Origin of the sequence: Komagataeibacter intermedius TF2, assembly GCF_000964425.1 — a bacterium.
GTDB lineage: Bacteria > Pseudomonadota > Alphaproteobacteria > Acetobacterales > Acetobacteraceae > Komagataeibacter > Komagataeibacter intermedius.
Genome location: NZ_BANF01000075.1, coordinates 1 through 55,579, shown reverse-complemented (window position 1 = coordinate 55,579; position 55,579 = coordinate 1). Strand labels below are relative to the sequence as shown.

Below are 55,579 nucleotides of genomic sequence, written 5' to 3'. Positions count from 1 at the left end.
CAAAATGCCGACCCTTCCGAACATGCCGTAAGACTGAACCCAAATTTTTCGGGAGACAGGAAATGGTCAATGTAGCACCGCAGCTAAAAGTGATGATCGAGAATATAATTCAGGCCAGGCAGGCGCGCCTGCATACATTCATGGACAGGAAAGAAGAGCAACGCAGGGGCCTTTTATCAGATCACACTTTGACTGACCATACGGTAAGAACCTGATTGTCCCACAAAGCTGGAAACCCCGAAAAAGCACGCATTAAACGTCTGTTTTCTGTCTGCCTGCATGCCCCGCCAGCCATCAATACATCACCCTGGAAACCTGCATGCAAACGACAGGAAAACGTTTCGACACGGTTACGCCAGCCCTCCCCTTCCATGGGCGCGTCAGCACCCGCTGTCAGGTCATCATGCTAACGCGGAAAAACGGCATGAATGTGCAATGCGGGGTCAAAGCGCACCAGCACGGGAAACGTTCCGCATGAAGCGGATCGGCAGGCTGAAATCCTGCAATGGTTCCTGATTTTCTGATTCCGGCAGTTCAGACCGGGAGCAGTTTCCTGACAAACCGCCAGAAAACAAAAACGACCCCGAAGGGTCGTTTGCAAACCGACTATTTTAATCTGGAGCGGGCGATGGGATTCGAACCCACGACCCCAACCTTGGCAAGGTTGTGCTCTACCCCTGAGCTACGCCCGCGCTCCGTGTCGGTGAAGCGGTGTTTACGGCAAACCCGATGGGCGTGCAAGAGGTTAAAATGCTTTTGTCGAAGTTTTTTTTCATCCCCGCAGAATGCGGTTGCGGGGATGGCCGGGAATGCCAATCTATCACCATAACATGTGAACCGACCGGCATGGGCATAAGGGCAGGCAATGCCCCCGTCCCTATGCTGGCCGCCAGACCAACAGGAACGTGACCAGATGGACTACATTATCGGCCAGACACCCCGCCCCGCCGGTTCCGCCCCTGCGGGCAACCCGCCGACAGCAGGCGGCAGGCCCGACCCGGTGATGGAAGGCACGCAGAACACCTTCATGCGTGACGTGGTGGAAGCCAGCCGCGACATGCCGGTTCTGGTCGATTTCTGGGCAACGTGGTGCAAGCCCTGCACGCAGTTGACCCCGGTTCTGGAAAAGGTGGTGCGTGCTGCCGGTGGACGGGTGCGGCTGGTAAAGGTGGATGTGGACGCCAACCGCGCGCTGGCGCAGCAACTGACCCAGATCGGCCTGCCGCTGCAGTCCATTCCGCTGGTCGCCGCCTTCTGGCAGGGGCAGATCCTCGACCTGTTCCAGGGCGCCAAGTCCGAAAGCGAAGTCCGCCGGTTCGTGGAAAACGTGCTGAAATCCGCAGGAGGCGCCCTGCCCGCCGCCGACCTGGTGGAAGCCGCCCGCAAGGAAATGGAGGAAGGCCGCGCCGAAGCCGCAGCCAGCCTGTTTTCGCAGGTGCTGGAAATCGAGCCCGAAAACCCCGCCGCATGGGGTGGACTTGCCCGCGCCCTGATTGAAATGGGGGATGAGGAAGGCGCCGAAACCGCCCTGAATGACGCCCCTGAATCCATTGCCAACCATGCCGAGATCACAGGGGCGAAGGCCGCGCTGGAACTCAAGCGCGAGGGCCGCAAGGCCGCTGAGGAAGCCGAGGGAATCCGCGCCCGCATCGCCGCCAACCCGAAAGACTACGCCGCCCGCTTCGAACTGGCTGCAGCCCTGAACGCCGCGGGCAAGCGCGCGGAGGCGGCCGATGAACTGCTGACCATCATGAAAGAAGACCGTCAGTGGAATGACGACGGCGCGCGCAAGCAGCTGATCCGCCTGTTCGAAGCCTGGGGCCAGACCGATCCCGACACGGTCGCGGCGCGTCGGCGCATGTCCTCGTTGCTGTTTTCGTGACGCGTCATGACCCTCGGGGGACCATCATCATCCATGATGACATCCCCCGCCGCATCCCGCAGATCGGGGAAATGACACTGGCGGACTTCCCGGCGGAGCTGGGCCTGTTCCCGCTGGACGAGGCCCTGCTTCTGCCGCAGGGGCGGCTGCCGCTGAACGTGTTCGAACCGCGCTATATCGCGCTGGTGGAAGACGCGCTGGCGGGCAACCGCCTGATCGGCATGATCCAGCCCCGCCCGCTGGATGGCATGGACGGCAGCCCGCTGGATGATGCGACAGATGCCGACATGGATGATGGCTACAGCACAACCCCGCCCCTTTATAATATAGGGTGCATCGGCCGCATCACCGCCATGACCGAGCGCACGGACGGCACCTATGCCATCACGCTGACGGGTATCGCCCGCTTCCGCCTGCTGCGCGAGACGGAGATGCGCCGTGGCTACCGCGTTGCACGGATCGACGCGTCATCCTTTGTATCCGACCTGACGGATGGCGGGGATGACATTCCCTTCGACCGTGAAGGCCTGCTCAACGCCCTGCATGATTTCTGCGAGGCCCAGGGCGTCAGCACGCAATGGGACGCGCTGCGCCAGATGGATGACGCCGCCCTGCTGGTCACCCTGCCCATGATCTGCCCGTTTGGCACCGCACCGCGCCAGATGATGCTGGAAGCGCCAACGCCCGCCGCCCGCGCCCAGATCCTGCGCAATCTGCTGGACGGGGCTGGACATGAACCCGATGAGGGTGCATCCCCATCGTGACCAATGTCGCCTGAATAACTGCAACCTGCATGGGATCTGCCGCCATGACTGAAAAGCCGCCCGCCCCACCGCTGGACCCCCGGCTGCTGTCCATCCTTGTCTGCCCGGTGACCAAGGGGCCGCTGGTCTATGACCGCGAGGCCGGTGAACTGATCAGCAGGCGCGCAGGGCTGGCTTTTCCGGTGCGTGACGGCATTCCCATCATGCTGCCCGACGAAGCCCGCAAGCTGGACGCTTGAAATACTGATAAAAACAGGATTTTTTGGTGAAGCTTTTTTCAAAAGGCTTCGAAGAATGCAGCCTTCTTGAAAAAAGGCTGCCCCAAAAACTTCTTTATTCCGGCAATGGCACGGCCATGCCGTCAATCAGCCGCACATCACCCAGCCATGCCGCCGCCAGCAGGCGCGCGGGCGTGCCCCTGCTCACAACAGCAAGTGGTTGCAGGTCCAGTTCCGACCGCAATTCCACATAGTCCACCGGGTCAAAACCCGCATCCGCCAGCTGGACTACCGCCTGCGCCAATGCGGCAGGGACATCCGCGCCCGCCGCAATATCGGCGGCGCAAACCCGCAGGATACGCGGCAGGGCAACCGCAATCTGGCGCTGATGGGGCGCAAGACGCCGGTTGCGCGATGACAGGGCCAGGCCGTCCGCCTCACGCTGCGTCGGACAGGTCACGATCTCAACCGGCAGGTCAAGGTCGGTGACCATGCGACGGACCACCTGAACCTGCTGGAAATCCTTCTCGCCAAAGAAAGCGCAGTCCGCCAGCGTCTGCATCAGCAGCTTGCACACCACTGTCGCCACACCATCGAAATGGCCCGGGCGGGCCCCTCCACACAGCCCTTCCGATACGCCGGATACGCTGATGCGGGTGGCGAAACCGGGTGGGTACATCTGTGACACGGTGGGCGCGTACAGCATATCCACCCCGGCCGCCGCCAGCAGGCGTGCATCATCCTCCAGCGTGCGCGGATAGGTGGCCAGGTCATCGGCATTGTCAAACTGGATCGGGTTGACAAAAACCGTGGTAATCACCCGGTCCGCCTGCGCCCGCGCCGCATGGACCAGCGACAGGTGCCCGTCATGCAGCGCGCCCATGGTCGGCACCACGCCAACACGCGCGCCCGCCTGCTTCCACTGCCTGACACGCGCGCGCAATCCGGCTACGGTGCTGATCGTTTCCATCCTGCCTGCCCTTACCTCTGTCTGTCTCTGGCATTCCGCCAGCGGCCTGTTTCAGGCAGGGTGCATATCATCATTTCCATGACATGCGCGATGGGGCGTGAGGGCGCGCGTCAATTCATATATGGTCGTGGTGAAGGCATGGCTTTTCTGCTATGTCGGCCATTGCGTCGTGCAGGAGGTTTTTTTGGCCCGTTTTCTTCCCGTTCTTGGTATCTGTGCCATCGTGCTGTCGCTGGCCGCATGCGCCACCAACACGCCGGGATCGGTCAAGGACCGTTCGACATGGGCACGCTGGGGTTATGCCGAAGGGGTGAAGAACGTCACCTCCCACTGACGCCACCACACCACCGCTACACACGTTTCCATCCAGACCCGCCCTTCCCCAGCCACAGGATGCCGGCACGACCGGCTGTTTGACTGCATGACCCATATTTCCGAACCCGCATGGTTTCCCATCGCGCTGCGGCTGGACAATGTCCGGGTGCTGGTGATTGGCGGCGGCATGATCGCGGCCAACAAGGTCCGCCTGCTGCTGGCCCACCGCGCGAAGGTCGAGGTCATTGCCGCGCGCCTTGATCCGGAAATGCAGCGATGGGAGGAAGACGGCACGATCACCCATGTGGCCAGCACGGCCGATGCCGCCACCCTGCGCGCCGCCATGCCCGGTTGCCGCCTGGTCTATGCCGCGACCGATGACCGTACTGTCAACCGCGCTGTCGCGGCCCTGGCGCAGGAGATGAACATTCCCGTCTGCGCGGTCGATGACCCGCAGCCATCCACCTTCATTACCCCGGCCCAGATCCATCGCGGGCTGGTCCGCATCGCCATTTCCACCGGGGGGGCCGCCCCCGTTCTGGCGCGCCGCCTGCGCGAACAGGTGGAAAGCACCATACCCGATGGCACGGGGGAGCTTGCCGTATTCATGCAGCAGCAGCGCGAGCATGTGGGGGCTGCGTGTCCTGACATTTCGCGACGCAGGCAGGTGTGGGAAACCTTCCTTGACGGGGCGGGCGCGCAGGCAGCCCGGCGGGGCGAAAACGAACGTGCGCGCGCCATACTGGACGACATCATTGCCTCCACCAGCACGCGGGGCGAAGTGTGGCTGGTCGGCGCGGGGCCGGGTGATCCGGACCTGCTGACGCTGCGCGCGCTGCACCTCATGCAGAATGCCGACTGCGTGCTGTATGACCAGCTTCTCTCCCCTGCCCTGCTGGACCGGGTGCGACGCGATGCGGAACTGGTATTCGTGGGCAAACGCCGCAACAGACACACCATGCCGCAGGAAGAAATAAACGCCGAACTGGTCCGCCGCGCACGGGCGGGACAGCGCGTGCTGCGGCTGAAGGGGGGCGACCCGTTCGTCTTTGGACGCGGGGGCGAGGAAATCGAAGCCCTGCTGGACTCCGCCATTCCGTTTCAGGTCGTGCCGGGCATCACGGCGGCCAATGGCTGCGCCGCCTATGCCGGCATCCCCCTGACCCACCGTGACTGCGCGCAGGCCTGCATGTTTGTAACCGGCCATGCCCGCGCTGATGGCACGCTGCACCTGCCCTGGGACAGCATGGCGCGACCGGGACAGACGGTGGTGATCTATATGGGGGTATCCGCCCTGCCCGCCCTGTGTACACAGCTTATGGACCACGGCGTGCCCGCTGACTGGCCTGCCGCCATTGTCGAACGCGGCACGCGCGCGGACCAGCGCGTGCTGACCGGCACGCTGGGGGAGCTTGCGCGGCAGGCGGCCGAGGCCGACGTGGGCAGCCCCGCGCTGATCATTGTGGGCGAAGTGGTCCGGCACCGGGTGATATCTCCTATGTGAATACCAGCCATGCACCTTGTGCCTGTACATCCTTTGTTATGAATTCCCGGCTATTTCCATTGTATCAAGCGCCATGAGGCCACTGAACGGTCAGGGAGGCCATGCCAGACCTACAGGCAACAAGCGCGCGGCGTATTCACGGCATCATTCGCATCTTCCAGCCCTGGACTGACCGCCTGCCTGCGGGCTGGGTGGGGTTCAGCCTGCGTACATGGTGCTCGCTGGTACTCGGACTGACCACGGCCTTCTGGCTGCAACTGGACAATCCCCTGCTGGTGGGCGTTACGGTCATGATCCTGGCGCAGCCCCTGCGCGGGCAGGCGCTGTCCAAGGCATTTTACCGGCTGCTGGGCACCATGGTGGGCATGGGCGTGTCCATTGTGCTGGTGGCGGTATGGAACCAGCAGCGCGGCCCCTTTCTGGGGGGTGTCGCACTGTGGCTTGCGGCCTGCGCCTTCGTGGGGTCGCTGGAGCGCGATTTCCGGTCCTATGCCGCCCTGCTGTCGGGCTATACGGTCGCCCTTGTGGCCGTAAACTGCATTGATACGCCACAGAACGTTTTCAACATCGCGGTATCCCGCGCTTCGGCCATTACGCTCGGGGTCTTTGCGGTGGCGGTGGTCAATATCCTGTCCGGCTCGCCCGAGGCATGGCGGGGGCTGGCCAATGGACTGAAGCAGCTGATCCGTCCGCTTAGCGAGACCGCACGCGCCGCCCTGCAGCACATGTACGACCGTGGCGCACAGACTGACATCCGGCTGGGCGCGCGCATACTGGCGCTGACTACGCCACTTTCCTATGCCCGCACGGAACTGGAACGGGGCGGCGCACGCGCCAACGGGGCGCGCCTGGCCATGGTGTCCATGCTGACCATTCTGGACTGCGCGCGCGGGCTGGGCCGTCATACCGGTCATGGCAATATCGACCCGGTGGTGGAAGAATCCATTGCCCGCGTCGCGCGGCAGACCGACCTGCGCACCGATCAGGCCGGTTTCACCACGCATATACTGGATGCCGTGCGCACGACCCTGCCCGAACACGTGCCCAATGCGGACGAAGCCTTTGCCATTGAACGCGCCGCCCGCATGCTGACCGCGCGCACCCGCATGCATGCCGGACAGGAAGTACTGACCGAAGGCACCGGCAGCGCCAGCCACAGCAGGACCGTCAATATCGCGGTCCAGCCCAATTACCTGCTGGCCCTGATCGGGGCGCTGCGGGTTCTGGTCGGCTTTTCGTTCGCGGCCGGGGTCTGCGTGATCACCGGCCTGCCGGGGGCGACCGTCGCACTGGCCCAGACCGCGCTGACCCTGACCCTTGCCGCGACCAATGTGGATACGGCGCGTTTCGGCATGGGGGCGATCATCGGCCTGCCATGCAGCGTGCTGGCGGCCGCATTGCTGAACTTCTTCGTGCTGCTGCACGGGGCGGACATGCCCTTTCTGGCGCTGACGCTGCTGCCGCAGACCTTCCTGGCCTGTCTTCTGCTTATGCGCCCGTCAACGGCGGCCATCGGGTTCAATTATGGCGTATTCTTCTTCGCCATACTGGGTCTGGATAACCACCAGAGCTATAACCCCACGGAATTCCTCAACCGCAACATCTTTTACCTGCTGGCGGCCCTGCTGGCGTTCATCGTCCTTGTGCTGCTGTTTCCGCCATCACCCCGGCGGCAACGGTTCTGGATGGCATCCACCGTCGTCCGCGCGCTGGAACGCCAGATGACCGGACATGGCGAAACTGATGGCCCGACCCGCCTGACCCGTACATATGACCGTCTGGCCCAGATGCAGTTCTGGACCGACCGCCTGCCTGGCAATTCCAGCAGCGCACGACAGATGGAAAGTTTCATGACATTTGCCGAACTGGACGGCGCACTGGCGCGGGCACGGACCTATGCCCATCAGGCACAGGCGATCGCTCTGCTGCGCCCCGCAGCCGAACTGGCGCAACGCGAACTGTCGCTGCATGCACCATGGGACGTGGAACAGCGCATGCGCGACGCCATCGCGGCAATCCCCGCCCCGCAGGCCCAACTGCCACCCAAGACGCAGGTCGCGGCCATCAACCTGCTGGCCGGACTGGACGCCGTCCTGCGGGCATGGCAGACGGCAGCGCCCCGGTTGCGGCATTACGGCATCATCAAAGTGGAAAAGGCCGGCTGATGCGACAGGTTGTCGATCTGGAAGGCGTGCTGATCTCGGCCTTTGTCATGAACCTCGGGCTGGCGCTGTGCACGCTGCTGGTGCTGCGCATCATGCTGTCATGGCTCAACCTGTGGCGGTTTGTCTGGAACCCGCCGCTGGCGCAGTTCGGCCTGCTGATCTGCCTTGTTGGCCTGTATACCCTGATCCTGTGAAAGAATCCTGACGTGTTCGCATATGCAAACCGCCTTGTGCGTGTGGCGATTACCGCTGTCATCCTGCTGGTCGCGGCCATCGTGGCCATCGTGCTGTGGGATTACTACACGGCCTCCCCCTGGACACGGAACGGCCAGGTCCGTGCACAGGTTGCCAATATCGCACCGCGCATTTCCGGCCAGATCAATGAAGTGCGCGTGCATGACAACCAGTTCGTGCACAAGGGCGACGTGCTGTATGTCATCGACCCGTTCGATTTTCGGGTGAAGCTGGATATCGCCGATGCCGCCGTCAATGAACGCCGCGCGGATCTGGAGTTCAAGACATCGCAGTACGAACGCCGCCAGAAGATTTCGGGCGTTGCCGTATCGGGCGAGGAAAAGCAGCAGTTCGAGGCCGTGGCCCAGCAGGCCGAAGCCCAGTACGCAGCCGCCCTTGCGGACCTGAAGCAGGCACGCATCAACCTGGAACGCACCGAAGTCCGCAGTTCGATCAACGGGTACGTCACGAACCTGACCATGCGCGCGGGCGATTACGCCAATGCAGGACAGGTGAACATCCAGATCATCGATGCGGATTCATACTGGGTGGACGGGTATTTCGAGGAAACGAAAATCCATTCCATCAAGGTGGGTGAGCCGGTGCGGCTGGACCTTATGGGCTTCCATGAACCCCTGTTCGGCCATGTGGAAAGCATCACGCGCGGTATCGCCAGCAACAACGCCGCGACCTCCATACAGGGCCTGCCGGCAGTGGACCCGGTCTATACATGGGTCCGGCTGGCGCAGCGCATCCCGGTGCGTGTCAAAATCGACAGCATTCCGCCCGACCTTGTACTGGCCGCAGGCATGACGGCAACGGTGACCGTAGTATCGGAAGCTGGCAACCGCCGCCATATGTCAGTGCGTGATGCATTGCGACATGTAGGCGATGACATGCAGCACCTTGCGGGACATCGTTAAAAAACTGTTCAAAAAGAATAAAAGTTTTTTGGGTGTCGCCTTTTTTCAAAAAGGCGGCGTTCCCTGAAGCTTTTTGAGAAAAGCTTCACCAAACACTTCTTTCTGGTGCCGCCCTTACCTTATCCACAGATTCAGGGGACGAATATCCGGGCAACCCTGTGGATAGAACCGTTGGGAACCGGGGATAAGGTGGGTGTTTTCCACGACTCGTTAAGAGTCGTATGAATTTTTTCTGATATGTCGCCCTGTCGGCTACCCGCGCGGTCATGGCAGGCATCGCACTGCCCTCAGGCGCGCGGCGGCGGGGAATAGGGATCAACCCTGCCCATGTCGGGACCAGGCGTCGCCCCCATGCGGTGGGCACGGTACAGCAGGCCATGGCCCAGCTTTTCGATCAGGATGCCACGACGCTGCAGGCGATCATGGCTGATGGCATATCCGATTTCACGCACGACCTGACCCCAGACCACCTGTACCCAGCCACGCAGGGCAAGTTTCATCCGTGTCATATCGCATGCACTCCCGTTCACCGCCATGTCAGTTATTATTATCATGGCAGATAAGACCTATTTGCATAACTTTCAAGATACGTATGATGGCCTAAAAGGTTATTTTTATTTAATCCATGTCATGACATGAAATACAGGACCGTCCGTAGCGGACCCATCCGTGACAAGGATGGGCCCGAACCAGTTCCTGTCATGGGGGATATCGTGCGTTACCTGTTTCTGTTTCTTGCCCTTATGTCCGGATATTGCGGCACCGCGGCCGCCCAGACATCTCCATCACAGGTGATCAGCACATTATTTGCCGACAAGCTGACCATGATGGACCTTGGCCTGATCCGGGCCGAGCGCGCCATGCAACATGAAATCGACAGCCTGCCCGACAGCTATGACAGCGACATGATGCCAGTGGCCGATTTCGACCCCCGGCGCAACAGCATACTGGTCGGCATCTGGTATCAGGACCATGACAGTTTCACGCGTGGGCAATGTGACAAGCTGCTGGAAACGATCAAGAAATCTTTTGGCGCCCAGCCCACAACCATCATCGCTTCATGGTTCCGCCATCACGGCTATACCTCGCTGAAGGATGCGGGACAGTTCTATACCGGGCTGCGCAATATCATATGGCTGGTCGTGACCGACGGGGACCGGGCCTGTTCCTATTCCATGGCCAACGGACAGACCACGACCAACGGGTTCTGATAGCATAGGCCTGAAAATCATAAGCAGTTCATGATGAAGCTGTTTTCAAGAGCTTTGGAACGATGCCGTCTTTTTGAAAAAGGGCGGCACCCAGAAACTTTTATTCCTTTGAACCCGGTCCCTCAACGACTGACCCGTTCTTTTCCCGCCAGAACGTACGCTGCAGTTCAGCAGCTTCATCTTCCAGCAGGGGACCGATAACGGCCACCGGTCGCTGCCCCGCTGCGAACACCGTGCGACAGGGCAGGTCCAGGGTCGGGTTTTCGGGATGGTTGCCCGTTATCTCCTTCAGGCTGGCCTCGCTCTGTCCATAGACCACGCGGCCGATCCCACTCCAGTACACCGCACCCGCACACATCGCACACGGTTCGGCGGAAGTGTACATGGTGCATGACGCCAGCATGTCCGGCGCATAGGTTTTTGATGCCCGCGTGGCCAGCAGGCGTTCTGCATGGGCGGTCATGTCGCCGCCTTCCGCCGTGTATCCGTTCCCCTGTTCCATCACCACATTGCCCTGTGCATCCACCAGCACGCAGCCGAAGGGATGGTCGCCATCCTGACGCGCGCGCTCCGCTACGGCAAAGGACTGCCGCAGGAAATATTCATGATCCAGATCGGGCAGGCAGGTCGGTTCGGTCATTCCATATCCATGCAAAAAGGGGTTTCCCTTCGCTTCTGCCGGTTCCCGATTTCATTTTCAAATGGAAATATTCAGACCCTGCCCGACCGGATGGGATCAGTCCCTGCCCATGAGCTGGGGGCGCCCGATTTCCATGCGGACCGTTTCCATTTCATCGTCCAGATAGCCCAGAATATCCGCCCCGTCATACGCGCCATCAAAGCAATCGGCCGCCAGTTCCATCCGAATCATCTCCAGACGGTCAAGGCGATGCTGGAGCTGCGTGACATAGGATGCAACCCATGTGGGTTCCTCCGGTTCGAATCGGGCGTCGATGTCAGCCTGGGTACAGCCTGCGGGCAGACGGGGATCGTGCATGATGTGTCCTTGCATGTGTATGAAAAAAATACACAAACATCTGGCGGGCATGGTTATATTTTTCCGAGGCGCATTATTTTCTTGCTGCCTGTGTGTTTTTTTAACACAAATGCCGTATGGAATATGCACACAAACCCGCACAGAGCGCACAGACATCCCCCACACCCCGGCCCCCACGCCCGCCACGACTGGATTGGGCGGCCATTGCCCCGGCCATTGCGCAGTTACGCAGGCAGGGCTGCTCCAATCGTGAAACCGCGCGCAGGCTGGGCCTGAACATCAAGACACTGGAGGCCCATCTGCGCCGCCACCGCCTCCGCAACGCCCTGCCCATGGACCGGCCGGACCAGGTACGCCGTACCTGCCTGAACTGCGATACCGCCTTTGTCGCGGATGGCCGTTTCCTGCGCCTGTGCCCGGACTGCCGGGCCATGTTCAGCTAGGCGGCTCACATTTATGTGCAACCGGAACCCGGGTGGCGTTTTCATAGTTGAGGATTCATCATACCACGGCAGGAACCCGCACATGGATACGCATACGTCTTCGCCCACAACATCACCGGGCACAGCCACCGCATTGACCCGTATCCAGTTCCGCCTGTCCCTGCATCATGATCGCCCCACACTCCCGCCCCGCCGCCGCGTGCGCTCGCTGACCGCGCTTGGTCTGGCGCTGGTACTGGCGGGCACGGGGCTGAGCGCGTGCAAGCGCCACCACGAAACCACGGGCGAGAAAATAGATCATTTCGGCGACAAGATGCAGGATACCTTCGACCCGCCAAAGGGACCGGCGGAAAAGGCCGGACGCTCGATCGACCGCACCATCCATAACGACTGATGCCGGGTCCGGTCAGCGTATGAGGCCGTTCCCGACCACACCAAAAGACAGGTCCATGACCGGATAATCCTGCCAGTCCACATAGTCGAAATGCCACCATTCCTCGGCCAGCGGCACGAAGCCGCTTGCCGTCATGATATGGGCCAGCAGGTCACGCCGGGCACGTGCCCCAACATCACCGCCTGCATAGGTGACATGGGCACGCGGCGTCATTTCATCAAAACCCGACGGCATGGACACGACCTGCCGGGTGGCCAGATCCCACAGGGTCAGGTCCACGGCGCATCCGCGATTATGGCGGGAACCGGTAGCGGGATCACCAACGAATTCATACAAAGTGTCCGGCACCGCCTGCCGGAACAGGTAACTGACATGCCAGGGGCGATAGGCGTCATAAACCAGCAGCCCATAACCATGCCGCGCCGCAAGCCTGCGCGCATGGGACAGGGCAAGGGCCGCCGGATGCTGCAGGAAGGCGCGCGCAGCGGAATAGACAGGAAACCCCAGAAAATTCCGCGCCGTGGCATAACGGATATCCAGCGCGACGGCCGGATCGACCTGCGTGATGTCAACCAGATCGGACACCCTGCGGGATGGCGCGAAGGCTGGCATGCGCGCGGCCCGCGCCTGAGCCAGCAGCACCTCGGGCGCATGCCGCAGCGGCACGCGGAACGTATCCCCGTCCGGCTGCGCATCAGTCACCGGGGCTGCCTGCCGTTGCGTTTCATGCGGCATGCGCGGCACTTCCCATCACATCACGCGGTCAGCGCACCGTCATTCAGGCGGGCGGGGTATAGGACTGTACATCTTCCAGCGTATGGCTGAGCAGGATCTTGCCGCCATCGGTGGACTGCACCCATGATACGGGAATGGTGAAGGTACTTTCCGCCGGGCCATCAACCGTGATCTGGATGGTCGCATTGGTGTTGACGGCTGTCAGCGTGCCCATACGGCCCGAACCTGTCGCGAACACATCCTGGCCCAGCATGGACTGCGTTACATCTGTCATGAATTTCCCTTCCCTGCGCGGCATGAAACACCGCGCTACCCTGTCGGCCTGAACCCCGCCATCATTACAGGATCATCCGGTCACGGGGCCGCCCTGGCAACACAGGCCGGCAGACAGGCTGCGATTGATGTCGCCACAGACATGGCGCCCGGATACATGCCCCGCATAACACACGCCGGGGGCACAAGTTGCCCTGCCCTCAGTTCACGCCAAACTGCTTGCGCTGGGACATGACCTTGTTCAGACGTTCGTTATAGCTATGGTAGGTGCCACGGGGCACGCAACCCATTTCCTCCAGATCCTCAAGCTTGATGCTGTCATTCAGCCATGAATTGACTTCATTGAACTCGACTTTCTGCGGCACTTCACGGCCGCTGAAGATCACCGGGTCATCCTGTCCCTGCACATAGCCGAACTTCATGAACACCCCGCCGGCGGGCGGATTGTGCGGGGCCATTTCACCGCACACCACCGATGTCGCATCCATGGGATGCACCGCCACGTTGCGGAATGTCACCCCGTGCGGATCAGGCAGCGTGGCCGCGACATGACGCTCGGCCTCGGCGATGACGGACGTCGCCTCCCCGTGGCGGGCGGTGCCCGCCGCATGGGCCATCCCGGAAAACAGGCATATCGATGCGCCCAGTATGATGAACCTTTTCATGCTTTCGCCTGCCCTGATCGTTCGTTCTGTATCAATCTTCCTGATGCGCTGCCCGGTCCCATCGGTCAAGCGGGCGGCCCGCGACTTCACCATACCTAATTATCTAACGTGCGATAACATTATAAGCTAGACCAGACAAAATCTCACTCCCGCGTTATAACGGGGCACAGACGCACCGCCGTAACCGGCACATTGCATGAAGGCTTCGTCCATGTCGCAGCGCCCTTTTTCCGATCCCGCCCCCGATTCATCCGACCGGGCGGATTTCGTGCATGTGCGCGGCGCACGCGAACACAACCTGAAGGACGTAAACGTGGACATGCCGCGTGACCGGCTGGTGGTGTTCACCGGGGTTTCGGGATCGGGGAAGTCATCCCTCGCCTTCGGGACGCTGTATGCGGAAGCGCAGCGACGGTACCTGGAATCCGTATCGCCCTACGCCCGGCGGCTGTTCCGGCAGATGCCGGTGCCCGACGTGACCGCAATCGAAGGCCTGCCCCCCGCCATCGCCCTGCAGCAGCAGCGCGGCACGGGCACCGGGCGGTCTTCGGTCAGCAGCATCACCACGCTGTCGAACCTGCTGCGCATGCTGTATTCCCGCGCGGGCCATTATCCCGCCGGGATGAAACGGCTGGAAGCGGAATCCTTTTCCGTCAACACCCCCATGGGCGCGTGTCCGCAATGCCACGGGCAGGGGCGGATCATGGACACCACCACAGCCCTTCTGGTGCCCGATGACAGCCTGTCCATCCGCCAGCGCGCCGTGGCCGCATGGCCCACCGCATGGCAGGGACAGAACCTGCGTGACATCCTGATTACCAAAGGCGTGGACGTGGACTGCCCATGGCGCGACCTGCCGCAGGAAACGCGCGACTGGATCCTCTATACCGAAGAAACTCCGACCTATCCCGTCTATCCCGGGCTGGACCACGCCGCCGTGCAGCGCGCGATCCACGATCACGTGCCGCCGTCATATAACGGCACGTTCACCGGCGCGCGGCGCTACGTGCTGCACACCTTCGCCACGTCGCAGAGCGCCAACATGCGCAGGCGGGCCGAACGTTTCCTGACCGCCACCCCATGCCCCACCTGTCATGGGCAGCGCCTCAACCCCGATGCCCTGCGCGTGACACTGGCCGGGCTGAACATTGCGCAGATGACGCAGCAGACCCTGTCCACCATCGCGCGCACGCTTGCCCCGCTGGCCGAGGGCACACAGGTGCTGGCAGAAACGCCGCAGGCGGGCGACGCCACCGCCATTGCCGCCCGCCGCATGGCCGCAGACCTGATCGGCCGCATCGGGGTGCTGGAACATCTGGGGTTGGGATACCTGCAGGCCGACCGTTCGGTCACCACCCTGTCGCCGGGGGAATACCAGCGGCTGCGGCTGGGAACACAGATCCGTTCCAACCTGTTTGGCGTGGTGTATGTGCTGGACGAACCCTCCAGCGGGCTGCACCCGGCGGATGCCCATAACCTGCTGGATGCGCTGGAGGGACTGAAGGCGGCCGGGAATTCGCTGTTCATCGTTGAACACAACCTCTACCTGATCCGTCGCGCGGACTGGATTGTCGATGTCGGTCCCGATGCGGGCACGCGCGGGGGAGACGTGCTGTACAGCGGCCCGCCCGATGGCCTGCGCAGCGTGAAGCTGTCACGCACCGCGCCCTACCTGTTCGCCAGTGACGCGCCCATAGCGGGCACGCCACGCACGCCGAAGGGGTGGCTGAAACTGGGCGGGATCACGTGGAATAACCTCCGCGACCTGAGCGTCGATATTCCGCTGGGCACGTTCGTGACCGTAACCGGCCTGTCCGGGTCGGGCAAATCCAGTCTGGTCAGCCAGGCGCTGCCCGCCATTATCGCCCACACGCTGGGGCAGACACTGGTGCAGGACACCGACGGCGAGGACATCGGTGACATGCCCATCGGCACGCCGCAGGGACATGTCGCCGCAGGCGCCCGCCAGATCAAACGGCTGGTCATGATCGACCAGAAGCCGATCGGCCGCACCCCGCGCTCCAACCTTGCGACCTATACCGGCCTGTTCGACACCATCCGGCAGATGTATGCCGCAACCGATCTTGCGAAATCACGCGGTTACGATGCAGGCCGCTTTTCCTTCAACCTGCCGAAAGGCCGCTGTCCCACCTGCGAGGGCGCGGGTTCGGTCATGGTGGAGCTACTGTTCCTGCCCAGCGTCTATTCCCCCTGTCCTACCTGTCACGGCACGCGCTACCAGCCGGATGTGCTGGAGGTCACGATCCGCGGCAAATCCATTGCCGACGTGCTGAACATGACGGTGGATGACGCGGCCACGTTCTTTGCCGATACGCCATCACTGACCAACGCGCTGGGCACGCTGCAACAGGGCGGTCTTGGCTACCTGCGGCTGGGGCAGCCCGCAACCGAGCTTTCGGGGGGCGAGGCGCAGCGCATCAAGCTTGCGACCGAACTGCAGAAACAGCGCCGGAGCCACACGCTGTATATCCTTGATGAACCGACCACCGGCCTGCATCCGGCGGATGTGGACCGGTTGCAGATCCATCTGCAATCGCTGGTCGATGCAGGGCATACCGTGGTGGTGGCCGAACATGACATGCGGGTGGCAGCGCGCGGGGACTGGGTCATTGACATGGGACCGGGCGCGGGGGATGCGGGCGGCCGGATTGTCGCCGCAAGCACGCCGCATGACGTCGCCCGCGCGCCAGACAGCCGCACCGCACCGTTCCTGCTGCCATTGACCGGCTGAAAACAGACAGACGTTTTTGGTGAAGATTTTTTCAAAAGTTTCGAAAAACGCCGCCTTTTTGAAAAAAGGCGGCACCCATAAACTTTTATGGCTTTACCTTCATGCAGGCAGCACCGCCCACATCGTGGCGACACCGGCAAAGACCAGCACGGCTGCGACCAGCGTCATGATGCTCCAGCTGCGCAGCCCTTCGCGCACGCTTACGCCACACATGCGGGTCACGATCCAGAACCCGGCGTCATTGACATGCGACAGCGCCATGCCGCCCGCCCCCATGGCCAGCGCCACAAGGGCCAGATGCGTCTGGTCCAGGTGCAGTCGCCCGATCATGGGGCCAAGGATGCCCGCCGTGGTCATCAGCGCCACCGTGGTCGGACCCTGCGCCACACGCAGGATCATGGTCAGGACAAAAGCCAGCACCAGAAGCGGCAGCCCGCTGGCCGCCAGCAGCCCGCCCAGCGCATCACCCACACCGCTGCCCACCAGTACCTGCGCAAACGCACCGCCCGCGCCGGTAATCAGGATGATGATGGCCGTACCCGGCAGGGCGGCGGCCACCACGTCGGACACCGTGGCCAGCGCCAGCCCCCGCCGCAGCCCCAGCAGCCACGCGCACAGCATGACATCCAGCCCCAGCGCGACAAAGGGAATCCCCGCAAAGACCAGCACCGAGCGCAGGCGGCCCGGCTGCATGAGTTCCCCCGCCAGCGTGCCCGCCACCATCAGCACCACCGGCACGGCGATGACCGTAATGACTTCCCCCATGCCGACCGGCCGGTGCTGGCCTGCCTGCATGAACAGGCGCGCGGATTCATCCGCCGCGTCATGGTTCCGTACCGCATCACGCGCCTCATCCACCACCGCGCGGATGTCGGACGAGCAGCCAAAGGGCTGCGCCATGATCGGGCGCGTCAACACATAGGTCAGCACGGTGACCACCGCCGCCAGCGGCAGGCCAAGCAACAGCATGTGCCCCGCCCCCACATCCAGCGCCGCCGCAACCGCAACCGCGCCCGGATGGGGCGGCAACAGCGCATGCACCGTCAGCATGGTCACCGCCATGGGAATGCCGAATACCGCAGGCGGCCGTCCCGTCTGCCGCGCCATGCCATAGACCAGCGGCATGAGCATGATGACGCCCACTTCAAAAAAGACCGGAATACCCACACCGAAGGCGGAAATGACCAGCGCCAGTGGCACATGCGCGGCCCCCACACGACGCACCAGTCCGCGCGCCACAACGGCAGCCCCGCCCGAAAGGTCGATCATCCGCCCGATCATGGCCCCAAGCGCCACAATAATGGCGATATGCCCCATGGTGCGGCCCATGCTGCCCTGAACCGCATCAGCCAGCTTTGCCACCGGCATGCCGGTCAGCAGCGCCACTCCCACCGCCACGATCAGCAGGGCAACGAAGGGATGCAGCCGCATCCGCAGGATCAGCAGAAGCAGAACGGCAATGGAACCGATGCCGGTCAGAATCAGCGCGAACGGAGTCATGCAGGGAATCCCGTCGTAAGGACGGCCAGTTTCGCATGGCCAAACGGATCTTATCGGGCATCCCGACACGGCCCGCAACGCCGCCACGCATGAAAAGCATATCCTGTGGAAAAAATGGCGGCCAACCGGCCTTTTTTACGTGATGGCCATGTCGCCCCCGGATGGGAGGAATTTTCCTGCTTGACAGGTTTCGATCCTGTCTGCATTACGCGCCACCGGTCACGAACCGCAGTCGCTTTTTTGGGGCCTCAGCACCCCGGGACGTCACGCCATGACAACCATGATCAATACGCCAATGCCCTCCGCACGCAGCATCCATACGCGCCGTGCCGTGGACCATGCGAAAAGCATTATGCGCGAAATGTGGATCGTGCCCATGGTCGTCATGGGCAGCGTCCTGTGCGGCGGGATCTTTACCCTGCTGTCGCACCTGCTCGGGCACGCCGGATAAGGAATACCCCGGCCCACAGGGCCAGCGGCCGAAGACAGGTGGGTACGGCATGAAGCCGGCATGACGTCCTGCGCCCCACGTCACATCGGTTGCGATCGCCGGGGAACATGGGCATTGCGTGATGTGTACCCGCATCACCACCTGCCCATCCCCCGAACGGGCCTGCTGGCCTGCGCCTGACACCATCCATGTTTCCCGTCCTGCCACGGTCCTGCCGGACCCTGCGGGCGGCTGTCGCCCGCACGTCGGGCCATTGCGCCGTTTTTTATCCCCCTGGCCCTGAACAGTTCGGCCAGATGTCCCGCCTGAACGGGCCGGGATAATCTCCCCTCAACACGCATAAGCCTGTCGCCCGCGTCCGGATGCCAGATTTCGGGGCTGCGACCGGGCCTGCCCCATGCGCACGCCCGTAACGCCGCGCCGCCATCCCTTCGCCCCACAGGCCGATGCTCCCCATAGGGAATGGTTAACCATCATCGCCGATACTGCGTCGCGCAACCGAATGGCCTGCGCCACCGGCTGACGGGTCTTTATGGGATCACTCTGGCCGCAACGGTCAGATCAATACCGAATTTGAATCGAACAACCATATGAATACATTGAAAATATTATTGACCGGAGGCTGCGGTTTTATCGGTTCCGCCGTGGTGCGGCACCTGATGCACAGGACGGCGCACAGTGTCATCAATGTCGACTGCATGACCTATGCCGCATCGCCCGAAACGGTGGCACAGGTCGCCTCCAGCAGCCGTTACCACCACGTTCGCGCCAGTATCCTTGACGCTGCGGCCATGAAGCGCCTGTTTGACACCTGTCAGCCTGATGCCGTCATGCATCTTGCGGCGGAAAGCCATGTGGACCGCTCCATTGATGGACCGGGCGTGTTCATGCAGACCAATGTGACGGGCACCTACACAGTGCTGGACGCAGCCCGTGCCTACTGGCAGGGGCTGGATGCCCCCCGGCGGAAGGCATTCCGTTTCCATCATATTTCGACCGATGAGGTTTTCGGGCATCTGGATGCAGGCGATCCGCCCTTTACCGAAACCACGCCCTATGACCCACGCAGCCCCTACTCCGCATCCAAGGCGGCGTCCGACCATATCGTGCGGGCATGGCACCATACCTATGGCCTGCCCACTTTCGTCACCAACACGACGAATAATTACGGGATCTGGCATTTCCCTGAAAAACTGATCCCGCTTGTCACCATCAATGCCATCGAGGGAAAGGACCTGCCGGTTTATGGCAAAGGCGAAAATATCCGCGACTGGCTGTTTGTCGCGGATCATGCCGAAGCCCTTGTCCGGGCCATCGAACACGGACAGCCGGGGGAAACCTACGCCATTGGCGCGCGCCAGCCCCGCACGAACCTGCAGGTCGTCAGGACGATCTGTAGCGTTCTGGATGAACTGGCGCCGGACCCCGCTGGCCCGCGTGACCGCCTGATCCGCTTTGTCGCCGACCGTCCGGGCCATGATTTCCGTTACGAAATTGATCCTACCCACGCCGAACAGGCGCTGGGGTGGAAAGCGCAACATGATTTCGAAACCGGCATCCGCCACACGGTCCAGTGGTACCTGGACAACCGTGCATGGTGGGAAAACATCCGCGCGCAGCGCTACACAGGCCACAGACTGGGGACCAGGGCATGACAAGCGCATCCGCCATACACACCCGCCCGATGAAGGGGATCCTTCTGGCCGGGGGGGCCGGGACACGCCTGCACCCGATGACGATTGCAACATCCAAGCAGTTGCTGCCCGTCTATGACAAGCCGATGATCTATTATCCCCTGACCACCCTGATGCTGGCAGGTATTCAGGATATCCTGATCATCGCCACCCCGCAGGACATGCCGCAGTTCCAGCGGCTGCTGCGCGATGGATCGCAGTTCGGGGTCCGTTTTACCTACCGTGTCCAGCCCACGCCCGATGGGCTGGCGCAGGCGTTCATCATCGGCGAAGACTGGATCGATGGCGCGCCGTGCGCGCTGGCGCTGGGAGACAACCTGATTTTTGCCGACCACCTGAGCAGCCTGCTGCAGGCAGCGGCGCAACGGGCCCGGCAGGCGAATGGGGCGACCGTTTTCGCCTATCAGGTGCGCGATCCCGAACGCTATGGCGTCGTCTCGTTCGACGGGAACGGTCGCGCGCTGAATATTGTCGAGAAACCTGAAAAGCCCGATTCCAGCTGGGCCGTGACCGGACTGTATTTTTACGACCACCGCGTAACGGAATTCGCACGCCGGGTCCGGCCCAGCGCACGCGGTGAGCTGGAAATCACGGATCTCAACAGGATGTATCTGGAAGAAGGGACGCTGGATGTTGACCAGTTGGGACGCGGCTGCGCCTGGCTGGATGCCGGCATGCCCGACAGCCTGATGCAGGCAGGCAATTTCGTGCAGACCATCCAGTCACGGCAGGGCATGCTGGTCGGGTCGCCAACCGAAGTTGCGTTCCGCATGGGGTTTATTGATCGTGACGCCCTGCTGGCGCGGGCGAAACGGATGGCCAAGACCGAACTGGGCTACATGCTGCGTCTGGTCGGCCAGCTACAGGCGTGAAAGGATAAAAACGATCGGACAACCAGAAACGCCGCCTTTTTGAAAAAAGGCGGCGCCCAAGAACTTCTTTTTTATCAATGATCTTTTTCAGGCATCTTGCAGGCGTTCATGACGGTTGAGCGGCCGGGCCATCCCATCCGGCCATGAAGAAACAGCATCCCCATGCCGGATTGCGATCTGACCGTTAGCGGGATGCGGAGCGTTCATTGCCCACATGGCGATGGTCCGCCTTATGCGGCGCCGGTTCCGCCAGCCAGTGAATCCGGGCGTTGCGCAGTTCAAAATTGCGCTGTCCCTGCACGCCCATATCCCCGAACGGATCGTACACCACGCCACTGACCTCGGCCTGGCACTGTTCATGCTTGCCCGTGTCGCCACAGATCTGCTGGGCCTTGTGGAAAGAGGCTTCCTCCATTGTCGGGCCATCAAGCGGCACCGCACCGTTCCAGTCCACCTGCCCCGGCAGGTCGGCAATACGGAAGGCCGCGCAATCCGCCCCGCCTGAATTGGCCGAGGTAATGTAACACCCCTCAATCCGCACCGGCTTGCCCACATACTGCGGCGCCTGCGTCTGGAACGCCGCCACATCCAGCGTCGCGACCGGTGCGGGGGCGGCATCATGGCGTGCCTTTGCCTGCCGCGCCATGGCGGGTGCCGTCGCTGTTCCCGCCGCGATGATGGCCAGCCCGCCGGCCAGCGCGCCAAGATGAAAACGTCCCCTCACGTCCTGTCTTCCTTTTCTGCAGGTCAGCCAGCGCTGACAATCCGGAAAGGAAGAATGTTTGCCATACACACGCCCAATGTCACCACGGCCCAGCGTGCGGGCTGCCATGCATGTGCAACCGGGGACTGTCCCACCCGCCGCAACCCACGTCATCTCCGCGCATGCGCGGGGCGTCATATGTCCAGCCAATCGCAGGGAAACAGAGCAGATCGTGGAGAAGGAACAGCAATGGAGACCAGAAATATATCTCTATCTTTCAGGGGATGGCACCGCTAGTCTGTGCCGCGATCCGTTCCTATTATGTGGTTATGTCAATATACTTCTGATATAGAAACAATGATCTGAAAATAAAAATGCAGACACGACCACACCATCAGGAACATATATTCCCTCCCATCCTCATCATCAGCCTGCCGTATGCCACACAGCGCCGTGGAATATTAACCAGACACCTGACAGGTTTCGGTCTTGGTTTTGAATTTATGGATGCGATCGACGCCAGCAGCCTGACCGAACGTGATTACGGGATATACAATCGGTACAGGCGGCGGGTTTTCATGGGCAAGGACCTGTATCCAGGGGAGATCGCCTGCCTGCTGTCACACAGGAAGGCCCTGCAGCAGATCGCGGCAAAGGACAGGCCGTGGATCGTTCTGGAGGACGATGTCCTGCTCTCCCCCGACTGGCCGTACGTGGTGCGGGCCCTGATGCGGCAACGGGATGAATGGGAGTTCGTGCGTTTTTTTGGCGACGCCAAGCACGCCACCCGCCTTCAGCGCAAACTTGTACCTTTGGGCCGGAACTACTGGCTGACACGTATTTCCACCACGCCCGGCGGGGCCCATGCCTATCTGGTCAGCCCGTCCGGCGCACGCAAGATCCTGCGCTGCCTGCATTACACCGCCACCCCGATCGACACATTGATGGGACAGCCATGGAAAACCGGGCTTGGCGCACTGAGCGTCTGGCCCGGACTGGCGCGGGAAAACGGGGAATTCCCGTCCTATATCGGCGATGCCCGCTTTGTCAGTGCGCCTACCACCACCGGTCTGGAACGCGCATTGTATTTTGCGGCCAATCCGGGCCTGCGGCTGGTGGAAAATATCCTCAAGCGCGGGTTCTATTACGGCCACGCGCTACCTGACCGCTGGCACCGTCGCACCCACCAGCAGGCCGGCGTGGCGCCCGTTCCCGCAGGGCGCTGAACCTGTCTTGAGACATCCCGCAGATTATATACGGCGTTTCTGGTAAGACCTTTTTCTACAGAGACGGCACCCGGACACTTCCGTCCCCATTTACCTAGAAGGGCGATGCCTTCTGTCCCGCGCCCTGCCCCAGATCGGCAAAATGCTGGGTTTCGGTGCAGCCCCGGAAACGGTCCAGCACGGGGACGCTGCCCGCCAGATTGACGCTCAGCGTCGTGCGGTCGCCAAATTTCACCAGCGCCACATGCGACTTCGCCATGGCGTCCAGCAGGTGGGTCAGGTCATCGGCATGAATATCGGCCGCAAGGGTCGTGGCGTCATTGGCCTGCATGTGGAACACGCGGGTATAGGTTCCCACCGTAACCGTCATGTTGCCTTTTTCGCCATTGGCCAGCGTCCAATGATCATCGGCGCTGCGTACCTGTAGCGATTCGGCATCGGCGCGGAACATCAGGATCTCGCTTTCCGATCCGGCAATGCACAGGTCGGTATGCGCGCCCGCATCTGGTGTGTGGTGGATGGCAACCCATCCACCCGCGCGTTCATCCACCAGCATCTGCGACGGGCTGGGGCTGTTGTTCTCGTCTTCCGGCTGCATGGCCACGGGCACGGCGCGCGGCCGGTCATCATAGGACTGCGCCTGCGCGATCCCCGGCAGGGAGGTCAGTGCCATACAGCCCAGAAGAAAAATCTGTTTCCTGCTCACTTTGCGACAATCCCATTGTAACAAAGACCGACGAATCGGGATGATGGATCATTCCAGCATCACCTTAGCGTGACGCTGACATATATTGTCATAATTCAGGACATGGAAGGACAATCCCCGCATGCCTGTTTCCATGATCTGGAAACGGAACCATCATCCCACGGGATCATGGCCACTCTGCGACAAAGCATGTCCAGCCCTTCAACGTGGTGCGTGCCATGCTGGCAGCAAAAATAATAGTAAAGAAGATTTTCATTTTCCCGCCGCCACAGGGGCGACCTGTGCACATGGCATTGGCCTGCCGGTATCACACCGTTATCATGGGGCCACTAACGGGATTTCATGGATACTGGAAGGAAAGGGCCGGGATGCGCCTGCTACCTGCTGCCATCCTGGCAATCGGGACACTCTGCGCCACATCATACGCGCACGCCGCCGACCCGGACTGGATATTCGCCAATAGCGGACCAGCCGGCCAACCCATGGTCATGTCCCATCAGGGCACGCTGGATATCATGTTCTACCGTGCGACCAGCGGTACGGTGGGCCTTGCCATCCACCAGCGCCACGGTCGTTACCGCAACCCCAAGGGGGTGGAAACGGCCATGGTCATGATCGGCAAGTTCACCATTGCACTACAGATCTTCAGCACCAACCAGAAATGGGACACCGCTGGCGGCGACCTGAAGCCGGACACCGTGCCGGATCTGGTCAATGCGCTGAAGGCCGCGGCCACGGGCGCGCTGATCCCCTTCGAACATGAACCGGTGCCGTTTTCGGTCAAGGGAGCGCTGGCGGCACTTGATGACCTGGCCCGGTATGCGACCCAGCACGGCGAAAGCCTGCCGCCACCGCTGCAACCCGCCCCCGCACCCCATGCGACGGCCCCGGTGGTGGATATAGAAAAGCTGGCCCACCACCCCTACGATACCCAGCATGGGCGCAGGCTGACGTTGCCGCAATATGACATCGCGGCCAACTGTGACCGCGCCCATATTGAAATGCAGGATACGGATGGCGAATGCGTGTCTGCCGAGCAGAAAAGCCAGACAGCCCTGACCGCGCACTGGACCGGTTATGACAGCGACCTGCGCGCCGCCTGCCTGTCGCTGGTCAGCGATCCGGGGCGGCTGGAAAAATATCAGGCATTGCTGATGTGCCTGTCACGCTATCAGGATGACCGGCGGCAATGGCAGCTTGTCTCCGGCTCCAGCGGCAGCGACGACATCATGCCCGCCAGGAACCCGGCACAGCAGGGCGGGACACCGGCCGCCCCCGCAGGTTCCCCCTGAGAAGTCGTTTGAATCCAGTGCATTGATAAAGAAAAATAAAAATTTCCGGGTCAGTCGGCGGTCTGGTTACGGCGCGTCAGCGCGAATATGAAAAAGACCACGCCGCTGAGCAGCAGACCGAACAGGATGACCAGCGGCTGGATGTACAGCACCACCAGCACAAGGAACAGCACCAGCAGGGCGCTGTATTTCAGCTTGCGATCCTCGCTGGAAAACAGGTCGATCAGCCCCTCCGAAATCTGGTGCAGGGCCGATGCGCCATCCGTTCTTTCGGCCGGGGCGACCGTCAGGCCCCGCTGCGCCAGATGCTGCAGGAAAACACGCGCCTGGTCCTGTGGCGGGACGGATGCCATATCAGGGCCCGTGGTGGTGGGCAACGACGCCGCCACGGCATCGATTACATGACTATCCACAGAAACCTTATCATTCATTTTTAGCAGTTCCCCCAGCCATTCAGCGCATGATGCGCTGACCCATCCACGCTGTTATCCACATCATTTCCGGGTTATCCCCAAACGGGGATTATTGCCCACCGGCATGATTATGCCCCACATGGGCGCAAGCGATGCGCCTGCCATCACGTAAGGAAGGATCGACCGTCATTTCCCCCCGTGGCACCGGGCCGTCCGCTATCCGGTGCCCCGTACCCATATGGCCCGACCATGTGGCATAGGACAGCGTGCGGTACGTATCTGCGGCACAGTTGTACATGACGGAAAACCTGACCGAGGCGAACGGCAGGCCGTGACGGATCATATCCTCGTCAAAATCCTGGATGAACGTGGCGGATGAATGCGTGCCATGCACCTGAACCGAAGCAAGGTCGATATATTCATTCACCTTGTTCTGGTACGGTGGCAGCTTCTGCAGGTCCGTCTCGCCATGCGGGGCCGGGGATGGGGGCAGGTCCTGTGCCTGTTCCGCCCATGCGCCGTCTACCGTTCCGCCGCAGGCGATGCCCGCAGCCACCAGCGCCACCACAACCCTGTATCGCATTTTCTCCCTTTCATGCGCACGAACCGCACGCGTACACACCAGAACCGGTTTCATTGCCCTGTTTTGCAGGATCGCGCCAATGGCGGCAAGACAAACAGCAGACAACAGGACTTCCGACCGGTCGGATCATGACAGGAATGCTCCATGCACGCTTCTCTTTCGCGCCCGGAATACCGTTTTTCCCTTGTGGGGCTGCTGCTGGCGGCAGCAATGGCAACAGCGGCGCGCGCTGATGCCGCCCTACCCGTCACGCTGGACCGCGCGCCATTTGGCAGCATGGCGGATGGTCAGGTGATCGAACGCTTTACCATGGCCAACCGGCACGGCATGCGCGTGCAGGTCATGACCTATGGCGCAACCATCACCGCAATCGATGCGCCGGACGCACGCGGCCATGTGGCGGATGTCGTGCTGGGGTTCCCGACGCTGGAGGGATATACCCGCGACAGCGCCCGTGGCGGCCTGTTTTTCGGGGCGACTGTGGGGCGCGTGGCCAACCGCATCGCCAATGGCACCTTCGTGCTGGACGGACATACCTGCCACATTCCCCGGACCGAGGGGACCAACGCCCTGCATGGTGGCCGCAGGGGATTCGACAAACATGTATGGACAGTGGAAAACGCTGGCACCACCGCCAATGGCGCCAGCGTGACCCTGAAGCTGGTCAGCCCGAACGGGGATGAAGGCTTTCCCGGCACGCTGACCACCCATGTCACCTTCAGCCTGAACGACAGCAATGAACTGTCGCTGCACTACGTCGCGACAACGGACCGGCCCACCGTGGTCAACCTGACCAACCACAGCTATTTCAACCTGAATGGCGAGGGCAGTGGCTCCATTGAAAACGAGGTGCTGCAGGTCAATGCAGACAGCTTCACCCCAACCGACGCACAATCGGTGCCGCTGGGCACGGTCGCGCCGGTCGCGGGCACGGCGCTTGATTTCCGGACACCCCACCGCATTGGCGAGCGCCTGCGCGATACGGACCCGCAGATGATGTATCCGCATGGTTATGACCAGAACTGGATCGTCAACAGCCGGCTGTCACGCATCCCGGTACCAGCCGCCCACCTGTGGGACCCGGCCTCGGGGCGGGTGCTGGACGTGCTGACCACGCAGCCGGGGCTGCAGGTCTATACATCCAATTCACTTGACGGGCGGTACGCCGGTCCCTCGGGGCAAGCCTACCGCCAGACGGACGCCGTGGCGCTGGAGACCCAGCATTATCCCGACAGCCCGAACCACCCGGCTTTTCCCAGTATCGAACTGAAACCGGGACAGACATACGATGAAACCACCCTTTATCGTCTGGGCGTGCAACCCGTGCCGCGCCACCATCCTTAAGGTAATGGGGAAATGCCGTTGATTCCGGGGGGAATATCCTTACATACCTCACCATAGCGTGATTGAAGGACGTGAGACCCAGATGAAAAAATTTGCCGTTCTGCTACTGCTGGCGGGACTGACAGCATGCCAGTCCGGCCATCCTCCCACCGACCCGAGCGAAAGCGGCGGCGTTGGCGGCATGACCGGATCACCAGGACAGGACGCGCCCAGTGACGGCCCCGGCGGGTCTGGCGGCCCGGGCATGGGTAACTGAAGGCGGAAAAAAGCGGGCGCGTCGCGGTCAGTCGCGCCCGCCGCATATATTGATCACCCCAAGGCCAAGCAGGCCAAGGCCCGCCAGCCCTTCGGCCACCATCCATGAGACCGGGCCAATCCCGTCAGCGGTCATGCCGCGCACCAGTACCCCCACGCTGCCAATCATCAGAAGCAGGGACATGATGGTGGCCCATTTTACAATCTTGCCGCGGTTCATAAATCTCTTCGCTGTCTGTCGATCGGGTTACCGGCAGGCCCGGCCCCGTTCCTTCTAACACCCGGAAGGGACAGGCGTCCAAACACGGCGTGCGCAGCCGCAATGCATGTATCGCACATCAGCGATAGTTCATGCAGATGTGACGCCCGCCGGTGCATCTTCCATGCCTGTATGACGTTACGGAATTCATGAACCATCCGGGCTGCCTGCCCTGCCACGGGGCCGGTCCCGATACAGGCAAGGAGCATGGCCATGCAGACAACCCGCGCGCCCTCCATCCCGTCACACGACTGGTCCATGCGGATGCGGCACCTTGTCCAGACCTGCAGGGCCTATCCTTACGCGTTCCTGCGACTGTGGGATGGGGACTGATCCCTGCCCCGTTCATTCATGCCGCAGGTCGGATGCGGAAAACCATTCGTCATTTCCCGTGCTGTCGCTGCGCACGCGAATCTGTCCGTTTTCGATAATTTCGACAATCGTGCCCTTCATGCCGCGCAGTTCCGGTTTGACGGCCGCATCGTCCTTGACCACCACAATATCACCTGCCTTGAAATCCACGCCCGGTTTCTCCCTTACTCGCTGTTCCGGTAGCCCTGCCTGGCGGCCATGGGCCACCGTGGGCCACAAACCCGCCAATCATGCCAGTGATGGCCGACATCGCAAGCCGCTGTCCGGCCATGTCATACCACATCCGCACAAAGGACAGGTTGCAGCGGGGGAAACATGTTCCGACATGAAAGAACAGCCCATTACAAAAAACTGGAATTCTTTATGTCAGCAGGACACCACCTTCCCTCCGCCACGGATCTGCAACGTGAACTTGAACAGGTCCGCCGGGATTACGCCATTGCGCTGAAGGACCGGCCCGAGCATGCCCGCGCGCTTGAAGAACGCGCCAGGAAGCTGGAAGCCGAACTCGCCCGCCAGAAATAGGCACGGCGGCTTCACGCCCCCGTATGGGCCACCCCCATGTCAAGGGAGCGACATGACAGGCTGCCATGCGGCGGCGGCCATGGATCACGATGCCGTTCCACCCCATGTGATTGGGAACGGACACGCCGTGTGTCCCCTACAGAACAAGAATTAGGATGCTATCATGAGCAAAGTGGCAACCAGTGGTCCCGACGCACAGGGCAAGTACAGCCTCGAAGTCAACATCGGTGGCCTGACCGGCACGCTGAGCGGCTTCAGTTCCGCCATGGAAGCCGAGGATTACGCCGTTTCCCTGCTGCGCCGCGTCAAGGAACTGGCCAAGGCCGACGGCCTGAAATAATTCCTGAAACCCGCCGGTAACGGGCGGCGTGCAGCATTACGCCGCCCGCCCGGCGTGGCGACGGCCATCAATGGTCGTCTTTGTGCCTTTTTTCTTTATACAGTGGGAAACCTGACTGGATCAGGACGTGAAGCTGTATATGGAAAAAGGACGCTCTTTCCCATGAAACGACTGACCCGGTCATTGACGGTACTGGCATTGGCCAGCCCGCTTGTCGCCTGTGTCGACGGTCCCGGCTATTATGGCGGCTATGGTGGGTATGGCTACGGCCCCTCCGGCGGCTATTACAGCGGATATGGCGACTATTACGGCGGTGCCCCCATCTATATGGGACGCGACGGTGGATGGGGCGGCGGCCGCGGTGGTGGTCGCGGCGGACCCCGTGGTGGCGGTGGGGGACCCGGTGGAGGCTTCCATGGTGGCGGTCCGGGTGGCGGCGGTCCCGGCGGGGGCTTCCATGGCGGCGGACCGGGTGGCGGTGGCCCCGGTGGGGGCGGACGCGGTCCCGGCGGTGGTGGTCATGGCGGCGGCGGTGGCGGCCACGGTGGTGGCGGTCCGGGCGGCCGACGGTAATGAAACAGGCTGGTTCCCTTGCGGGACCGGCCTTTTTTTATCCGTGCCGACCCGCGCCGGACAGCAGGTTCATGACCAGCACGCCGCATATGATAAGCGTCATGCCGGCAATGGCCGCCAGATCCAGCTTCTGTCCCAGCACCACGCGGCAGACCAGCGCAATCAGCACCGTGCCAATGCCGGACCAGATGGCATACGCCATGCCGGTGGGAATGGTGCGCAACGCCAGCGACAGCGAATAGAACGCTACGGCGTAACCCGCCACCGTGACACAGGACGGCACCAGACGCGTAAAGCCATTGGACAATGTCAGGCAGAACGTGGCGGTGACTTCCGCCACGATCGCAACCAGCAGATAGATATACGCCATCCCTATGGGCGGCGTCTGTGACCTGCCCCGCATGGCGGCAGGCCCGTCAGGCGGGGGCGCGGCGCCCGGGGAGGAAGCGGCGTCTCGTCGCGAATTGCCACGGCGTCATGCCCACGGGCGCGCAGGGCATCCGCAAACCGCTGGACATGGGTCCATTGCGCGCCCGCATACAGTTCACGCCCGTCCAGCATTACACGATGTCGTCTCAAACTTTTCCCTCACCCTGTCATATCTGACCGTAGAGATGGGGACGGCGGACATGAAACGCAACGGCACGCGAAATTTGCGTCAACTTTGCAAGAAACCTTCGCTTTCATGAAACGATTCATGTATAGGAAAGATAGGAGGTATGATACATGAGCAACTCTGCACGCATGATCGCCCATCTGCTGATCACGGTCCGGTTGAGTACGCGCAATCGTCCTTCCGCACCTGTTCCCGCAGCTTCACGCGATTGATCATGTCGCGCCGGGGCTACCCGGCGCGCATCCGCCAGACATATTCTGTCATGTTATGACATAATGAATACTCATGCCTTTTTCCGCGCCCGCGCCAGACGGGCGGCAAAGGCAGACAGTTCATCATGATGCAGCAGGGCCACGTTATTCGACCGTGCCAGTTGCCGGGCGGATGTCGTGTAATCCGCGTTGGACACCACGGCCGCCACATCCGCCTGATAATGCAGGCGGGCTGCCGAAATCTGCTGCACCGCCTCATTCCCCACCGTATTGCGATACAGCTTGCACTGCACGACCAGACGCATCCCGCCGCGCGTGGCGATGACATCCGCGCCCTGGTCCCCACCGGGCGGCGTCGCCCGGGCATCCCAGCCACAGGCCCGCAGGCGTTCGGCGCAATAACGTTCATATGCAATGGGGTCCATATCCGGCGCGTAACCATTGCTGGCATGCGCGGACTCTCCACACGACAGTTTCTGGCTGGCCACATGCTCGATCCGGGCCTGCACACGGTCCGCAATGACCGGCCATGCCCATTGCAGGCGGCGCGCCCGTAACGCAGGCTGCACAACCGTTTTGATGAATTCCGCCTGTTCGCGCCGCCATCGGGTGGTACGTTCCACGCCATAGCTGTTGACCTGCACCAGTTGCCTGCGCCGGATGCGCAGGGCGTCGGCATGACGGTTCACCAGACGCCTGCACATGCGCCATGCCCGCCGCCGACGGAAAAACCGCCAGCCATACCGCAGCAGCGGCCACGCCAGCACCGCTCCCACCCCCGCAAGGACAAGACGTAACGGGCCTGATGGCAGCACCGCCGCCATCCCCGATACGGGGCGCACGGCAGCAGCAGGGAAATAAAGCGGCGCATCCCCTTTGCGGACAGGCAGGTGACGCAGCAGCACCGTATCGCCATGACGCCCCAGCACCTGCCAGGTTCCTGTCCCGTCCACACGCCTGCAATGCATTTGGGCCAGCATGCGCTCATGCGTGGCAGTGACAGTCAGCCCGTCCGCCCGTTGTAACGTCGCCGCCTGCATGCAGCCCACGGTTGCGGCGGGCACGCCATAACCTGTCTGCCCTGCCATGGCGGCCTGTGGGACCAGCAGCAGCCCGCATCCCAGCCATGGCACGATCCCTGCCCGCATTCCTGTGTTCCCACCCCGTGTTCGCAACGTGTTCCACAAACCCTAAAGCATGAGAACAAAATAAGAAAGTGCAGAAGCGACAATCCGTTCCGCCATGGTTTTCCACCGCCATTACGCCTATCATGCGGGAATGCGAATCTGTTTTATCGGCGACAGCTACGTAACGGGAACGGGCGATGAAACCTGTCAGGGATGGGTGGGACGTCTCTGCGCCATGGAACGGCAGGCAGGATACGACGTCACGCCCTACAATCTGGGCGTGCGGGGACAGACCAGCCGTGACATCGCCGTACGATGGCATGCCGAAACCCGGCCCCGCCTTGCGGGCCGTCATGATGGCGGCGTCGTGCTGTCCTTTGGCGTCAATGACTGCACCGCCACGGCGCATGGTCCGCCACGCGTGCCGCAGGATGAAAGCATCGCGACGGCACGCGGCATCCTGCAACAGGCCCGGCAGACATGGCCGGTTCTGGTTATCGGCCCCACCCCCGTCGGCCGCGCCAGTCCCGATGACCGCACGCACGCACTGTCACATGCCATGGCCGACCTATGCGCTCAGCTGGACGTTCCCTTCCTGTCGGTCTGGAACCCGCTGCTGGCGCATCCGTCATGGTGTGCCGAAATTGCCCGTGGCGATGGCGCCCACCCCGCAGGCGGCGGCTATGCGGCGCTGGCGGGGATCATCCATGGCTGGCCCGCATGGCGAAAGTGGATGGGACCGCTACCCTAAACCCGCGCGCCGGTTTATCCCTTTCCCCTGGCATGGCGCAACGACAGGGTCACATTCGCCACATGCCCGCCATATCCTGTTTTGAACAAAGGCATACAGACATGAAAAAGCTCATTACCTGTGCCCTGCTGGGCGTGCTGGCAGCAGGCGGTATTTCCACGGCGCGGGCCGAAGTGCCGGAAGGGGAACTGAACTCGCTGTACATCCGGCCCGAAGTGAAGCTGCCCGCACCGTCGCTGGCATTCCCCAATTATCCGATCGTCGATGACTGCACGACGGAATTTGGCGATGAAGTCACCAATGTCTGCGTCACGCAGGAAAAGGAACGCGCGCTGGTCCTGCAGCCCGCATGGGACGAATATCAGGACAGCGACAAGATCGCCTGCCAGGAAGACGTGACGCATGTGCGCCATATCCAGCTGTACAAGAACCTTGCCTACTGCCTGGACAAGCGTCGTTATGACGCATGGCTGAAGAAGCACCCCAACGGGAAATAAGGGCTCTTCCAACCCGGGACGCCTGATAAACAGGAATGAACGTTCCTGGGCGCCGCCTTTTTTAAAAAGGCGGCGTCCGGGCCCCCTGTCTTCAGTCCCGTACGATATGGCACCTGCCATCATCATGGCTGTGGTCATAATCGACGTTCTGATTGGTGCCGCTGTCCCCATGCACGATGCGCGGCACGTGAACGGGGTGGGCTGACAGCACCGACAGGGCTGCATCCGCCGCACTGTAATGCAACCCCGCCGCGTCCAGCACGCTTGGCGGCAGGGCCGCAAGCGTCAGCGGGACATGCACATTATCACGCGCGGCCTGTGCCGCCTGCGGGTGGGCTGCCTGCCATGCGTCGGATGTCCACAGATAGAATGGTATTTCATACGCCGCGCGCACATCCCCATGCGCGGGAATCCCGCCCGTGCATTCCGTAACCCGCACCCCATGGTCGGATACGTAAAACAGCGCGGATTCTCCCCCATGCGCCGCCAGCGCGGCGCGTACATGGGCCAGCATGTGATCGGTATAGGCAATGCTGTTGTCATAGGGCGTGCCAAGACTGGCAAAACCACGGGGATACCGGTCAGCCGCGTTTTCATGGCTGCCAAACAGGTGCAACACGATAAAGACGGGGCCGTGCGCATCCGCTATCGCCCGGTCCACGACCGGCAGCATGCGCTGATCCAGCACCGGGCTGCTCATCACCCCGTCATGCACGGTAGTGTAGGCAATATGGCGGGCCTGTTCCGAATAGGCGCCAATCACGCTGTCATACGGGCCAAGCCGGGGGTGGTTGCTGATCCACCACGTATCAAATCCCGCCGCGTTGAACACTGACACCAGGTCATGCCCCGGCGCCGCACCGGGCCGCAGCCGGTCATATCCCGACAGGATGACCGGCACCGCGCCGACCGTATAATCGAAGGGGGTCACCATGTCATCAAAGTGTACAAGTCCCGGCACCTGTTCCATTTCCGGCGTGGTGGGCGGGCCGTAGCCATAGATGTGATGGTGGTCACGCCGCGCGCTTTCCCCGATCACCAGTACGATCACCTGTGCCGTGGTGGGCGGCAGCGGATCGAAATGGATCGGTTCATGGCTGATCCGTCGTGCCATGTCGGTCACGCGCCGGGTTTCACGCCGGGCGGCGACATAGCCGGTCGCCATGCTCCACGGCCATGCCCGGTCAAAGCGGGAATGGATGGGCACCAGCGGGTTTTCGGTTCCGCCCCGCGTGGGGGGCAGGTGCCGCCACAACTGCACGGTGGGAACAATGATCCACCCCAGCAGCACCGCCACGCAGGCCAGGCGCGTACGGCCCCGCCAGCCCACCACCGCGCCACGTGGCCGCGACAGGTACACCCCGGTCAGGCCCACCCACAGCAACGTCCATGCCACCAGATAGGGCAGGACAGGCCAGACGTACCCGACCATAACGGGAAACGAGCAGTAAAACAGGATCAGCCACAGCGGATAGCCGGGCGGCGCGCCACCTATGCCGATGTAATACAGCGCAGCCGGCATCAGCACGACCACTGGCAGCAGCAGCGCCAGCAGAACCCGCCTGCTGTTGACCAGCAGCGCGATCACCGCCCACAGCGCCACCGACCGCACCACCCCCTGCAACGCCGTGCAGGCGGGCAGCAGCGCAAGGGCGGCCATAAGGCCAAACAGTATATCGGGCCAGATATGCTGGCAGCGTGCACGCCAGCAGGCCGTATCCGGGGGGGGACGGGCGATCATGACCGTTTCATGTCACACGCCCCCGCGCGCGGGTAGCCCCCGCATACACCCATGCGGCAGGGAGATGGCACGTTTGTGAATGAACCCGCATGCGGCAATGCTTTTTATCCCCTGTCGGCACGCCTAATAATGCGACCGCCGGGAGGCCCGCTGCGCGAACGGGCGCCAGAAAAACCATAGAAAAAACAGTCATTACAAAAACTGAATCATAAAGGCAGACAAACGTACCATGGCAAAAATAAAGGTCAAAAATCCCGTTGTCGAAATGGACGGCGACGAGATGACCCGCATTATCTGGCATTTCATCCGCGAACGGCTGATCCTGCCGTACCTGGATATCGACCTGAAATATTATGACCTTGGCATCCGCCACCGTGACGAGACCGATGACCGCGTGACGGTTGAAGCCGCCGAGGCCGTGCGCCGGTACGGCGTAGGCGTGAAATGCGCCACCATCACCCCCGATGAGGCACGGGTGGAGGAATTCGGCCTGAAGAAGATGTGGCGTTCGCCCAATGGCACCATTCGCAACATCCTTGACGGCACGATCTTCCGCGAACCGATCATCTGTTCCAACGTGCCGCGCCTTGTCCCGCACTGGACGCAGCCCATCGTGATCGGCCGCCATGCCTATGGCGACATCTACCGCGCTGCTGAAACCCGCATTCCCGGTCCCGGCAAGGTCACCCTGCGCTACACCCCTGCCGATGGCGGCCCCGAGCAGGTGCTCGACGTGCATGACTTCAAGGGTCCCGGCGTGGCGCTGGGCATGCACAACACCCGCGCCTCGATCGAAGGTTTTGCGCGCGCGTCGCTGGCCTACGGGCGCGACCGCAGGCTGCCGGTCTACCTGTCCACCAAGAACACCATCCTCAAGGCCTATGACGGCATGTTCAAGGATGTGTTCCAGGAAGTGTACGAACGGGAATTCCGGGCCGAGTTCGAAAAACTGGGCCTGACCTACGAACACCGCCTGATCGATGACATGGTGGCCTGTGCGCTGAAGTGGAAGGGCGGCTATGTCTGGGCGTGCAAGAACTATGATGGCGACGTGGAAAGCGACATCGTGGCGCAGGGCTTTGGCAGCCTTGGCCTCATGACCTCGGTGCTGCTGAACCCAACAGGCGATGTGGTGGAAGCCGAAGCCGCCCACGGCACCGTCACCCGTCATTTCCGCGAACACCAGAAGGGGCGGCCCACCAGCACCAACCCCATCGCGTCAATCTTCGCATGGACACGGGGCCTGGCCTATCGCGGCAAATTCGATGACACGCCTGATGTGACCCACTTCGCCCGGACGCTGGAACGCGTGTGTGTCGAAACCGTCGAAGGCGGCCAGATGACCAAGGATCTTGCCCTGCTGGTGGGCAAGGACACCAAATGGCTCGATACCCAGCCCTTCCTTGACGTGCTGGATGAAAAGCTGGGCGCGGCGCTGGCCAGGGCGTAAAAACACGGACGGGACGGCTGGTCAGCCGTCCCGTTCCACATCCTGAAAACCCAAGACATTTTTGAAAAAGGGCGGCCCCCGAAAACTGTTACCCGTTCACTCCCCCTCTGCCAGTGGGCGGGTTTCCAGCGCCCCTTCCCACCGCGCCGCAACAGCAGCGGCATAGCCATTGCCCAGCACATTGGTTGCCGTACGCGCCATGTCGAGGAAGTGGTCGATCCCCAGAATCAGCGCCAGTCCCGCTTCGGGCAGGCCGAACTGCGGCATGACCGCCGCCAGCGTGACCAGGGCCGCACGTGGCACGCCGGCAATGCCCTTGCTGCTCAGCATCATCACCAGCACCATCGCGATCTGCTGGCCCATTGGCATGTGGATGCCATAGGCCTGCGCGATGAACAACGCACCGAAGGACTGGAACAGCACCGACCCGTCAAGGTTGAAGCTGTAACCCAGCGGCAGCACGAAGCCGCTGATACGGTCAGGCACGCCAAACTGCTCCAGCCGTTCCACCAGCAGCGGATAGACCGATTCACTGCTGGCCGTGGCGAAGCCCAGCAGGATGGGCTGCACCAGCAGCCGCGCAAGGGCGAAGACACGCCGCCCCAGCACGCAGAAGGTCATGGACGTCAGCAACACCCACAGCACCCCCAGCGTACCATAGAACTTGCACAGGAACAGGCCGAACGTACCCAGTATGCCTGCCCCGCTATGGGCCACGCTGCCCATGACGGACCCGAATACCGCAACTGGCGCGGCATACATGACCATGTCGGTCATGCGCAGCATGATGCGCGCCAGTTCCCCCGTCCAGGGCAGGATCATGCGCTGCGCACCCTTCCCCACCGCCGGCAGGGCCAGGCCGAACAGGATGGAAAACACCACGATCTGCAGGATGTCGTTGCGGCCCATGGCGTCAAAGATACTGGTAGGCACCACATGCAGCACGAATTCGATCGGGTCGAAATGACCATGCGCAAGCCCCAGGTCCCCGACCGATAGCGGGGTGGTGAACCCGGATCCCGGCTGCAGCAGGTTGGCCGCGACCAGCCCCGTCACCAGCGACAGGAAGGACGCCACGATAAACCACAGCAGGATGCGCCCCCCGATGCGCAGGACCTGCGCCCCATCACCCAGGCTGCCAATGCCCGACACCAGTGTTGCAAAGACAAGCGGAGCAATGATCATGCGCACAAGCCGCAGGAACAGGCCCGTAAGCAGACTGGCAAACCGGGCGGCGGGTTCGCTGGCCGCAGGTCCGACCGCATGCAGGACCAGCCCCGCCACAACACCCAGCGCCAGCGCCACGACAATGGCGCGCGTCCGGTGGTTCGCATTACTTTTGCTGGGATGGGCCAATATCAGCGTCCTGTAGCTGTGGAAGACACGCGGGAAGTAGCGCGGCGTCCCCCCGTCATGCAAGACGGCCGCGCATCACGCCCGCATCGCCCGCCATGCGTCGCCTGCGCATTCCGCCTGACCGTGCCGTCACGCCGTGCGATCCCGCCCGGGGAACGGGATGGGGAACACATAATCGTCATCATTACGGAATGGGAAAGGAAAAAAATCCTATAAAAAAAATGAGTGCTGCAATATAGACCTACCCATTCGGGTAGGATGAGATTATACAAGCCCGTATGCATGATCACACGCCGCAGGCGTCGTCTCCGGTCCCGGCTGAGGGGACACCATGGCTGGAAAGCGGTCTGGAGCGACTGTTTTTTCGGGCAAGGTGGTTGTGCGCGCCATTATACCTCGGGCTGACGGCCGGGCTGCTGGTGATACTGGTCAAGTTCTTCCAGACCGTGTGGACGCTGGTCAGGCATAGCTACACGCTGGAATTCGATGATGTGTTTGTCGGCATCCTCGACATGATCGACCTGGTGCTGCTGGCCAACCTGCTGCTGATCGTCATGTTCGCGGGGTATGAAAACTTCGTCTCCAAACTCGATGTGCGCACTCATCGGGATTTTCCCGACTGGATCGGTCATGTCACGTTCGGGGACATCAAGATCAAGCTCATGGCCTCCATCGTGGCCATGTCCGCGATCCATGTCCTGGCGGATTTCATCCGGGTGAACGAGATTTCCAGCCGGACACTGGCATGGAGCGTGGGCATCCACCTGGCGTTTGTCGTGTCGGGCCTGATGCTGGCCATGATGGACCGGATGATGGAGCCATCCGCCGCGCCATCTGGCGCGATGACAGAATCGGGCACCCACTAACGGGACTGCCCACAGCCGTTGAGACGGCACGCACATGGCGCCCGCACGGGTGCTGCAGGCACAACCGGCGCCTGAGCGAACTCGCACCCGACACTTTGGGGCGAGATGAAGGCGTTTGCGCCCCGTTGCAATCACATTTGCGTGATATTACAGGACTGTTTACGTCGCCTTTATTTGCCTTCTGCTGACCTAAACCAAGGGCTGGAGCGTAATTTAACAGATAAACTGCATATTAAATGCAAAATATAGGGGCCTGTTTCTGCTGATTGTCCCCATGTTAGATAGCCTCATGCGCCTGACCCTGCACACTGATTACGCCTTACGCACGTTGCTATACATGGGAATCCATGCAGATAGACGTGTTTCCATTCATGAGATCGCAAGCGCGTACGACATTTCCGAAAATCACCTGGTCAAGGTCATTCATCGGTTGTCGCGCCTTGGGCTGATTGACGCACGGCGTGGCCGGGGCGGTGGGCTGCTGCTGGCCCATGCGCCCAAGGACATACGTATCGGTGATGTCGTGCGCCAGACCGAGGATGACATGCGCCTCGTCAATTGCGAGCCATCCGGTGCCGAAAACAACAGTTGCTGCATCCTGTCGGACATGTGCCGCCTGCGCGGGGTGCTGTCGATGGCGCTGGGCGCCTTCATGAGCGTGCTGGACGCAACGACGCTGGCGGACCTGCTGCCGCCAGAGGAACATGCCATGCTGCGCGAACGCCTGCCCGGTCCCCGGATGCCGCCGCCCGCACCCGTCAAGGCCACCAGCCGCCCCACGTTGCAATAAACCCTGCCCTTACCTTTACACCTGTTGCAGCCCCGGGGGATCAGGACGGAGTTCCCGCCCCCTGTGCCGCCGCATCCGCACGGGCTTCACGCAGAGCCTGCCGGGTCAGGCGTTCTTCATTGCGACGCAGGAAAAGGGCACTGAGCACCAGCCCGACCGCCACCGCCAGCCCCATCGCAATACTGGCGGGACCGGAAACCTGGGTTACCTTGCGGCCAAGATAATACGCACCCGTGGCATATCCACCCGCCCAGCACAGACCGCCCAGCGCATTGAACAGCATGAAGCGGGGCCATGGCATATGGTTGGCACCGGCCAGCAGGGCCACGAATACGCGCAGAAGGGCGATAAACCGCCCGAAAAACACAATACCACTGCCATGATGGCGAAACAGGAAACGCCCCAGCAGCAGCCTGTCGGGCGTCAGCTTGATGCGTGATCCGTATTTCTGCAGCAGCGGCAGGCCGACTTTCCGCCCGATCAGGTAGCCGATATTATCCCCGATCACAGCCCCCGTCACCGCGGCAAGCGCCACCCACTGGATATCCAGCTTATGGGTGGCGGCACAGTAGATGGACGCTGAAATAATCAGTGTTTCAGCCGGAAGCGGCAGCCCCATGCTTTCCAGCATCACGATAAAGGTAATGACCCCATATCCGTAATGCTGGAACAGATATTCAAAATGATGCAGCAGCGTTCAGTCCTCCATCGCCGGATAACGGGCATGAATCCAGCGTCCCTTACACCGGCGCCGACAGAACCAGACCGCCGGCCACGGGGGAATGCCAGCAGGTGGGCGAACGCGCATCACCTGAATATGACCAGCCCGAAACCCGGCAGGCACAATGGGTGAAACAGGGCGGCAGCAAAACCGGCTTTAGCGAATATCTGCCACCCATTTTTTTCCTGTTCGTCATCTTCCCTGATCACGACCCTGCAGTCGTCCGACCTGTGCTGCAATCCCGCGCCCATGACCGGCACCCGCACCGTACGGCATCGCATGACAATGCACAGTGTCACAGGGACCATCCAAACATAAGCCACTGATAAAAAATAAAAGTTTTTGGGTGTCGCCTTTTTTCAAAAAGGCGGCGTTTCCTGAAGCTGTTTGAAAAAAAGCTTCACCAAAGACTTTTACTGTTTTCATCGCAACGCATATGCCGCCCTAACGCCGGATCCATTCCCGCCGTTCGGGCGCGCGCCGTTCCCAGCCGCGACGTTCCAGTTCCGGCGTGCTGGCAGGCTGGGCCGGGTAACCCACGCACAGATAGGCCACCAGTTCCAGCGCGGGGTCCATGTCCAGCACGGTCTTGATCCGGTCGGGATCGATAATGGAGACCCACCCCACCCCGACACCCACCGCCGTGGCCGCCAGCCAGAACGTATGGATGGCCATGACAGTGGACCATGTCGTGGTCTGTGGCATCGTCCCGCGCCCCAGACCACGCCCCTGCGTGGGGTCGGGATGGGACAGGACCGCCACATGATGCGGCGCGTCATCCAGCCCCGCCAGCTTCAGCCGGGCATAATTCCGAGCGTCCGCTCCCATATGATCAGCCAGCGCACGGGCATTGCAACGGGCAAAGTCCTCACGCACTGCCGCCCGGCGTCGCGGGTCGTCCACACGCACGAAACGCCAGGGTTCGCTCAGCCCCACCGATGGGGCAAGACACGCGGTGCGCAGCAGGTCGCCCAGCACGGGTTCAGGCACCGGATCACGGCGGAAATGGCGTACGTCACGCCGCCAGCGGAACAGGTCTTGCAACTGCTCCCGAAAGGCATGGGAGAATTCGGGCATGGACATCATGCCCCTTCTTTCGTTCATTGCAGGCGGTCTGTCACGTCCTGGATACCATCGGGATCTGCGGGCGTGGGTTGCGGGGGCGCGCCCTCTTCCGGTGTCAGGGGGGCGGCATAGGCCGGATCTTCCTCGAATTTCGAGGCGACTTCCCGGATTTCATCAAAACTGGCCTTGTACCAGTCCACCTGCGTATGGGTATGGCTGTTCACGACAAAACTCAGGAAAGCAGGGGAGGAATTCTCGACTTCGCCGTACAGCGTTTCGTCCTCGCCCCCTTTCGTATGGAATACGAAGTGACAGTTCACCGCGTCCGTATACCGCAGGAAGGTATGGTAGATGATGGTCGGCACGATTTCATGCATGGCCTGGCCGATATAGTAGGCCGGGCGCCGGCTGATAATGGCGGGCGTGACATTATCAAGTATGCCTTCATTTTCCAGCGCGCTGGCGCTGTCGGCAAAACGGGACTGGTCGACCGTAACCGTTACCCCGCAGCGGCGCACGTGATAGGCGCTGGTGATCGTAATCCCGAATTTCTCGTAATCAGGCAGCTTGTTGAACGCGGTCGTGGCCGCATGGGCTGTTCCCATCTGCGCCAGTGCCGCAATCACCAGCCATGCCGCGCGTCGTGGCATCTGTCTACCCATGTCCTTCCGCTCTCCCAGCTGCCCTGTCAGATGTATTTTACGCTCCCCTTATATCGCGTCCAATGAATATGGCGGCACACCGGGATGCGCCGCCATATATCATGATACAGGATCAGCCCGCCCCAGGCTGGCTGGTCCGCTCAGGACCGGTCCCAGCCCCGCAGCGCCAGCAGGGAGGGCGATCCCTCCATCCCCGCATGGCAGCCTGATGGCACGGCGATACTGGGCAGTGTCGCCAGCAGCATCATCCCCTGTTTGCGGTAGGCCGCACCAACCCAGCCCACAACGCGCTGGCGCAGTGTGCGGATCGGAAGGGGATTGGAAGAAGGGGAAAATCCCACGGCGGGGACAGGAGAAAAACTACGCATCAAGGCGTTTCCCGTGAGCCTAGCGGGCGAGACTGCCGCATGCTGCTCCTGCGCGCACGCTACGACGCAACCGGGGGGTTGAAAATACGATATTTTCGCAGATTTCCGGGGCCATCCATGCTTTTTTCGCAAAGCTTATTCCGGCAGGTGTTGCATGGAAAAGACACCTGCCGGAAGGGGCATGGATCAGATGCAGCCAACCTGCCAGGACGCGCGCCATTCCTGCCCCGGCCGCAGGTGAAATACACCCGGACGCGTGGAAAAATCGCCCTTGAATCCGACCGGGCTGGCCATGCCATGCCACGGTTCAATACACAGGAAATCACCACCGGGTTTCATCCAGATTCCCAGTTGCGGGAAGCCTTCCCATGTCAGGCGCAGACCCGGGCCATCCGGAATGCGGTAGGTCAGTCCCGTGCTGGCCAGTCGGTCCAGAATCAACGCATCCGCCGCAAACAGGGATTCATCCAGGTGCAGCACGCGTCCGCGCACAGGCGTGGGGAAGGAGTCGGGCAGCAGCAGCCCCCCCTTCAGTCGGCGCACGCCTTCGGGTTCGGGCTGGTCGAATTCAATGACGTGCCGGTCTTTGGGCACATCGGGCGACAGCGGCCAGACGAAGGCGGGATGCGCGCCCAGTGATGCGGGCAGGACACGCGTCGCATCGGGATTGGTCACGCAGTACCCAACCCGCAGCCTGCCCTGTTCAATGCGGTAGTCAATGACAAGGCTGAAGGCGAAAGGATAGACCCTGCGCGTCGCCTCCGTATCGGACAGTTCAAGGCGGCAGCCGGTCTCGTCACGTTCCAGCCAGCGGAATGTGCAGTCACGGGCAAAGCCGTGCTGGGTCATGCGGTAAGCCTGCCCGTCAACCCATGCCGCATCATCCACCAGTCGCCCCACGATGGGAAACAGTACGGGTGACTGCCGCCGCCACGGCTCCCCCCCGGCCCATAACAGGTCACGACCATTCGCACGCAGGGCGCACAGCTCCGCGCCATGGGCACGCACGCTGGCCGCAAGCCGGCCATCGCCAAATGTATGGGTATCTTCTGTCATGCTGGTGGCTCCATCCGTTCAGGTGATGGAGCCTACCATGCACGATCAGGGGGCGGACTGCCTATTCATGGGAAGCAGGGGTGGCACTCGCGGTTGCAAGGCCGGCCTTTTCTTCCGGGGTCAGGCTTATGGTCAGACGTTCGACCGAAAACGCCAGCCGCGCGCCCGTGCTGCGTGACGAGAACTTGATATGGATACCGTTGTTATTTTCCATGACGGCGGCACCCTTGCCCGCGCCGACCGTCGCCTCGCCCTGGACGGACCAGTATGTACCCTCGATATCCGCAACGCGGTACAGGTTATAGACGGTGCCAGTGGCATGGGTTCTGGAAAAGCCGATGGCCGCCCCCGAACCGCCGCGGATGCGGAAGGGGTAGTCATGTCCCTCGAACGTCAGAACACCTTTCCCCCACGACATTCCTGCCCCCAGATCGGCCGCCGACAGGGTAAAGGTAATCGTTGCCGTATTCTGCCCCAGCGCATCCGCAGCATGGGCACAGGTGAAAGGGGCGAGACCGGACAGGGACACGGCCGCCGCGACAGCGGCCAGAGATACTAGGCGCAAAAGCGGACTCCATGACTTCTGGCGGGCACAGTCACCCCGCGTCCTTACATGACCGACATGATTTCCATGTCATCCACTGCACTGTGCCGCACAAATAGCAGCCATGCAAACTATATCATGGACACGATCCCAATGACTTGCAGTTTATTTCGTTTCACCGGGACGGACCGGCGCAAGCTGGGCGCGGGCCTCGCCATTGGGCTGGGCGGCGGTGTGCAGGTTGACATAGACCTGACCGTTCTGAAGGGCCTCCGCCTGTTCAGATGACAGCAGGACGGACCCATGCTGGCCGGATTTGTAGGGGCCGGGAATGGGCACCAGCACGCCCGCTTCCTCCCCTGCTGGCGCGGGGCCGTGGAAATGGGCGGCCACCACAGGTCCGCTCAGCCCGGTCCATGTCAGGGTATATTTCACAAGGTTCGTGCGCGTGTTCAGCGTGGCCTGAACGGTGCCATCGGGCTGGCTGGTCGTGCCATGTTCAGGGGTGAAATGACCATCCAGCCGCACGGTGGCGGCAAGGGCGGGCGAGGCCACCACGATACTGGCGGCGACAAGGGCGGGCAGGGCGGGAAAACGGATCATGGCAACCTCCACCACAGGTCATGCCTGCGGGAAACATGTCAGTGTTGAAGTCATGTACAACGCCGGAAATGCACGATCGGGTGCATGATTCATAACGGTACGCAACATGAAACATGACCGGCCCGTGTTCCCTACCGGACAGCCGCACGCCCCCGTCAGGCGACGGGAGGACAGGGGATCACCAGGGATGGGAATCGGATATGAAACGCCCGGCATCCGTAATCATGCCAAAGGCATAATAACACGCCGCGACCCCCAGCAGCATCAGCAGGCAGGACATGACAATACGCATCCATGCCATGTGCCATTGCCGCAGCCGCACCGCAAGGACATTGCGCGACCCTAGCCCACACCCGTCCCGCCAGCCGCGCCATAGACCTGACCGGTAATGTAACTGGCCTCCGACGATGCCAGCAGGACATAGACAGGCGCCAGTTCCGCAGGCTGGCCCGCGCGGCCCATCGGGGTCTCGCCACCAAAATTGTGGATGTTTTCCTCCGTCTGGCCACCACTGACCTGCAACGCGGTCCAGAACGGGCCGGGGGCGACGGCATTGACGCGGATGCCACGGTGGACCATCTGCTTGGCCAGTGACTTGACGAAGGCGACGATCGCCCCCTTGGTCGCGGAATAATCCAGCAGGATTTCGGACGGGCTGAACGCATTGACCGACGCCGTGGCGATGATCGCGCCCCCGCGTGGCATAAGCGGGATGGCCGCCTTGCCCAGATAAAACAGCGCGTAGATATTGGTGCGGAACGTTTCATCAAACTGTTCGTCACTGATATCGAGGATAGTGTCCTGATGGTGCTGGCGACCGGCATTGCTGACCAGGATATCCAGTCCGCCAAGTTCCTGATGCGCGCGTTTCACCACGCTGTCGCAGTATTTGCGGTCCCGCAGGTCACCGGGCAGGGCCACGGCCTTGCGCCCGGCTGCGCGGATCAGGGCAATGACCTCACGCGCATCCGGTTCTTCCTGTGGCAGGTAGGCAATCGCCACATCCGCCCCTTCACGCGCATAGGCAATGGCGGCAGCCCGGCCAATGCCCGAATCCCCACCCGTAATCAGCGCCTTGCGCCCCGCCAGCCTGCCGGACCCACGATAGCTGGTTTCCCCATGGTCGGGCCGGGGCGTCATCTTGCCCGCAAGGCCGGGCCATGGCTGGGACTGCTGGGGAAAGGGCGGCCGGGGATAGGCGTTTTCCGGGTCCACCAGCGCAGGCGTGGGGGCCGCCATTTCCGCGGCATGGGACCGGCCGGCAGCAGCGGTAACAAGACCGGCTGCCGCAGCACCCGTCAGGATCTGGCGGCGGGATGAGGAATGGCTGGTGTCATCTGGCATGGCGGGATGCTCCGTATCATGGGCGGATCCATGGGACCGCATTCACGAATCTGAACAGCCCGCCCACCCCACGGTTGCATGAAAACCGGCCTTCAGGGCCGCCTGTGGATCAGGGCAGGGCTGCAATTCCGGTGATTTCGACCTTCCAGCGCGGATCGGCCAGACGGGCCTCAACCGTGGCGCGGGCAGGTTTGGCGGTCGGGTCCAGCCAGGCGTCCCATGCACGGTTCATCGCAGCCATATCGTTCATGTCGCTCAGGAAAATCTGTACCGACAGCAGGCGTGCGCTGCTGGTCCCTGCTTCCGCCAGCAGGGCATCGATCTGGCGCAGGATATCCGCCGTCTGGCCTTCGGCATCAAGGTTTGGGTCATCAGTCACCTGTCCGGCCAGATAGACTGTATGTCCATGCACGACGGCGCCGGTCAGCCGGTCTTCAGGTTGCAGGCGTGTGATGGTCATGGGCGGCTCCTTGATGTTGCGGCAGGGATGCCCGGCCTGATGGATCGCGAATCGGGCGGGACATGGAAACGGTGGGTAATATCGAAAAACCGGGCATGCGCCACAAGTTCGCGCACCAGTATTTCCAGATAGGCGGCACTCCACCCCAGATCGAGGCGCCGCGACAGGTTCCCCTCCCCCGCCACCCGCGCCCGCACGCAGGCCAGCGCCTCCGCCGCCTTGTGGGCCAGAGCAACAGGCGGCTGGCCCCGCCATGCGGCGAACCCCGCGACCGTCCGTTCCACGGCCTGCCGCGCATCGGGCGGGAGGCCGCCACGGTCCAGCATGCGCCGCAGCCGGATCAGGTTCAGCCCCACGGTCATGGCCGCCAGCACCCCGTCCAGATAGGCGTTGGTCTGGGCATCGGACATGGTGGCGGAATGCCGGACCAGACGTGCGAACCGGGCGGTCAGCGTGTTCACCCATGCCCCGGTATCGGGAATGGTGGCGGCGCGCGCGATACGCCGCAGGTCGCCCACCATCTGGCGGCGCATGCGCCAGCGTTCCGCATCCTGATCGAATGGCAGCACCAGCCGGAACACCAGCACGCTGCACCATATCCCCAGCACGACCGCACTGTTGGTATTGAAAAAGGTCAGTTCATCCAGCCGCGACTGGTTGCCGGGGTAAACCATGAACGGCAGGAAATTGTTATAGGGCGCCGCCGTCCCCACCGTACGGGCGTCACGCAGCGCAAGACCGCCCACCATCATGGGCACGAACAGCGACGCGACCAACGTTTCCCACACCGCCTGCCGCGGCAGCACGACAAACGTCAGGAGCGCCGCCACCACCACCGCCCAGACCGCCCCGCGCAGGAAGCCAAGGCTGTCCTGCACCGGGTTTTCATGGGCGGCGAACCGGCTGCATGTCACCACGACGAACATGGCGAAGGTCGCCCCGTCGGGCCAGCCCGTCACTTCCCACACCAGTCCGCCCATAAGGACGGCCCCGGCGGAGCGGACACCATTATGCCAGGCATCCGTCCGGTCCCGCCATGGCGGGGTGGAAAAATGGAAATGGTCATGCGCCGGGGCCGCCTGTGTCGCCGCCAGATGGACCAGCGCCGCATCCAGCCGGACCAGCAGCACACCAAGCGAGGCATTGAGGATGTACCCGTCCAGATGCGTCCGGGACCCCGCGGCATCCATGGGCGCCGGCCCGCTGACGGCAATGATGTCATTGACCAGCTGCTGCCGGCATTCCGCCCCCAGCATGCGGATGCGCGCGCGCAGGCCGGGCACGGCGGCAACGGGGTCGGGGCCGGCCATCTGCGCCTGCATGTCGGAAAACAGCGCCTTTGCCATGGTCAGCGGATTGGTAAAGGCCGGGGGCACGGCGCCTGCCTCGCGTATGCGCGCGGCCAGCCCCAGCCCGCGCGACATCACCACCGCCACCGCTGCCAGGGCCGCGCGCGCATGGTCGCCGGCATGGGTTCGGTGCTGCATTTCCACTTCACTGAACTCGATCTGGTCCGAAATGGAAAACACGGACCCCAGCAGCGTGCGCGACCGCAGGAACCCCGCGTCATGGCCCGCCATCATGCCCGTCAGGGCCTGCGCCGCCTGCCCCACGGTTGCCGCAACCCGGCGCGTGATCTCCCTGTGCGCGACATCGGCCAGGTTGGGCGCGAAGACCGACGCCAGCCCGCTTTCACACAGAATGCCCAGAAAGATGTAGGTGGACCGGGACAGGGCGATGGCAAACACATCGCGCGGATCATTGGCTGCGTTCAGGGCGATCAGGCCGCTGGTGAACGCCATGAGCACCAGCGCATAGGAATGGAAATTGCGCAGGAAAGTCGCAAACCCGCAGCATATTCCCACCCAGACCGCCAGCACCGGAAAGAACAGCCATGATGACTGGGGCATGGCCGCAATCAGGGCCACGCCCGCCACCGCGCCGCAGACCGTGCCCAGCAGCCGCCACCGCGCCTTGGACATGCTCTGCCCGCGCGAATTCTGGGCTACGATCCATGTGGTCATGGCCGCCCATTGCGGGTCGTCCATTTCCATCCACAGGGCAATGACCAGCGCCAGAAGGGCGGCAATGGTCGTGCGGAGCGCAAACCCGAAATCCGCCGCCCGCGGGGCATACAGCCACCGGAAACGGCGCAGCCAGCCACCCGTGACGCTAACCACGCAGGCAGCGGGCCATCGGTCTGTCGCCACCGGGGCGATCTGTATCACGCAGCCGTGTCATTTGCCCCGAATGGCAAGAATGACAGGATAAATCTATATGTTATAACATAAATAGTTTTTCATGATCCGTCCGGCTGGCGGAATGCGTTAAAAATCGTTCAAAACGCTTCGGAAAACACCGCCTTTTTGGAAAAAGGCGGTACCGGAAAACTTTTACTTATTAATTAACAGCCTGTTTTCACACAGCTTTCAGCGATGGCGGTACATTTCATATAATGCCACGGCCGCCGCATTGGACACGTTCAGGCTTTCCATATCACTGCTCATGGCAAGGCCCGCAATCTCGTCACAATGCTCGCGCGTCAGGCGGCGTAGTCCCGCCCCTTCCGCCCCCAGCACCAGAGCCACGCGGCGCTGGCTGAAGGACGCGCCATCCAGTATGCCGCCACCTGCATCCAGCCCCACCACCCACAGGCCACGGGTCTTGAGCGCATCGAGCACGCGAGACAGGTTGACCACACGGATCAGTGGCACGATTTCCAGCGCGCCGGATGCCGCACGCGCCAGGGTTCCCGTCTCATCCGGGGCATTGCGATCCTGCATCACGACCGCCACCGCACCGAATGCCGCAGCCGAGCGCAGGATGGCCCCCACATTACGCGGGTCCGTTACCTGATCCAGCACCAGAACCGGCCCCGGATGTTCCAGCACGGTATCCAGATCGGGCGGGGTCAGCACATCCGCCAGCAGCGCCATGCCCTGATGCACCGCATCAGGCCCGCACAGCGTATCAAGCCGTGCGCGTTCGGTGCGCACCGCCTGAATGGGGAAACCGCCTTCAAGCCGGGCGGCAAGGGTATCCTGCGCTTCGGCCGTGACCAGAAGCTGCCGCAGCTTGCGGGCCGGGTTTTCCAGGGCGGCCTGCACCGCATGCAGCCCGTACAGCCAGCATGTGCCGCGCGGGGCCGACGCAGCGCCGCGCCCCCCGCGCCCGCCCCGGTCGGATGCGGGACGGGTGGACGGGGCGGAATGGGGGGCGGCTGACGCGCCGCGACGACGGGGAGTGCGCATGTTCATGTCCGTTCTTTAAGCCCAACCGTGTCCTGCGTCATTCCCCCAAACCGGGAATGGGCGAAGTTTTTCATGCGGCCTATTGACACCCCCCGTCATTCCCCGTAATTACCCGCCAACCCGGAGGGATGCCCGAGTGGCTAAAGGGGGCGGACTGTAAATCCGCTGGTGTACGCCTACGTTGGTTCGAATCCAACTCCCTCCACCAACTACCTTTCCCGAACAATCACATACGGTCTCAAAACGCTGGTTTCCCGGCGCTTTTTGTGTTTTTCCTGTCCCTATTGTTCCCTATTTGTATCAGGCAGCATCCGCAAACAGCGGGTATGAAATCCGCAGGGAGCGGGTAAGGGAGGGAATCGGCATGCTGACCGACACGAATATCCGGGGGCCACACACCCCCAGGGACACGATGGCTGACACTGCGGGTCATCCGTGCCTGTCATGTCATCCTCATGGCTGGTCAGGCATGGGGGGGGACGGCACGATCCGTTACTTTGTAAAAACGAATATCCTCTCCGTCTCAAGATCATGTGAGGGCAGTCCCCCATGATCCCCGGCATGGAACCGCATCGGGCCATCAGGCGCTATGGCCTGTAATAACGATGACCGACCGGAAAGAGAGAAGATGCACAGATCAGTACCTGTCCTGACCGCCTGCCTTGCATTTGGTCCCGTCCTTGCCACCTCCACCCATGCGCAGGTGGTCGCATCCGGGCATCGTGACATCCTGCTGCAGGCCACTCATTCATGGAATGGCTCGGCATATGAAAAATATCCCACCACCCAGCCGGAACTGATGATGATCCGGCTGACCATTCCCGCCCACACCGCCCTGCCATGGCATACCCATCCCGTGCCCAATGCCGGTTATGTGCTGCAGGGACAACTGACGATCCATGACCGGGACAGCGGAAAGACGGAAACCTTTCATCAGGGCGAAGCGTTCGCTGAATCCGTCAATGACATCCATCGTGGCGAAAGCGGCGATACACAGACCGTCGTGCTGCTGACCTATGCCCTGACACCGGGCACGCAGCCCTCCATTCCCGCCAAGGGCGAAAAACCGGAATACTGAGATCGGGCAGAACAGAACTGACAGTCGAAACGTCGCATTCCCATGTAATAACACCCAGACGGGCCACAAAGCTGCCGCAATGTAATTAATGATACACTAACAGATTCGTCCTGACAGGCGGTACCGTACATGCCCCGACAACTATGGCCTGTCGGGCGGCGGCTACCCTTTATATTGTGAAAGACGCCATCATGCCGGACATCACACAGATTTCCTCTCCTCTTCTGGAGAAACTACCCATGGCCGTGATGATGGCGGATGTATCGGGTCGCGTCGTGTACGGTAACCCGCGCGCCTGCGCCCTGACCGGCTATACCCCCGCGGATCTGGCTGAAACGCGTCTGGGCTGGCTTTTCCCCGACCGGGCCGTCGATGTCGTGCCCCCGCTGGACCCGTCCCCATCGCAGGACAGGACCACGGCAGATGACGGCGGCGCCACCCTGCGCCGCAGGGATGGGCTGGGCGTGCCCGTACGCCTGTACCGTGACAGCATAAGCTGGGACGGCGCCCTGTATGAACTGGTTGCGCTGCTTGACCTTACGGAAGAAGAACAGGCGCGCGAGAATGCCGAAATCAGCGCCCTGATCGTGCAGGCGACGGACCGGGGCATTCTGGTGCTGGACCCACAATACCGCATTACGCATGCCAACCGCGCCATAACCGACCTGATGGGGATGGAGCCTGCGGCCCTGCATGACGCGCCTTTTGGCACCCTGCTTTCGGGGGGCGACAGCGATATCGCGACCCTGCGGCAGTTCCGCCAGCATCTGGCGCGGCGCACGGGCTTTGAACTGGATATCCATACCCGCGGGCGGCAGGGGCGGGACCTGTGGCTGCGTTGCGCGGTCACACCACATTATGGCGATGACGGACAGCTTGCGGACATTATCGTCATCCTGCACGACATTACCCATGACCGGCAGTTACGCGAACTGCAGCGCGACGTTGTGGAGGCGCTGACCGATCAGCTGTCCCTGCACGAACTGCTGGATTTCATGTGCCGCCGCATCGAACTGATCGCCCCCGACTGCATGGCGGCCGTCATGCTGGGCACGGGCGGCGTCCTGCGCACCGGCGGGCATGGCAGCCTGCCCATGCCGGTCCTGCAGGCGTTCGACGGGCTGGAAGCCAGCACGGCGGGCGGGGCCTGCGGCACCGCAATCGTCACGGCGCAGGAAGTGGTCGTGCCCGATTTCACGACCGAGACCCGCTGGCCCGCCCTGCGCACTGTTGCCGCGCGGCACGGGATTGCCGCGGAATGGGCGGTTCCCGTCATCCTGCGCAACGGGGACGTGGCGGGCAGCTTTTCCCTGTATTTCCGCACACCCGGTCAGCCGGGGGCATGGCACCGGCGCATTGTCGGCGCCTGCGTGCATCTGGCCATGCTGGCCATTGAACAGCAGCGCAGCCGGGATTCAATCATCCGCCTGTCCTATACTGACCGGCTGACCTGCCTGCCCAACCGCATGTGGCTCAACCGCCGCATGCAGGAACTGGCCGCCCGCCCACCGGCAGCGCCACTCAGCATCATGGTCATCGACCTCGACCGCTTCCGCAAGATCGTGCAGGCGCTGGGACAGGGACGTGCCGACCAGGTTCTGCTGGAACTGGCCACCCGCCTGCGCAACGCAATGGTGGGCCGCGACGTGCTGGTGCGCACGGAAGGCGATGAATTCGTGGTGCTGACGGAAGAAAATGCACCCGATGTCACCCTTCTGGCGGAACGGATCATCCATAACCTTGAAGACCCGTTTACCGTTGATGGCATTCCCGTCAGCATTTCCGGCAGCATTGGCATAAGCACCTTCAGCGGCGAAGGGCAGGATGCGGAGGAATCCCTGCGTCAGGCCTATACCGCGCTGGCGCAGGCCAAGAAGGCGGGGCGGTGCTGCTACCGCTTCTTCCATCCATCCATGAACCGGCAGGCGGATGATCATGTCATCCTGGCTTCCGCACTGCGTGAAGCCATTGCCGACAGCCGCCTGACGCTGGTGTACCAGCCACAGGTCAACCTGCGCACGGGCGAACTGCATGGCGTGGAGGCCCTGTCACGCTGGGATGACCCGGTGCTGGGCATGGTGTCACCAGGACGGTTCATTCCCGTGGCGGAGGAAACGGGGCAGATCCGCGCCCTTGGCGCATGGTCGCTGCGGGTCGCATGTGAACAGATGGCGGAATGGATCGCGCGCGACATTCCGGTACCCACCGTATCAGTCAACATGTCCGCCATCCAGTTCCAGGACCCCGAACTGGTATCGCAACTGGCGACCATCCTGCACCAGACCGGCGTGCCGCCCGAACGGCTGATCGTGGAACTGACCGAAACCGCCATGATCGAGAATTTCGACCAGACCGTGACCACCGCGACCGCCATCCGCAAACTTGGCATCGGGCTGTCGATGGATGATTTCGGCACCGGGTATTCCAGCCTGTCCAACCTGGCCAGCCTGCCCATAAGCGAGGTGAAGATCGACCGCAGCTTCATGAATGGCTTTGGCAGCACCGGCAACGTGCGGCAGGTGGTGACCGCCATCATCCGCATCGGGCACACGCTGGGCATGACCGTCATTGCCGAAGGTGTGGAAGACGCCGCGCAATGCGCGGGGCTGCGGGATATCGATTGCGATGTCGTGCAGGGATATTATTTCGGGCGCCCGATGACGACGGCATCCCTCGACACATGGATCAGGGAACGCAGGTCCGAAGCCGTCCCGGTCGCCTGACACGCGCCGTAAACGCGGGACATGCGCCGTCCCGTCCTGCCCTTGTCGTCCATATGGGGCGTGCCGCATGCCGGCATGGAAAAAGCCGCCACGATCCAGTAACAGTCCTGCGGACCCCGTTCGTGGGGCGTGCAATCCGTGGGGCGGCAGACCTTGAATTACAGACACAGCTATCACGCCGGCAATTTTGCCGATGTCATGAAACATGTCGTGCTGGTGGCCCTGATCGATGCGCTGCGTCGCAAGCCGTCCGCGTTTTCGGTCCTCGATACGCATGCCGGTATCGGCATGTATGACCTGTCGGGGCGCGAGGCACAGGCAACGGGGGAATGGCACGGGGGAATCGGCCGCCTGCTGGACGCCCCGCCCGACCCGGGGGCACCGTCATGCATGGGGGAATGGCTGGATATCGTGCGCGCCACGATCGCGGCGCATGACGGGCAGATGTTCTATCCCGGCTCCCCCGCCATTGTGGCGGCCATGCTGCGGCCGGGCGATACGCTGACCTGCTGTGAACTGCACCCCGAGGACCAGCGCAGCCTGCGCCGCCTGTTCCGCAGCAATCCCGCCGTTTCCGTACATGGTCGCGACGGATACGAGGCCGTCACCGCCCTGCTGCCCCCACGGCACGCAAAGCGCGGACTTGTACTCATGGACCCGCCCTTTGAACGGACGGATGAGTTCCATACCCTTGCAAAAGCCATCATCGCGGCCCGCCAGCGCTTTGGTAATGGCATCATCGCCGCGTGGTATCCCATCAAGCACCGCGCACCCACGCATGCCTTCCACAACGCGCTGAAAGATGCGGGGCAGCGCAACCTGCTTGCCCTTGAACTGACCCTGCGGCCACCGCTGGACCCGTCGCGGCTGAATGGCAGCGGGCTGCTGATCGCCAATCCGCCGTTCCGGTTCGAACAGAGTGCACGCGCCATCCTGACCACCCTGCGCCATTATCTGGGCGATGGGGAAACACACGCCGAAGTGGAATGGGTCGTGCCTGAATAAAACGGCCCCGGCCGCCTGTATGCCGGTAACTGGCGATGATAGGGTGGCCTATCCGTGTTTTCCATCGTCCAAGGTTTCCTTCATGCCCGCATCGTCCCCCCATATCGCCGTCATCGGCAGCACCAATATCGATTTCGTCGCGCATGTCGAACGCTTCGCACAGCCGGGCGAAACGCTGCATGTCCATGCTTCCACCACCGGGCTGGGGGGCAAGGGCGCCAACCAGGCCATCGCGGTGGCGCGGCTGGGACAGGACGTGGCGCTGGCGGGCTGGACCGGAACGGACATGCTGGCCACCATGGCGCGCACCACGCTGCAACAGGCCGGGGTGGATACGCACTGTCTTATGGAAGACCCCGCGGCCGGCACCGGCCGGGCCTTCATCACCATCAACCATGCGGGGGAAAACCAGATCCTTGTGGATGGCGGGGCGAACATGGCGCATGGGGCGGAGGCCTGCCCGCTGCTGTCACCCGTCCTGGATCATGCAACGCTGGTGATGATGCAGATGGAAATGCGCCACGCGCTGGTGCTGGCCATGGCCCGGACCGCACGGGAACGGGGCATACCCGTCATGCTGGACCCCGCCCCGGTTCCCGCGCGTGGCCTGCCCGCCGAACTGTACGCTGTGGCGGACATCATCACCCCCAACGAGCGCGAAACCGGCGACCTGACAGGCATCGAACCCACGGATGAGGCGACCGCCCTGCAGGCGGCACAGATCCTGCATGCCCGTGGCACGCGCACGGCCATCATCAAGCTGGGGCACCGGGGCGTCGTATATTCCGCGCCAGATGCGCAGGGGTTCGTGCCCCCCTTCCGCGTCAGGGCGATTGATACGGTGGCGGCAGGGGACTGTTTCAATGCAGGACTTGCCAGTGCGCTGGCCCGCGGGGCGGCCATTGGGGAAGCGGTGCGCTTCGCCGCCGCATGCGGCGCGCTGGCCACGACCCGCCCGGGGGCCGCGCAGGCCGCGCCCACCATGGATGAGGTGACAGACCTGCTGGACCGGCAACCCCCGGCCTGATCTTGCCTAATGGACTGTAAACGCTATAGTCCGGGCCATAAGTCAGCGGTCCCGTGCAAACGGGTTGGAAAGGGAATGCCGTAAACCCCGGCGGGATGTCATATCCGGGGGTGGAGTCGGCAGCTGTACCCGCAACTGTAAACGGAGAGTGTTTCATCTGCTGCCGCCCCTGCGGCAACCACTGGCTCCGGCCGGGAAGGGAGATGAAATGCAGCGACCCGTAAGCCAGGAGACCTGCCGCTGTCCTGTAACGATATCGTCGGGCGGGCTGACCGAAGATGGGCATGAGACATGAACACGACCAGCTAGCATTCCGTCACCCCGTGCCAGCAGTGGCCCGCCCGCCGGGCCACCCTTTTCCGGCCCCATATGGCCGGACCCATCCTGACGGGATGTCTTTTCATGAAATTTCTTTTTTCCGGCCCGGCGCGATATGGCCGCATGCGAACCCTTTTCCTTTCATCCGGCCTTCTGTCCTGTGGTCTGATCGGCACGTGCGGTTCCTACGCCCATGCACAGGTCCAGACACAGATTGCGCAGGACCGCGCCCGCCTGGGCAATTCCACCCCGCTGATCCAGCAGATCGACCCCGCCACCGTGCGCGATTCAGAACGCGCGCAGGCCGATGCGCAGCAGGCGGCGACAACAGATACAGGCGCGGATAACGGACTGGATACCAGCGGCAACCTGCTGGGCAACATGTGGGGCGCGCG

Annotated in this window: 64 protein-coding genes, 2 tRNA genes, 1 pseudogene and 1 riboswitch; of the genes and pseudogenes, 34 read left to right on the top strand and 33 right to left on the bottom strand. The window is 62.3% G+C overall.

Features of this window, described 5'->3' with window-relative positions:
* Nucleotides 1-617: 617 nt before the first annotated feature.
* Nucleotides 618-692, bottom strand: a tRNA-Gly gene (locus B7449_RS11765).
* Nucleotides 693-913: 221 nt separating this feature from the next.
* Here B7449_RS11765 and B7449_RS11760 point away from each other — a divergent pair.
* From B7449_RS11760 to B7449_RS11750, 3 genes are read left to right on the top strand one after another with little or no spacing between them, the layout of a single operon-like run.
* Nucleotides 914-1,882, top strand: a complete 969-nt coding sequence (locus tag B7449_RS11760; RefSeq protein WP_039732486.1) for a tetratricopeptide repeat protein — start codon at nt 914-916, stop codon at nt 1,880-1,882.
* Nucleotides 1,879-2,646 (top strand): LON peptidase substrate-binding domain-containing protein, encoded by a 768-nt coding sequence (locus tag B7449_RS11755; RefSeq protein WP_039732485.1) that lies wholly within the window; start codon nt 1,879-1,881, stop codon nt 2,644-2,646. The genes B7449_RS11760 and B7449_RS11755 overlap by 4 nt, the downstream gene beginning before the upstream one ends.
* 44 nt (nt 2,647-2,690) lie before the next feature.
* Complete coding sequence (locus tag B7449_RS11750) at nt 2,691-2,885, top strand: Trm112 family protein (protein WP_039732514.1); 195 nt, start codon at nt 2,691-2,693, stop codon at nt 2,883-2,885.
* 94 nt (nt 2,886-2,979) lie between these two features.
* Here the strand turns inward: B7449_RS11750 and panC are convergent, their stop codons facing one another.
* Nucleotides 2,980-3,834, bottom strand: coding sequence for a pantoate--beta-alanine ligase (panC, locus tag B7449_RS11745; protein ID WP_039732484.1), 855 nt, complete (start codon nt 3,832-3,834; stop codon nt 2,980-2,982).
* Nucleotides 3,835-4,018: 184 nt separating this feature from the next.
* Here panC and B7449_RS21320 point away from each other — a divergent pair, with 184 nt between their 5' ends.
* The 5 genes from B7449_RS21320 to B7449_RS11720 all read left to right on the top strand — a co-directional run bounded on the left by B7449_RS21320 (nt 4,019) and on the right by B7449_RS11720 (nt 8,975).
* Nucleotides 4,019-4,168, top strand: a complete 150-nt coding sequence (locus B7449_RS21320; RefSeq protein WP_167335754.1) for a hypothetical protein — start codon at nt 4,019-4,021, stop codon at nt 4,166-4,168.
* An 87-nt stretch (nt 4,169-4,255) separates the two neighbouring features.
* Entirely contained in the window at nt 4,256-5,653 is a 1,398-nt protein-coding gene (gene cysG / locus B7449_RS11735) for a siroheme synthase CysG (RefSeq protein WP_039732482.1), read from the top strand.
* Nucleotides 5,654-5,754: 101 nt separating this feature from the next.
* Entirely contained in the window at nt 5,755-7,818 is a 2,064-nt protein-coding gene (locus B7449_RS11730) for an FUSC family protein (protein ID WP_039732481.1), read from the top strand.
* Complete coding sequence (locus B7449_RS11725) at nt 7,818-8,012, top strand: DUF1656 domain-containing protein (protein ID WP_039732480.1); 195 nt, start codon at nt 7,818-7,820, stop codon at nt 8,010-8,012. Before B7449_RS11730 ends, B7449_RS11725 begins: the two co-directional genes overlap by 1 nt.
* A gap of 12 nt (nt 8,013-8,024) precedes the next feature.
* Nucleotides 8,025-8,975: an efflux RND transporter periplasmic adaptor subunit gene (locus B7449_RS11720; protein WP_039732479.1), complete on the top strand. Its 951-nt coding sequence runs from the start codon at nt 8,025-8,027 to the stop codon at nt 8,973-8,975.
* A 287-nt stretch (nt 8,976-9,262) separates the two neighbouring features.
* Here B7449_RS11720 and B7449_RS11715 read toward each other — a convergent pair whose 3' ends face one another.
* On the bottom strand, nt 9,263-9,484 hold the full coding sequence (locus B7449_RS11715) for a hypothetical protein (protein WP_039732513.1): 222 nt from the start codon (nt 9,482-9,484) through the stop codon (nt 9,263-9,265).
* Nucleotides 9,485-9,688: 204 nt separating this feature from the next.
* Here B7449_RS11715 and B7449_RS11710 point away from each other — a divergent pair, with 204 nt between their 5' ends.
* Nucleotides 9,689-10,186, top strand: coding sequence for a hypothetical protein (locus tag B7449_RS11710; RefSeq protein ID WP_235721033.1), 498 nt, complete (start codon nt 9,689-9,691; stop codon nt 10,184-10,186).
* A 100-nt stretch (nt 10,187-10,286) separates the two neighbouring features.
* Here the strand turns inward: B7449_RS11710 and B7449_RS11705 are convergent, their stop codons facing one another.
* Together B7449_RS11705 and B7449_RS11700 are read right to left on the bottom strand one after the other, a co-directional pair.
* Nucleotides 10,287-10,826: a nucleoside deaminase gene (locus B7449_RS11705; protein ID WP_048883635.1), complete on the bottom strand. Its 540-nt coding sequence runs from the start codon at nt 10,824-10,826 to the stop codon at nt 10,287-10,289.
* 96 nt (nt 10,827-10,922) lie between these two features.
* On the bottom strand, nt 10,923-11,183 hold the full coding sequence (locus tag B7449_RS11700) for a hypothetical protein (RefSeq protein ID WP_039732478.1): 261 nt from the start codon (nt 11,181-11,183) through the stop codon (nt 10,923-10,925).
* A 116-nt stretch (nt 11,184-11,299) separates the two neighbouring features.
* On the opposite strand from B7449_RS11700, the gene B7449_RS11695 reads away from it, so the two are divergent.
* Nucleotides 11,300-11,626, top strand: a complete 327-nt coding sequence (locus B7449_RS11695) for a helix-turn-helix domain-containing protein (RefSeq protein ID WP_039732477.1) — start codon at nt 11,300-11,302, stop codon at nt 11,624-11,626.
* Nucleotides 11,627-11,708: 82 nt separating this feature from the next.
* Nucleotides 11,709-12,020, top strand: a complete 312-nt coding sequence (locus tag B7449_RS11690; protein ID WP_039732476.1) for a hypothetical protein — start codon at nt 11,709-11,711, stop codon at nt 12,018-12,020.
* Between the two features lie 12 nt (nt 12,021-12,032).
* Here the strand turns inward: B7449_RS11690 and B7449_RS11685 are convergent, their stop codons facing one another.
* The 3 genes from B7449_RS11685 to B7449_RS11675 all read right to left on the bottom strand — a co-directional run bounded on the left by B7449_RS11685 (nt 12,033) and on the right by B7449_RS11675 (nt 13,693).
* Nucleotides 12,033-12,755, bottom strand: a complete 723-nt coding sequence (locus B7449_RS11685; RefSeq protein WP_039732510.1) for a M15 family metallopeptidase — start codon at nt 12,753-12,755, stop codon at nt 12,033-12,035.
* Between the two features lie 43 nt (nt 12,756-12,798).
* Nucleotides 12,799-13,029, bottom strand: coding sequence for a DUF2171 domain-containing protein (locus tag B7449_RS11680; RefSeq protein ID WP_010508653.1), 231 nt, complete (start codon nt 13,027-13,029; stop codon nt 12,799-12,801).
* 199 nt (nt 13,030-13,228) lie between these two features.
* Nucleotides 13,229-13,693, bottom strand: a complete 465-nt coding sequence (locus tag B7449_RS11675) for a hypothetical protein (RefSeq protein WP_235721032.1) — start codon at nt 13,691-13,693, stop codon at nt 13,229-13,231.
* Nucleotides 13,694-13,904: 211 nt separating this feature from the next.
* Between B7449_RS11675 and B7449_RS11670 the strand changes: the two genes are divergently transcribed.
* Nucleotides 13,905-16,445: an excinuclease ABC subunit UvrA gene (locus B7449_RS11670; protein ID WP_039732475.1), complete on the top strand. Its 2,541-nt coding sequence runs from the start codon at nt 13,905-13,907 to the stop codon at nt 16,443-16,445.
* A gap of 99 nt (nt 16,446-16,544) precedes the next feature.
* Here B7449_RS11670 and B7449_RS11665 read toward each other — a convergent pair whose 3' ends face one another.
* A complete protein-coding gene (locus tag B7449_RS11665; protein WP_039732474.1) occupies nt 16,545-17,945 on the bottom strand; it encodes a GntP family permease in 1,401 nt (466 codons plus the stop codon).
* Between the two features lie 271 nt (nt 17,946-18,216).
* Here B7449_RS11665 and B7449_RS11660 point away from each other — a divergent pair, with 271 nt between their 5' ends.
* The 3 genes from B7449_RS11660 (at nt 18,217) to rfbA (ending at nt 20,962) form a co-directional block, all read left to right on the top strand.
* Nucleotides 18,217-18,396, top strand: a complete 180-nt coding sequence (locus B7449_RS11660; RefSeq protein ID WP_039732473.1) for a hypothetical protein — start codon at nt 18,217-18,219, stop codon at nt 18,394-18,396.
* Between the two features lie 599 nt (nt 18,397-18,995).
* Nucleotides 18,996-20,051 carry a dTDP-glucose 4,6-dehydratase gene (gene rfbB, locus B7449_RS11655; protein WP_039732508.1) on the top strand — a complete coding sequence of 352 codons (1,056 nt, stop codon included), beginning with the start codon at nt 18,996-18,998 and terminating at the stop codon, nt 20,049-20,051.
* 29 nt (nt 20,052-20,080) lie between these two features.
* Nucleotides 20,081-20,962, top strand: coding sequence for a glucose-1-phosphate thymidylyltransferase RfbA (rfbA, locus tag B7449_RS11650; RefSeq protein WP_082084832.1), 882 nt, complete (start codon nt 20,081-20,083; stop codon nt 20,960-20,962).
* 184 nt (nt 20,963-21,146) lie between these two features.
* Here the strand turns inward: rfbA and B7449_RS11645 are convergent, their stop codons facing one another.
* A complete protein-coding gene (locus B7449_RS11645) occupies nt 21,147-21,686 on the bottom strand; it encodes a hypothetical protein (protein WP_199858312.1) in 540 nt (179 codons plus the stop codon).
* A gap of 353 nt (nt 21,687-22,039) precedes the next feature.
* Here B7449_RS11645 and B7449_RS11640 point away from each other — a divergent pair, with 353 nt between their 5' ends.
* Entirely contained in the window at nt 22,040-22,891 is an 852-nt protein-coding gene (locus tag B7449_RS11640) for a glycosyltransferase family 25 protein (protein ID WP_039732471.1), read from the top strand.
* Between the two features lie 94 nt (nt 22,892-22,985).
* On the opposite strand, the gene B7449_RS11635 is transcribed toward B7449_RS11640, so the two are convergent.
* Entirely contained in the window at nt 22,986-23,564 is a 579-nt protein-coding gene (locus tag B7449_RS11635) for a hypothetical protein (RefSeq protein WP_039732470.1), read from the bottom strand.
* Between the two features lie 401 nt (nt 23,565-23,965).
* On the opposite strand from B7449_RS11635, the gene B7449_RS11630 reads away from it, so the two are divergent.
* Complete coding sequence (locus tag B7449_RS11630) at nt 23,966-24,889, top strand: hypothetical protein (protein ID WP_039732469.1); 924 nt, start codon at nt 23,966-23,968, stop codon at nt 24,887-24,889.
* Nucleotides 24,890-24,939: 50 nt separating this feature from the next.
* Here B7449_RS11630 and B7449_RS11625 read toward each other — a convergent pair whose 3' ends face one another.
* A complete protein-coding gene (locus B7449_RS11625; protein WP_235721030.1) occupies nt 24,940-25,302 on the bottom strand; it encodes a hypothetical protein in 363 nt (120 codons plus the stop codon).
* A gap of 109 nt (nt 25,303-25,411) precedes the next feature.
* Nucleotides 25,412-25,885, bottom strand: coding sequence for a surface-adhesin E family protein (locus tag B7449_RS11620; protein WP_235721029.1), 474 nt, complete (start codon nt 25,883-25,885; stop codon nt 25,412-25,414).
* A gap of 144 nt (nt 25,886-26,029) precedes the next feature.
* Between B7449_RS11620 and B7449_RS11615 the strand changes: the two genes are divergently transcribed.
* The gene (locus B7449_RS11615; RefSeq protein WP_039732465.1) at nt 26,030-27,229 is read left to right on the top strand and encodes an aldose epimerase family protein; all 1,200 of its coding nucleotides are present in this window, start codon (nt 26,030-26,032) and stop codon (nt 27,227-27,229) included.
* Nucleotides 27,230-27,311: 82 nt separating this feature from the next.
* The gene (locus tag B7449_RS21315) at nt 27,312-27,485 is read left to right on the top strand and encodes a hypothetical protein (RefSeq protein ID WP_167335753.1); all 174 of its coding nucleotides are present in this window, start codon (nt 27,312-27,314) and stop codon (nt 27,483-27,485) included.
* A 27-nt stretch (nt 27,486-27,512) separates the two neighbouring features.
* Here the strand turns inward: B7449_RS21315 and B7449_RS11610 are convergent, their stop codons facing one another.
* Nucleotides 27,513-27,704: a hypothetical protein gene (locus tag B7449_RS11610; protein ID WP_039732464.1), complete on the bottom strand. Its 192-nt coding sequence runs from the start codon at nt 27,702-27,704 to the stop codon at nt 27,513-27,515.
* Nucleotides 27,705-27,950: 246 nt separating this feature from the next.
* On the opposite strand from B7449_RS11610, the gene B7449_RS23535 reads away from it, so the two are divergent.
* Nucleotides 27,951-28,076, top strand: a complete 126-nt coding sequence (locus B7449_RS23535; protein WP_264996758.1) for a hypothetical protein — start codon at nt 27,951-27,953, stop codon at nt 28,074-28,076.
* 12 nt (nt 28,077-28,088) lie between these two features.
* On the opposite strand, the gene B7449_RS21310 is transcribed toward B7449_RS23535, so the two are convergent.
* Entirely contained in the window at nt 28,089-28,265 is a 177-nt protein-coding gene (locus B7449_RS21310) for a hypothetical protein (protein WP_167335752.1), read from the bottom strand.
* Nucleotides 28,266-28,478: 213 nt separating this feature from the next.
* Here B7449_RS21310 and B7449_RS21305 point away from each other — a divergent pair, with 213 nt between their 5' ends.
* The 3 genes from B7449_RS21305 (at nt 28,479) to B7449_RS21295 (ending at nt 29,553) form a co-directional block, all read left to right on the top strand.
* Nucleotides 28,479-28,640: a hypothetical protein gene (locus B7449_RS21305; protein ID WP_167335751.1), complete on the top strand. Its 162-nt coding sequence runs from the start codon at nt 28,479-28,481 to the stop codon at nt 28,638-28,640.
* A 163-nt stretch (nt 28,641-28,803) separates the two neighbouring features.
* Nucleotides 28,804-28,980, top strand: coding sequence for a hypothetical protein (locus B7449_RS21300; protein WP_010515260.1), 177 nt, complete (start codon nt 28,804-28,806; stop codon nt 28,978-28,980).
* A 162-nt stretch (nt 28,981-29,142) separates the two neighbouring features.
* Entirely contained in the window at nt 29,143-29,553 is a 411-nt protein-coding gene (locus tag B7449_RS21295) for a hypothetical protein (protein WP_167335750.1), read from the top strand.
* Nucleotides 29,554-29,590: 37 nt separating this feature from the next.
* On the opposite strand, the gene B7449_RS11595 is transcribed toward B7449_RS21295, so the two are convergent.
* The 3 genes from B7449_RS11595 to B7449_RS11585 all read right to left on the bottom strand — a co-directional run bounded on the left by B7449_RS11595 (nt 29,591) and on the right by B7449_RS11585 (nt 31,529).
* Complete coding sequence (locus B7449_RS11595; protein ID WP_010515258.1) at nt 29,591-29,923, bottom strand: DMT family transporter; 333 nt, start codon at nt 29,921-29,923, stop codon at nt 29,591-29,593.
* A gap of 2 nt (nt 29,924-29,925) precedes the next feature.
* The gene (locus tag B7449_RS11590; RefSeq protein WP_039732461.1) at nt 29,926-30,114 is read right to left on the bottom strand and encodes a hypothetical protein; all 189 of its coding nucleotides are present in this window, start codon (nt 30,112-30,114) and stop codon (nt 29,926-29,928) included.
* A 338-nt stretch (nt 30,115-30,452) separates the two neighbouring features.
* Nucleotides 30,453-31,529, bottom strand: coding sequence for a restriction endonuclease (locus B7449_RS11585; protein WP_039732460.1), 1,077 nt, complete (start codon nt 31,527-31,529; stop codon nt 30,453-30,455).
* Nucleotides 31,530-31,659: 130 nt separating this feature from the next.
* On the opposite strand from B7449_RS11585, the gene B7449_RS11580 reads away from it, so the two are divergent.
* On the top strand, nt 31,660-32,259 hold the full coding sequence (locus tag B7449_RS11580) for a GDSL-type esterase/lipase family protein (RefSeq protein ID WP_039732459.1): 600 nt from the start codon (nt 31,660-31,662) through the stop codon (nt 32,257-32,259).
* 101 nt (nt 32,260-32,360) lie between these two features.
* On the top strand, nt 32,361-32,756 hold the full coding sequence (locus B7449_RS11575; RefSeq protein WP_039732506.1) for a hypothetical protein: 396 nt from the start codon (nt 32,361-32,363) through the stop codon (nt 32,754-32,756).
* A 91-nt stretch (nt 32,757-32,847) separates the two neighbouring features.
* On the opposite strand, the gene B7449_RS11570 is transcribed toward B7449_RS11575, so the two are convergent.
* Nucleotides 32,848-34,497: a phosphoethanolamine transferase gene (locus B7449_RS11570; RefSeq protein WP_039732458.1), complete on the bottom strand. Its 1,650-nt coding sequence runs from the start codon at nt 34,495-34,497 to the stop codon at nt 32,848-32,850.
* A 229-nt stretch (nt 34,498-34,726) separates the two neighbouring features.
* Here B7449_RS11570 and B7449_RS11565 point away from each other — a divergent pair, with 229 nt between their 5' ends.
* Nucleotides 34,727-35,947 (top strand): NADP-dependent isocitrate dehydrogenase, encoded by a 1,221-nt coding sequence (locus tag B7449_RS11565; protein ID WP_039732457.1) that lies wholly within the window; start codon nt 34,727-34,729, stop codon nt 35,945-35,947.
* Nucleotides 35,948-36,043: 96 nt separating this feature from the next.
* On the opposite strand, the gene B7449_RS11560 is transcribed toward B7449_RS11565, so the two are convergent.
* The gene (locus B7449_RS11560; RefSeq protein ID WP_039732456.1) at nt 36,044-37,303 is read right to left on the bottom strand and encodes a dicarboxylate/amino acid:cation symporter; all 1,260 of its coding nucleotides are present in this window, start codon (nt 37,301-37,303) and stop codon (nt 36,044-36,046) included.
* Nucleotides 37,304-37,581: 278 nt separating this feature from the next.
* On the opposite strand from B7449_RS11560, the gene B7449_RS11555 reads away from it, so the two are divergent.
* Both B7449_RS11555 and B7449_RS11550 read left to right on the top strand, forming a co-directional pair.
* Entirely contained in the window at nt 37,582-38,169 is a 588-nt protein-coding gene (locus B7449_RS11555; protein WP_039732455.1) for a TIGR00645 family protein, read from the top strand.
* Between the two features lie 274 nt (nt 38,170-38,443).
* On the top strand, nt 38,444-38,959 hold the full coding sequence (locus B7449_RS11550; protein WP_306308865.1) for an Rrf2 family transcriptional regulator: 516 nt from the start codon (nt 38,444-38,446) through the stop codon (nt 38,957-38,959).
* Nucleotides 38,960-38,999: 40 nt separating this feature from the next.
* Here B7449_RS11550 and B7449_RS11545 read toward each other — a convergent pair whose 3' ends face one another.
* The 13 genes from B7449_RS11545 to rlmB all read right to left on the bottom strand — a co-directional run bounded on the left by B7449_RS11545 (nt 39,000) and on the right by rlmB (nt 49,039).
* Nucleotides 39,000-39,590, bottom strand: coding sequence for a DedA family protein (locus tag B7449_RS11545; protein ID WP_039732452.1), 591 nt, complete (start codon nt 39,588-39,590; stop codon nt 39,000-39,002).
* Nucleotides 39,591-39,872: 282 nt separating this feature from the next.
* On the bottom strand, nt 39,873-40,106 hold the full coding sequence (locus B7449_RS19790) for a hypothetical protein (protein ID WP_141654718.1): 234 nt from the start codon (nt 40,104-40,106) through the stop codon (nt 39,873-39,875).
* Nucleotides 40,107-40,124: 18 nt separating this feature from the next.
* Nucleotides 40,125-40,766: a 5,6-dimethylbenzimidazole synthase gene (bluB, locus tag B7449_RS11540; protein ID WP_199858311.1), complete on the bottom strand. Its 642-nt coding sequence runs from the start codon at nt 40,764-40,766 to the stop codon at nt 40,125-40,127.
* 14 nt (nt 40,767-40,780) lie between these two features.
* Nucleotides 40,781-41,395 (bottom strand): hypothetical protein, encoded by a 615-nt coding sequence (locus tag B7449_RS11535; RefSeq protein ID WP_039732451.1) that lies wholly within the window; start codon nt 41,393-41,395, stop codon nt 40,781-40,783.
* 152 nt (nt 41,396-41,547) lie between these two features.
* Nucleotides 41,548-41,775 (bottom strand): hypothetical protein, encoded by a 228-nt coding sequence (locus B7449_RS11530; protein WP_010515241.1) that lies wholly within the window; start codon nt 41,773-41,775, stop codon nt 41,548-41,550.
* A gap of 186 nt (nt 41,776-41,961) precedes the next feature.
* A complete protein-coding gene (locus B7449_RS11525; protein WP_039732449.1) occupies nt 41,962-42,831 on the bottom strand; it encodes an aldose 1-epimerase family protein in 870 nt (289 codons plus the stop codon).
* Nucleotides 42,832-42,892: 61 nt separating this feature from the next.
* Nucleotides 42,893-43,396 carry a hypothetical protein gene (locus B7449_RS11520; RefSeq protein WP_071406631.1) on the bottom strand — a complete coding sequence of 168 codons (504 nt, stop codon included), beginning with the start codon at nt 43,394-43,396 and terminating at the stop codon, nt 42,893-42,895.
* A gap of 144 nt (nt 43,397-43,540) precedes the next feature.
* On the bottom strand, nt 43,541-43,978 hold the full coding sequence (locus tag B7449_RS11515) for a CHRD domain-containing protein (RefSeq protein ID WP_039732447.1): 438 nt from the start codon (nt 43,976-43,978) through the stop codon (nt 43,541-43,543).
* A gap of 178 nt (nt 43,979-44,156) precedes the next feature.
* On the bottom strand, nt 44,157-44,279 hold the full coding sequence (locus B7449_RS23530) for a hypothetical protein (RefSeq protein ID WP_010515237.1): 123 nt from the start codon (nt 44,277-44,279) through the stop codon (nt 44,157-44,159).
* Between the two features lie 41 nt (nt 44,280-44,320).
* The gene (locus B7449_RS11510; protein ID WP_276325863.1) at nt 44,321-45,322 is read right to left on the bottom strand and encodes an SDR family oxidoreductase; all 1,002 of its coding nucleotides are present in this window, start codon (nt 45,320-45,322) and stop codon (nt 44,321-44,323) included.
* A gap of 109 nt (nt 45,323-45,431) precedes the next feature.
* The gene (locus B7449_RS11505) at nt 45,432-45,782 is read right to left on the bottom strand and encodes a RidA family protein (protein WP_039732445.1); all 351 of its coding nucleotides are present in this window, start codon (nt 45,780-45,782) and stop codon (nt 45,432-45,434) included.
* On the bottom strand, nt 45,779-48,010 hold the full coding sequence (locus B7449_RS11500) for an FUSC family protein (RefSeq protein ID WP_235721026.1): 2,232 nt from the start codon (nt 48,008-48,010) through the stop codon (nt 45,779-45,781). Before B7449_RS11500 ends, B7449_RS11505 begins: the two co-directional genes overlap by 4 nt.
* A gap of 201 nt (nt 48,011-48,211) precedes the next feature.
* Entirely contained in the window at nt 48,212-49,039 is an 828-nt protein-coding gene (rlmB, locus tag B7449_RS11495; protein WP_039732444.1) for a 23S rRNA (guanosine(2251)-2'-O)-methyltransferase RlmB, read from the bottom strand.
* A gap of 116 nt (nt 49,040-49,155) precedes the next feature.
* Between rlmB and B7449_RS11490 the strand changes: the two genes are divergently transcribed.
* The 6 genes and pseudogenes from B7449_RS11490 to B7449_RS11465 all read left to right on the top strand — a co-directional run.
* Nucleotides 49,156-49,241 (top strand) — tRNA-Tyr (locus B7449_RS11490).
* A gap of 420 nt (nt 49,242-49,661) precedes the next feature.
* On the top strand, nt 49,662-50,111 hold the full coding sequence (locus tag B7449_RS11485) for a cupin domain-containing protein (protein WP_039732443.1): 450 nt from the start codon (nt 49,662-49,664) through the stop codon (nt 50,109-50,111).
* Nucleotides 50,112-50,302: 191 nt separating this feature from the next.
* On the top strand, nt 50,303-52,834 hold the full coding sequence (locus tag B7449_RS11480) for an EAL domain-containing protein (RefSeq protein WP_199858310.1): 2,532 nt from the start codon (nt 50,303-50,305) through the stop codon (nt 52,832-52,834).
* Between the two features lie 153 nt (nt 52,835-52,987).
* The gene (locus B7449_RS11475) at nt 52,988-53,839 is read left to right on the top strand and encodes a 23S rRNA (adenine(2030)-N(6))-methyltransferase RlmJ (protein ID WP_039732500.1); all 852 of its coding nucleotides are present in this window, start codon (nt 52,988-52,990) and stop codon (nt 53,837-53,839) included.
* Between the two features lie 82 nt (nt 53,840-53,921).
* Complete coding sequence (locus B7449_RS11470) at nt 53,922-54,866, top strand: ribokinase (protein ID WP_039732498.1); 945 nt, start codon at nt 53,922-53,924, stop codon at nt 54,864-54,866.
* Nucleotides 54,867-54,895: 29 nt separating this feature from the next.
* Nucleotides 54,896-55,122: riboswitch (cobalamin riboswitch) on the top strand.
* Nucleotides 55,123-55,307: 185 nt separating this feature from the next.
* Nucleotides 55,308-55,579, top strand: a pseudogene (locus B7449_RS11465) (carbohydrate porin); the annotation flags it as partial.

Coding starts and splice junctions, on each gene's coding strand:
- B7449_RS11530 (WP_010515241.1), bottom strand. CDS start 41,775: ATGCGTAGTTTTTCTCCTGTCCCCGCCGTGGGATTTTCCCCTTCTTCC.
- B7449_RS11725 (WP_039732480.1), top strand. CDS start 7,818: ATGCGACAGGTTGTCGATCTGGAAGGCGTGCTGATCTCGGCCTTTGTC.
- B7449_RS11515 (WP_039732447.1), bottom strand. CDS start 43,978: ATGATCCGTTTTCCCGCCCTGCCCGCCCTTGTCGCCGCCAGTATCGTG.
- B7449_RS11585 (WP_039732460.1), bottom strand. CDS start 31,529: ATGCGGGCAGGGATCGTGCCATGGCTGGGATGCGGGCTGCTGCTGGTC.
- B7449_RS19790 (WP_141654718.1), bottom strand. CDS start 40,106: ATGAAAACAGTAAAAGTCTTTGGTGAAGCTTTTTTTCAAACAGCTTCA.
- B7449_RS11635 (WP_039732470.1), bottom strand. CDS start 23,564: ATGGCACTGACCTCCCTGCCGGGGATCGCGCAGGCGCAGTCCTATGAT.
- B7449_RS11575 (WP_039732506.1), top strand. CDS start 32,361: ATGAAAAAGCTCATTACCTGTGCCCTGCTGGGCGTGCTGGCAGCAGGC.
- B7449_RS21300 (WP_010515260.1), top strand. CDS start 28,804: ATGAGCAAAGTGGCAACCAGTGGTCCCGACGCACAGGGCAAGTACAGC.
- B7449_RS21315 (WP_167335753.1), top strand. CDS start 27,312: ATGAAAAAATTTGCCGTTCTGCTACTGCTGGCGGGACTGACAGCATGC.
- B7449_RS11615 (WP_039732465.1), top strand. CDS start 26,030: ATGCACGCTTCTCTTTCGCGCCCGGAATACCGTTTTTCCCTTGTGGGG.
- cysG (WP_039732482.1), top strand. CDS start 4,256: ATGACCCATATTTCCGAACCCGCATGGTTTCCCATCGCGCTGCGGCTG.
- rlmB (WP_039732444.1), bottom strand. CDS start 49,039: ATGAACATGCGCACTCCCCGTCGTCGCGGCGCGTCAGCCGCCCCCCAT.
- B7449_RS23535 (WP_264996758.1), top strand. CDS start 27,951: ATGGCCATGCAGACAACCCGCGCGCCCTCCATCCCGTCACACGACTGG.
- B7449_RS11675 (WP_235721032.1), bottom strand. CDS start 13,693: ATGAAAAGGTTCATCATACTGGGCGCATCGATATGCCTGTTTTCCGGG.
- B7449_RS11700 (WP_039732478.1), bottom strand. CDS start 11,183: ATGCACGATCCCCGTCTGCCCGCAGGCTGTACCCAGGCTGACATCGAC.
- B7449_RS11690 (WP_039732476.1), top strand. CDS start 11,709: ATGGATACGCATACGTCTTCGCCCACAACATCACCGGGCACAGCCACC.
- B7449_RS11640 (WP_039732471.1), top strand. CDS start 22,040: ATGCAGACACGACCACACCATCAGGAACATATATTCCCTCCCATCCTC.
- B7449_RS11550 (WP_306308865.1), top strand. CDS start 38,444: ATGTTAGATAGCCTCATGCGCCTGACCCTGCACACTGATTACGCCTTA.
- B7449_RS21295 (WP_167335750.1), top strand. CDS start 29,143: ATGAAACGACTGACCCGGTCATTGACGGTACTGGCATTGGCCAGCCCG.
- bluB (WP_199858311.1), bottom strand. CDS start 40,766: ATGATGTCCATGCCCGAATTCTCCCATGCCTTTCGGGAGCAGTTGCAA.
- B7449_RS11510 (WP_276325863.1), bottom strand. CDS start 45,322: ATGCCAGATGACACCAGCCATTCCTCATCCCGCCGCCAGATCCTGACG.
- B7449_RS11505 (WP_039732445.1), bottom strand. CDS start 45,782: ATGACCATCACACGCCTGCAACCTGAAGACCGGCTGACCGGCGCCGTC.
- B7449_RS23530 (WP_010515237.1), bottom strand. CDS start 44,279: ATGGCATGGATGCGTATTGTCATGTCCTGCCTGCTGATGCTGCTGGGG.
- B7449_RS11665 (WP_039732474.1), bottom strand. CDS start 17,945: ATGACTCCGTTCGCGCTGATTCTGACCGGCATCGGTTCCATTGCCGTT.
- B7449_RS11670 (WP_039732475.1), top strand. CDS start 13,905: ATGTCGCAGCGCCCTTTTTCCGATCCCGCCCCCGATTCATCCGACCGG.
- B7449_RS11715 (WP_039732513.1), bottom strand. CDS start 9,484: ATGACACGGATGAAACTTGCCCTGCGTGGCTGGGTACAGGTGGTCTGG.
- B7449_RS11610 (WP_039732464.1), bottom strand. CDS start 27,704: ATGAACCGCGGCAAGATTGTAAAATGGGCCACCATCATGTCCCTGCTT.
- B7449_RS11595 (WP_010515258.1), bottom strand. CDS start 29,923: ATGGCGTATATCTATCTGCTGGTTGCGATCGTGGCGGAAGTCACCGCC.
- B7449_RS11580 (WP_039732459.1), top strand. CDS start 31,660: ATGCGAATCTGTTTTATCGGCGACAGCTACGTAACGGGAACGGGCGAT.
- B7449_RS11485 (WP_039732443.1), top strand. CDS start 49,662: ATGCACAGATCAGTACCTGTCCTGACCGCCTGCCTTGCATTTGGTCCC.
- B7449_RS11695 (WP_039732477.1), top strand. CDS start 11,300: ATGGAATATGCACACAAACCCGCACAGAGCGCACAGACATCCCCCACA.
- B7449_RS11630 (WP_039732469.1), top strand. CDS start 23,966: ATGCGCCTGCTACCTGCTGCCATCCTGGCAATCGGGACACTCTGCGCC.
- B7449_RS11705 (WP_048883635.1), bottom strand. CDS start 10,826: ATGACCGAACCGACCTGCCTGCCCGATCTGGATCATGAATATTTCCTG.
- panC (WP_039732484.1), bottom strand. CDS start 3,834: ATGGAAACGATCAGCACCGTAGCCGGATTGCGCGCGCGTGTCAGGCAG.
- B7449_RS11680 (WP_010508653.1), bottom strand. CDS start 13,029: ATGACAGATGTAACGCAGTCCATGCTGGGCCAGGATGTGTTCGCGACA.
- rfbA (WP_082084832.1), top strand. CDS start 20,081: ATGAAGGGGATCCTTCTGGCCGGGGGGGCCGGGACACGCCTGCACCCG.
- B7449_RS11730 (WP_039732481.1), top strand. CDS start 5,755: ATGCCAGACCTACAGGCAACAAGCGCGCGGCGTATTCACGGCATCATT.
- B7449_RS11570 (WP_039732458.1), bottom strand. CDS start 34,497: ATGATCGCCCGTCCCCCCCCGGATACGGCCTGCTGGCGTGCACGCTGC.
- B7449_RS11760 (WP_039732486.1), top strand. CDS start 914: ATGGACTACATTATCGGCCAGACACCCCGCCCCGCCGGTTCCGCCCCT.
- B7449_RS11525 (WP_039732449.1), bottom strand. CDS start 42,831: ATGACAGAAGATACCCATACATTTGGCGATGGCCGGCTTGCGGCCAGC.
- B7449_RS11660 (WP_039732473.1), top strand. CDS start 18,217: ATGACAACCATGATCAATACGCCAATGCCCTCCGCACGCAGCATCCAT.
- B7449_RS11480 (WP_199858310.1), top strand. CDS start 50,303: ATGCCGGACATCACACAGATTTCCTCTCCTCTTCTGGAGAAACTACCC.
- B7449_RS11750 (WP_039732514.1), top strand. CDS start 2,691: ATGACTGAAAAGCCGCCCGCCCCACCGCTGGACCCCCGGCTGCTGTCC.
- B7449_RS21305 (WP_167335751.1), top strand. CDS start 28,479: ATGTCAGCAGGACACCACCTTCCCTCCGCCACGGATCTGCAACGTGAA.
- B7449_RS11590 (WP_039732461.1), bottom strand. CDS start 30,114: ATGCTGGACGGGCGTGAACTGTATGCGGGCGCGCAATGGACCCATGTC.
- B7449_RS11555 (WP_039732455.1), top strand. CDS start 37,582: ATGCATGATCACACGCCGCAGGCGTCGTCTCCGGTCCCGGCTGAGGGG.
- B7449_RS11685 (WP_039732510.1), bottom strand. CDS start 12,755: ATGCCGCATGAAACGCAACGGCAGGCAGCCCCGGTGACTGATGCGCAG.
- B7449_RS11535 (WP_039732451.1), bottom strand. CDS start 41,395: ATGCCACGACGCGCGGCATGGCTGGTGATTGCGGCACTGGCGCAGATG.
- B7449_RS11620 (WP_235721029.1), bottom strand. CDS start 25,885: ATGCGATACAGGGTTGTGGTGGCGCTGGTGGCTGCGGGCATCGCCTGC.
- B7449_RS11565 (WP_039732457.1), top strand. CDS start 34,727: ATGGCAAAAATAAAGGTCAAAAATCCCGTTGTCGAAATGGACGGCGAC.
- B7449_RS11545 (WP_039732452.1), bottom strand. CDS start 39,590: ATGCTGGAAAGCATGGGGCTGCCGCTTCCGGCTGAAACACTGATTATT.
- B7449_RS11470 (WP_039732498.1), top strand. CDS start 53,922: ATGCCCGCATCGTCCCCCCATATCGCCGTCATCGGCAGCACCAATATC.